Genomic DNA, 54832 nt, shown 5'->3' with positions numbered 1-54832 from the left:
GGTGCTCGTCGTCCTCGCCCTGGTCATCTTCGGCGACAAGCTGCCGCAGGTCGCCGGGCAGGCCGGCCGGATGCTGCGGCAGTTCCGCGAGATGGCCAACAGCGCCAAGGCCGACCTCCAGGAGGGGCTCGGGCCGGAGTTCAAGGACTTCGACATCAACGACCTCAACCCGAAGACGTTCGTCCGCAAGCACCTCTTCGAGGACGACGACGGCTACCTCACCAAGAACGGCGCGGGCCTCTTCGACGACGAGCCCTCCTACGCCACCACCCCCGGCGAGCTGGACGGCGAGAAGCCCCCGTTCGACAACGAGGCCACCTGATCTTGAAACGAGGAAACCCCGCCGGAGACCCGGCGGGGTTTCCTCGTCGCGCGCTCTACCTGCCCTTGGGGGCGATGCCGAGGGACATGCCGGCGAGGCCGCGGGAGCGGCCGGCGAGCTTGTCGGCGATGGTGCGGAGCTCCTTGGCGGCGCCGGCGTCCGGGTCGGAGAGCACCAGCGGGACGCCGCTGTCGCCGCCCTCGCGCAGGCGCGGGTCGATCTGCACCTGGCCGAGCATGGGGACGCGGGTGCCGAGCGTCTTCGTCAGCGCGTCCGCGACCGTCTGGCCGCCGCCCTCGCCGAAGATGTGCTGCTGCTCACCGCAGTGCGGGCAGGCGAGGTAGGACATGTTCTCGATCACACCGACGACCTGCTGGTGGGTCTGCGCGGCGATCGCGCCCGCCCGCTCGGCCACCTCGGCGGCGGCCTGCTGCGGGGTGGTGACGACGAGGATCTCCGCGGACGGCAGCAGCTGCGCGACGGAGATCGCGATGTCGCCGGTGCCGGGCGGCAGGTCCATCAGCAGGATGTCGAGGTCGCCCCAGTAGACGTCGGTGAGGAACTGCTGCAGCGCCCGGTGCAGCATCGGGCCGCGCCACACGACCGGCTGGTTCCCGGCGGTGAACATGCCGACCGAGATCACCTTCACGTCGTGCGCGGACGGCGGCATGATCATGTCTTCGACCTTGGTGGGCGAGGCGTCCACGCCCAGCATCCGCGGCACCGAGTGGCCGTAGATGTCGGCGTCCACGACCCCGACCTTGCGGCCCTGCGCGGCCAGCGCGGCGGCCAGGTTCACCGTCACCGACGACTTGCCGACGCCGCCCTTGCCGCTCGCCACCGCGTACACCTTGGTCAGCGAGTTCGGCTTGGCGAACGGGATCTCCTTGGCAGGCTCCCCGCCGCGCAGCTTGGTCTGCAGATCCTTGCGCTGCTCCTCGCTCATCACGTCGAGGTCGACGCGCACCGAGGACACCCCGTCGAGCTTGGATACGGCCTCCGTGACGTTCTTGGTGATGGTGTCCTTCATCGGACATCCGGCCACGGTCAGGTAGACGCCGACGCGGACGGTGCCGTCCGCCTCGATGTCGATGCTCTTGACCATGTCGAGCTCGGTGATGGGTTTGTGGATCTCAGGATCGTTCACCGTGGCAAGCGCCTCGGTCACCCGCTCGGTCGTCAACTGGGAGGCCATACGCCCATGGTATGAACCCGAGGCCGATACCTGCTAATCAGGGTGTCGGTCCTCACACCCGGGTGTGCGTCCCCGTCGCGCCGGGCGGCCGCCGGGCCTACGATCGGTCCCGTGACAGGCAGCACCCTCTCGGCGGGCGCCGAGCTGATCGTCTGGCGGACGCTGCTGCGCGCGGAAGCGCGGCTCTCCCGCCGGCTGCAGGCCGATCTGCTGGCCCGGCACGACCTCGCGCTCGGCTCCTACGAGGTGCTCATGCACCTCGGCGAGGCGCCGGGCGGGCGGCTGCGGATGAACGACCTCGCCGACCGCGTGCTGCTGTCGCGCAGCGGCCTGACGCGGCTCGTCGACCGGCTCCAGCGGGACGGCCTGGTCATCAGGCAGTCGTGCCCGAGCGACGCGCGCGGCCTGTTCGCCGTCCTCACCGCGGGCGGCCGCGACCGGCTGGCCGAGGCCACCCCCACCTACCGGGAGGGCGTCCGAGACCACGTGCTCAGCCGCCTGGACGAGCCGGACCTGCGCGCCCTCAGGCACCTCCTCGACAAGCTCGCCGACGAGGAGGTCCCCGCCTAGGAGACGTGCTCCTTGGCGTCCAGGTCCTTGAGGATCTGCTGGAGCTCCGAGCGCAGGAAGTCGCGGGTGACGACCTCGTTCAGCGCGACCCGCAGCCCGGCGATCTCCCTGGTCAGGTACTCGGTGTCGGCGATGCTGCGGTCGCCGCGCGCCCGGTCCTGCTCGTACTGGACGCGGTCCCGGTCGTCCTGCCGGTTCTGCGCCAGCAGGATCAGCGGAGCCGCGTAGGACGCCTGCAGCGACAGCATCAGCGTCAGGAAGATGAACGGGTACGGGTCGAACTTCAGCGCCTCCGGCGCGACCAGGTTCCACACGATCCACACGGTGACGAACACGGTCATGTACACGAGGAACCTGGCGGTGCCCAGGAACCGCGCGATCCGCTCCGACAGCCGCCCGAACGACTCGGGATCGTAGTGCGGGCGCGGCAGCAGCGTGCGGCGCAGCTCCCTCGGCTGGTCCAGGCGCGCGGTCATCTGGCGTGTCGGCATCATGTCGTCCCCCGGAGAGCCTCTTCCTCGGGATCGGCGGACCCCTCGGCGCTCGCTTCCATCGCGGTCTCCCGCCAGTCCTCGGGCAGCAGGTGGTCCAGGACGTCGTCGATCGTCACCGAGCCGAGCAGATGCCCGTTCTCGTCCACGACGGCGCCCGCGACCAGGTTGTAGGTGGCCAGGAACATCGCGACGGCCTCCAGCGACATGGTGGGGCGCAGCGGGTCCAGCTCGGTGTCCACGATCCCGCTGACCAGCGTCGGCGGCGGCTCCCGCAGCAGCTTCTGGAAGTGCACCGTGCCGAGGTAGCGGCCGGTGGGCGTCGCGGTCGGCGGCCGGCACACGTACACCTGCGCGGCCAGCGCCGGGTTCAGGTCGGGGCGGCGGATCAGCGCGAGCGCCTCGGCGACCGTCCCGTCCGGCGGGACGATCACCGGGTCGGTCGTCATCAGCCCGCCCGCCGACAGGTCCGGGTAGGTGAGCAGCCGCCGCACCGGCGCCGCCTCGTGCGGCTCCATCAGCGTCAGCAGCTGCTCGCGCTGCTCGGTCGGCAGCTCGCCGAGCAGGTCGGCGGCGTCGTCGGGGCCCATCGCCTCCAGGACGTCGGCGGCCCGGTCGACCTCCAGCTTGCCGAGGATCTCGATCTGGTCGTCCTCGGGCAGCTCCTCCAGGACGTCGGCGAGCCGCTCGTCGTCCAGCGCGACCGCCACCTCGGTGCGGCGCTTCTCCGGCAGCTCGTGGACGATGCCCGCGAGGTCGGCGGGCTTCATCCGCTCGAACGCGGCGATCAGCCCGGCCGCGCCCTGCCCGTGCTCGACGGCGGAGAAGCCCTCCACGGCGTCCCAGTTCACGACCAGGCTCTCTCCGCGTTTGCGCAGGCCGCGGCCCGTCCGGCGGCGGACGGCGACCTTGGTGACGTGCCAGTCGCGGGTGCGGGTCGGCTCCATCGCCACGTCCACCACGGAGACGGGCTCGCCGTCCTCGCGGAACCGGACCGTCCGGTCCAGCATCTCGGCGATCACCAGCGTCTCGGAGTCGCGCTTGCTGAACCTGCGCATGTTCAGCCGCCCGTCGAAGATGATCGCGTCCGCCTCGATCACCGTCACCCGGGTGATCGGCAGGAACACCGCCCGGCGGGAGGCGACCTCCACCACCAGCCCGAGCACCCGTGGCGGCCGCGGCGCCAGCCGCAGCGCGACCACGACATCGCGGACCCGGCCGACCTGGTCCCCGGCCGGGTCGAACACCGCGATGCCCGCGAGCCGGGCGATGAACACCCGTGTCGGAGCTCCGCTCATGGCGTGGACACTACCCATGATCTCCCGGCTGATCCGGACAGGCGTGTCACATCGCGGACGCCCCTCCCGTCCAAGGTGGCGGGGGGGATGAAATGGTGGGGATCGTGAGCGACGTGATTGCGGACCCTTTCGAGGAGCACCGGAACCTGCTCTTCGCGGTGGCCTACCGGATGCTGGGCACGGCCGCCGACGCCGAGGACGCCGTTCAGGACGCCTGGCTGCGCTGGTCCGCCGGCGACCGGTCCGGGGTCGCCGACCCGAAGGCGTACCTGGTCCGCATCACCACCAACGTGGCGCTCGACCGGCTGCGCTCGGCGCAGGCCCGCCGCGAGACCTACGTGGGGCCCTGGCTGCCCGAGCCGCTGCTGACCTCCCCGGACGTCGCCGAGGACGCCGAGCTGTCGGAGTCGGTGTCGATGGCGATGCTCGTCGTCCTGGAGACGCTGAGCCCGCTCGAACGCGCCGTGTTCGTCCTCAAGGAGGTCTTCGGCTTCCCCTACGCCGAGATCGGGGAGGCGCTGGACCGCTCCGAGGTGTCGGTGCGGCAGCTCGGCACCCGCGCCCGCAAGCACGTGGAGGCCCGCCGCCCCCGCTTCGAGGCGGGCGGCGCGGAGCGGCGCGAGGCCACCGACCGCTTCATGGACGCGGTCCTCGGCGGCGACATCAACCGGCTCATGGAGGTCCTCGCCCCCGACGTCGCGCTGTGGACCGACGGCGGCGGCAAGGTCCGGGCGGCCCTGCGCCCGATCCACGGCGCGGACAAGGTCGGCCGCTGGCTCACCGCGATCACCGGCCGCCCCTACGCGGGGGTGGAACCGGCCGACATGCGGATCCGGCGGGTGTACATCAACGGCGAGCCCGCCCTGGTCGTGGACGGCCCGGACGGCCCGCTCAGCACCGTCACCGTGGACGTCGACGCGGACGGCCGCGTCCACGGCATCCACCTGGTGGCCAACCCCGACAAGCTCCGGTCCGTCGCCGGGGGCCGCGAACTCCCCCTATGAGGGCTGGCAGGTGAGGGCTACCGGTCGGCGCGGCGGCGTTTGCCGCCGTACAGGCGCGGGGGCGCGCCGGCCGTCGTCGCCGGGGTCGGGACCGGCCGGACGGCGGCGTACTCGGCCGGCGCCTGGGCGGCCTCGTCGGCCGGGGTCAGCCGGATGATCCACGACTCGCCGGCCCAGGTCTCGACCTGGCCCTCGTGGGTGGCCGCGTTCAGGCGCTCCTTGGCGAGGATCGGCGTCACCTCGTCCCACAGCTCCGAGCCCGGCTCGACCTGCTCGGCGTCGGCGACGAACGAGACGAGGCGGCCGCCCTTGTCCTTGCTGCGCAGGATCACCGTCACGTGCGCGGCCTCCGGCAGGCCGGGGATCGGCTGCTCGCCCTCCCCGCCGGTCAGCACGTACGCCGCCCCGTCGTGCCACACGTGCCAGGCGGCGCGCGGCTGCGGCAGGCCGGGCACGTCCAGCCACAGCAGCCCCGACTTCTTGGCCGCCTCTTCGACCAGCGCCCTGTTCAGCCCCATGCCCGAAGGGTCTCACACCCCGCCGATAGCATCCGGGCCATGCGCTCTCGACGTACCACCCTCGCGGTTCCCGGCAGCAATCCCCGCTTCATCGAGAAGGCGCAGGGGCTGCCCGCCGACGAGGTCTTCCTCGACCTGGAGGACGCCGTCGCGCCGGCGGCGAAGGAGGACGCCCGCAGGACGGTCGCCGCCGCGCTCAACGACGGCGACTGGACGGGAAAGACCCGCGTGGTCCGCGTCAACGACCTGGACACCCACTGGGCCTACCGGGACGTCATCGAGGTCGTCGAGGGCGCCGGCGCGAACCTGGACGCGATCATGCTGCCCAAGGTCCCGGACGCCGCCCACGTCCAGTGGCTCGACCGCCTGCTCACCCAGATCGAGCGGGCGACGGGCCTGCCCGCGGGCCGGATCGGCATCGAGGCGCAGATCGAGGACGCCCGCGGCATGGTGAACATCGACGCGATCGCCGCGTCCTCGCCCCGGCTGGAGGCCCTCGTCCTCGGCCCCGGCGACCTGATGGCCTCGATCAACATGAAGACGCTCGTCGTCGGGGAGCAGCCGCCCGGCTACACCGAGGGCGATGCCTACCACTACATCCTGATGCGCATCCTGATGGCCGCCCGCGCCAACGACCTGCAGGCCATCGACGGGCCGTACTTCAACATCCGCGACGTGGACGCCTTCACGCGCGTCGCGGGGCGCTCCGCCGCCCTCGGCTTCGACGGGAAGTGGGTGCTGCACCCGTCCCAGATCGACGCGGGAAACGCCGTGTTCTCCCCGTCCCAGGACGACTACGACCACGCCGAGCTGATCCTGGACGCCTACGACCACTCGCTGGGGGAGGGCCGCGGCGCCGCCCGCCTCGGCGACGAGATGATCGACGAGGCGTCCCGCAAGATGGCGCTCGTCATCGCCGCCAAGGGCCGCGCCGCCGGGCTGGCGCGCACCCGGCGCTTCGAACCCCCGGGGAACTGAACGCCCCATACGATTCGTCCCACGTACGCGAAGGTTTTCAGGAAGGGCCACCCACGTGTCAGAACCAGGCGACAGCAACGGCTGGCACCCGATAGACCCCGACCTGGACCAGCGGCCACCGGAGGACCAGGAGGCCCAGCGGCCTTACCCGCACCCGCCTTACCCGCAGCCGCCGTCCTACTCGGACCAGCCGTACGGGCAATCGCCACCGCAGGGGTACACGGCCGGGGTGCCCTACTGGCCGGGTGCGCCGGCTGAGCCGCCGGGGCCGTACGGGGCACCCGGGCCCTACGGCGGCGGGTACGGGGTCCAGCCGGTCAAGCGGCCTTGGACGGTGCCGTCGCCGGAGGGCGTGCCGTTCCACCGGGTCGCGCGCAACGAGGCGCACCGGTGGTGGCGGCCGCTGGTGGGGAGCCTCGCCATCGCCGCGGCCGGGATGGTGCTGGCGATCGGGCTGATGCTCGTCGGGACGATCGTCCGCGTGCTGGCCACCGGCGAGGTGCCCGACCCGGCCGCGTCGGACACGGACTCGATCTTCGGCGACCAGACCGCCGACCTGGCGTTCAACCTCGGGGCGCTGGCGGTGTTCCTGCCGGTGGCGCTGCTCGGGGCGTGGCTCGTCCAGCGGCGGCGGCCGGGCACGCTGGCGTCGGTCGCGGGGCGGCTGCGCTGGCGCTGGATGCTCGTGTGCTGCGGCCTGGCGATCCTGTTCTGCATCATGTCCTACGCGACGTCGATCATCGCCTCCGCCGCGGTCGACGACCCGTCGGGCGGCGACGAGCACTGGGTCGGGTGGGGGCGGTTCCTCGCCCCGGCCATCGTCATCGTCCTGCTGGTGCCGTTCCAGTCGGCGGCGGAGGAGTTCCTGTTCCGCGGCTGGCTGCTCCAGGCCGTGGGCGCCTGCACGCTGGAGAACGCCAGGTCGCGCGTAGGACGGGCCTTCAGCGTCGTGTTCCGGACGCCGTGGCCCGGCATCGTCGTCGGCTCGGCCCTGTTCACGGCCGGCCACGGCTACACGGGCTGGGGCATCCTCGACATCTTCGCCTTCGGCGCGATCGCGGCGTGGCTCGCGGTGCGGACGGGCGGGCTGGAGTCGGGCATCGCCATGCACGTGTTCAACAACCTGATCGCGTTCCTCGGCCCGGCCGCCATCGGCGAGCTGGACATCGAGCAGGGCGGCGTCCCGTGGCAGATCGTCGCGGCGGACATCGTCCCGATGGTGCTGTACGCGGCGGCCGTCGTGTGGCTGGCGCGGCGGATGCGGATCCCGACCGTCACCGCTGGCCGGGGCGACGGCGACGTGCCGGTGGCGGCGGACACCGAACCGGTGCGCGCCTCATAGGACGCCCCACCGCGCGAGCGCGTCGAGCAATCCCGGCGTGATCGGAAGCTCGCGCAGGTCGTCCGCGGACGCCCAGCGCACGTCGGACGCGTCGTCCCCGGCGCGCAGCGTCCCGCCGGCCACGGTCGCCGCGTAGTCGTGGATCTCGTAGACGGCGTCGCCGGGCCCGGGGCGCTCCACCGTCCCGGCGAGGGCGCCGACGACCACGTCGAGGCCCGTCTCCTCCTTCAGCTCGCGGGCGACCGCCGCCGGGTCGTCCTCGCCGGGTTCGACCCGTCCGCCCGGAATGGACCACAGTCCCTCGCCCGGCGGGCGGCCCCGCCGCACCAGGAGCAGCCGCCCCTCGCCGTCCCGCACGATCCCGCCTACGCAACGCACTCGCATGACCCCATTTTGTCGCCACTTTCCCAGCCGGCGACCGGGTTGACCTTGACGAGCACGGACGTCGCCGCGCAGGGTGGGTAATCATGAGGGCGGAGCCCACATGCCCGCGCTGCGCGGGTCCTCTCAGCGCGCCGAGTCTCTGGTCCAGCGACTGGACCTGCGGTGTGCACGGCGCCGTACTGCCGAGGCAGCCGTCCAAGCGTCCCGGCCCGGACGGGCTGGCCGCCGTGCTGCGCGATGCGAAAGTCCCCGTCTGGACGCCCTGGCCTCTTCCGCCGGCCTGGCTCGTCACTGGGTTCACCACGGTCGGGGACGACCGCTCCGGCGCACGCGCGACGGCCGTCGCCGCGTCCGGGCCGGGATTACTGCGCGGCCCGGCCGACCTGGTGCTGATCGCCGAGGACCCCGGGATAGGGCTCGGCGTCCACTACGCGGGACTGGAGGGCGACCCCGGCGAGGCGTTCAACGGCGGCCCGCCGCACGTGAAGATCGACGTCAGCGGACCGGCCGCGACCTGCGGCCACTCGGTGCCGATGTGGGCGGTCGGCGACCGCCCCGACCGCGCCGTCTACGTGGGGGAGGCGATGGGCCACTGGCTGTGGGCGGTGCTGTGGCCCGCCGACGCCGGGGTCCTGATGCTGGACGGCCTGAACCTCCTCGACCTCCGCGAACCGGGCATGGAGCTCGACCTCCCCTACGGCGCCCACAGCCCCCGCCTGGAGGAGTGACCGCGGGCTTCCGGCCGTCTAGGGCAGGACACCGGCCAGGTACTCGCGGACGGTGACGCGCAGCTCGTCCATGTCCGGCGACGATGTGCGGAAGCTTGGTAGGAAAGGGGCATGCGGATCGATCTGCACTGCCACAGTGACGCGTCCGACGGGACGCGCCCGCCCGCCGAGGTCGTCAGGCGGGCGCGGGAGAACGGGGTGGACGTCGTCGCGCTCACCGACCACGACACCGTCGCCGGATGGGACGAGGCGGCCGCCGCGCTGCCGGACGGCCTGACGCTCGTCCCCGGGATCGAGTTGTCGTGCGCGTGGGACGGGCGCAGCCTGCACCTCCTCGGCTACCTGTTCGACCCCGGCGAGCCGGTGCTGGCCGCCGAGCTGGCCCGGATCCGCGACGACCGGGTGCTCCGGGCCCAGGGCATGGTGGAAAGGCTGCGAGAGCTGGGCGTGGACGTCACGTGGGGCATGGTCCGCGGCCTCGCGCGCGGCGAGGCGGTCGGACGCCCGCACATCGCGCGGGCCATGGTCGAGGCCGGCGCGATCGAGTCGGCGGAGCAGGCGTTCACGCCCCGGTGGATCGCGCAGGACGGCCGCGCCTACGTCGAGCGGTACGCGCTCGACCCGGAGCGGGCGATCGGGCTCGTCCGGGCGGCCGGGGGAGTGTGCGTCCTGGCGCATCCGCGGGCGCGGCGCCGCGGATACGTCTTCGCCGACGAGGTGATCGAGAAGCTCGCCGCCGCCGGGCTCGCCGGGGTCGAGGCCGACCACCCCGACCACGTTCCCGAGGACCGCGCCCGCCTGCGTGACCTGGCCGCCTCGCTCGGCCTCGCCGCGACCGGCTCCAGCGACGACCACGGCGCGTTGACCGGTGACCGGATCGGCGCCGAGACCACCGCGCCGGACGCCTTCCAGGCGCTCGCCGCGGCCGCCTCCGGCGGTGATCTCCGTCTGCCCGATGGGGGCCGCGAAGCACGGTAGGGTGCGAAGCGTGGACGCGCGCATCGAACAGGTGGTGACGTCGGGGACGCTGGCCCTGGACGACACCGAGTACGACGTCGAGAACAACACCTACCTCGTCGGCGACGATGACGAGGTCATCGTGATCGACCCGGCGCACGACGCCGAGGCCATCCTCAAGGAGGTCGGTGACCGGGAGGTCATGGCCGTCCTGCTGACCGACGGCAACGAGCACCGCCTCGGCGTGGTCCTCGAGGTCGCCGCCGCCGGCGAGGAGGACGAGGAGAACTGGGCCCCGATCGCGCTGCACCGCGCCGACCGGCTGCTGTGGCGCGACTACTTCGGCCGCCTCGCCAAGGAGGAGGACGACGAGGACGACGCCAAGGCGCTGCGGTCCCTCGAACCCGACATCTGGCTGGAGGACGGCGGCGTCTTCGAGATCGCCGACGCGCAGCTGGAGATCGTGCAGACCCCCGGCCACACGCCCGGCAGCGTCTGCGTGATCAGCGAGCAGCTCGGCCTGCTGTTCTCCGGCGACACCCTGCACCGCGGCCGGCCCGGCTCGATCGGCGGCGTCTACGAGGACCTGCGCAAGCAGCTCAACTCGATCGGCGCGCTGCTGACCCCGCTGCCGAAGGACCTGCGGGTCCTGCCCGCCCAGGGCGAGGAGACCACCGTCGGCGAAGAGGACGCCCGCTGGGAGACCTGGGGCTCGCTGGCGAACGAGTCGGACGACGACTGACCGGGCCGCTGCTCTCCGGACGACCGGCGCGAAGGGGCGTTGAGCGTGGGTGCTGAGCAGCTGGGCTTCGACGGGATGCCCCGGCGGCTGTACACGTGCACGCCGTCGCGGCTGAACTCGTGGCTGGACTGCCCGCGCCGCTACCGGATGACCTACCTGGACCGTCCGATGCCGCCGAAGGGCCCGCCGTGGGCGCACAACAGCGTCGGTGCGAGCGTGCACAACGCGCTGGCCGGCTGGTGGCGGCTGCCCGTCCGCGAACGCACCCCGGAGGCCGCCGGGACGCTGCTGGCCCGCGGCTGGCTGACGGACGGCTTCCGCGACGAGGCGCAGTCCGCGCAGTGGCGCGAGCGGGCCCGCGAGATGACCGAGCGGTACGCGGCCGGGCTCGACCCGTCCGACGAGCCGCTCGGCGTCGAGCGCACCGTCGCGACCCGCACCGACCGGATCGCGGTGTCCGGGCGCATCGACCGCCTCGACGGGCGCGGCGCCGAACTCGTCGTGGTCGACTACAAGACGGGGCGGCACATCCTCACCTCGGACGACGCGCGCGGCTCGCTCGCGCTGGCGATCTACGCGGTGGCGGCGGCCCGCGTCCTGCGCCGCCCGTGCCATCGCGTCGAGCTGCACCACCTGCCGTCGGGCGAGGTCGCGGTGTGGGAGCACACCGACGAGTCCCTGGCCCGGCACATGCGGCGGGCCGAGCAGATCGCCGCCGAGGCCGCCGCCGCCGACGAGGCGTACAAGGCTCTTCCGGGGGGCCGTCCCTCCACAGAGAATCGCACTCGGATTCCGAAGCCTCGCGCGGGCGAGGTCGAGCACGCCCCCTACGACGAGCTGTTCCCGCCGCGTCCGAGCAACCTGTGCTCGTGGTGCGACTTCGCCCGCCACTGCCCGGAGGGCCGGGAGGCCGCCCCGCGCAAGGAGCCGTGGGCGGCGCTTCCCGTCGACGCCGGCTAGGCGGGTGCGAGGGCCTGCTGGGCGGGCCACCGGCGCGGGTCGCGCAGCCCGTACAGGCCCTTGCCGAGGTCGTATCCCTCCGCCGCGAGCCGCTGCCTCGTCCGTTCGAGCATGTCGCGGGTGTCCTTGGCGAAGGCGTAGTCGTGCAGCCGCTCCGGGACCGAGTTCATCGCGAGCCGGAACGACCTGAGCGCCGCCGTCACAGCCGGCTGCGGCACCTCGGGGAGGGCCCCGTACATCCTGCGGGCCCAGTCCGGCAGCGAGTAGTAGCAGAGCGCGCCGAACGGGAAGTAGCCGGGCTTGCCGGGCGCGAGGAACTTCAGGTTCTCCGGCATCGTCGGCCACATCAGGAACCGGACGGTCTCCGCCGCCTCCTCGGTGACCCGCAGCCTGGGCCGCATCTCGGCGAAGAACGCCTCCATCTCCGCGACGCTGCCGGGGACGTCCTCGGCGTGCAGCCCGACGAGCGTCGCCGACTTGCGCTGCTCGTCCAGGTACCGGTCGGCCATGGCGCCGGTGAGCGGCTGCCCGGCCCTGCGCGCCACTTCCAGGTAGGAGTAGACCTCGGCGCAGTGCACCCACAGCAGCAGCTCGGGCTGGTCGAGCCGCTCCTTCTTCCCGGTGTCGTGGTTGAGGATGCGCAGGCTCCGGTGGATCTCCCGCACCCGGTAGGCGGCCTCCTCGACCTCCTCGGGGCTGCCGAACGTGCCGAGCCCGACGAAGTCGGACGTCCGCTGGAGCCGCCCGAAGGGGTCCTCGCGGAAGTTGGAGTTCTGCCAGACCCCCCACATCGCCATGGGGTGCAGCGCCTGCAGCATGAGGCTGCGCACCCCGCCGATCCACATGGACCGGTCAAGGTGCACGCGCCACGTGACGCTCTCGGGTGGCTGGACGGTCGCCGGCATTCGTACCTCCATGAGACAAACTAAAGTAAGTGTGTCATTACATGGAGGGGCCCGCGACACCGCCCCCGCGAATCAGGGCAGGAGACCGTGCAGCCGGCCGGCGAACGCGGCCGGGTCCTCGGCGAAGCCGGTATGGCCGCCAGGGAAGATCGTGGGTTCGATGCCGAGGGCGCCGGCCAGCGTTCGCGACGTCCGGTCGCAGAGCTGCCCCGGCGACGCGTCGCCGATGCCGACCACGATCCGGTCCTTGACGGCGCGCAGCGCCTCGACGCCGGGCTTCCAGCGAGTCGTCCCGCGCAGCTCGTGCTCGAACCACCAGCGCTCGTCCGCCACCTGCCGGGGGTCGCGGTCGCCGCCGAACACGTCCTCCAGCATCGCGTCCGGCATCATGAGCCCGGACGTCGCCATGAACTTCCGCCACGCGCCGAGGACGTCGCCGCCCAGGTAGATCTCGATCATCTCCTCGGTCGCCCGATGGAGCTCGTCGCGGTCGTCCAGCAGCTCGTTCAGCGGCGGCTCGTGGGCGATGACGGCGCTGACCTGCTCCGGATGCGCCTGCGCCAGCGCGAGGACGGTGCACGCCCCGCCACTGGACCCGAACACGGCCGCCGGCCCCGCGTCCACGTCGGCGATCAGCCGGGAGAGGTCGCCGGCGCGCAGCGGCGGCGTCGACTCCTGGTCGGGGTCGTCGAGGGGGCTGCGGTTGATCCCGCGCGGGTCGGTCGTGAGGACGGTGCGGCTCCCGGCGAGCAGGTCGGCGAGCGGCGCGAACGCGTCGGCGGTCATGGGCGAGCCGACGAGCACCACGAGCGGGCCCTGCCCGCGCAGCTCGTAGTGCAGGCGCCCGTCGGGCACCCGCAGGGTTCGGACGATGGGCTGGGACGAAACGGACGTCATGGATCCTCCTGGTCTGCCGGTTCGAGATGGAGACTCCCGAACCGGCAGGAACTCATCGTTGATCCTTGGCATCCGCCCTCGTACGGACTGTGCGGGTCAACCCCGGGCCATCGCCTGCTCGTTCTTGAGGTGAGTGCGGATCTCGTCCCGGAGCTCCGGGGTGTCGGTGTGCCCGTGCACCGAGGCCGCGTGCTCGGCGGCGGCGCGGACGACCTCGTCCTCCTCGCCGCTGATGGTGAGCGTGCAGCCCGACTCGCTCGGCATGTCCCTGCAGTCGGCTACCTTGCGCATGATTCCCCCTCGCAGGTCCGCCGCACCGCCACACCGTGCCAACTACCTCCAATCTGACATATCCCCACGTCAGAGGGAAGTTGTCCGACCCATGTTGTACGGTGACGCCTCCGCCGACGAGAGGCTGTGCCGATGGACTGGGTCGAGTCCGCAGGGGGCCCGCTGCTGGCCGCGCCCGCGTCGCAGCTCGTCCACTGGGAGGGCGTGACCGACGACGACGGTCCCGTCGAGAGCTGGGGCGACTACGGGCGCGCGTGCGCGGTCGAGGGCTACATCGGCCTGGTCGATATCGGGGCAGGCCAGGGCCTCGTCCTCGGTGACGAGCCCGCCCTGACGACCTACCTGCCCGACCAGCGCCTCTTCCTCCGCTGGGTGGCGGCGAACTCGGAGGAGGAACTGGTCCTCGCGGCCAAGGAGGCCGTCCGCGCCTTCACATGGGACGAGGAACTCGCCTGGGACGTGGACGGCCCGATCGTCCTCTTCGACTCGCCCTGGGCCGGTGCCACCCCCGAACCCGGCAACCACCTGATCATCGACCTGGCCCCCGGCCGCTATCGAGTACGCGCCGGCTACGAAGAGGCCGGCACCAACTGGATGATCCTCGTCGACCTCACCCCGGCGCCCTAGCCGCCGTTCAAGCCGACATGGCCGCCCACATCGTCACCCCGGGCCGCGCCGAGCACGGCGTCCAGCAGCCCGGGGAAGCGGGCGTCCAGATCGTCCCGCCGTAGCTCCACGAAGCACCGCGTCCCCTCCTGCCGGGTGCGCGTGACCCCGGCATCGCGCAGGACGCGCAGATGATGGCTGAGCGTCGACTTGGCCACGGGCGCCCGCAGCTCGCCCCATCCGCGCTCGCGCCCGTCGGCGAGCACACGCACCAGCCCCACCCGGATGGGGTCGTTGAGCGCCCCCAGCACGTCGATCAGGCCGATCTCGTCCGGCCTGGGATGGTGCGCCTGCCTCATGCCCCCGATGGTACTTTGTTCGATGTTCGCCGAACATCGAACAAAGGACTCCCGTGGACTTCACCGGCAAGACCGTCATCGTCACCGGCGCGGGCTCGGGCATCGGCCGCGCCGCCGCCCAGGGCTTCGCCGACGCCGGCGCCCAGGTCCTCGGCGTGGGACGACGCAAGAACGCGCTGGAGGAGACAGCCGCCGCCCACCCGTCGATCACCGTCCATCCCGCCGACCTCCGGGAAGCGACCGCGGCGGAGGCAGTGATCGACGCCGCGATCGGTCTCCGGGGTCGTCTGGACGTCCTGGTCAACAATGCGGGCGCGACCAAGGTCATGCCCCTGGCCGAGATCACCTCCGAAGGCATGGCCGCGCTCTTCGACCTCAATGTGACCGCGCCGAGCCTCCTCGCCCGGGCGGCGCTGCCCCACCTGCGGGCCACCAAGGGTTCGGTGGTCAATGTCTCCAGCACCTACGGTCACCGCCCCCTTCCCGGCGCCTCCCACTACGCCGCGTCCAAGGCGGCCCTGGAGCAACTGACCCGGACATGGGCGCTGGAGTTGGCATCCGAAGGCATCCGCGTGAACGCCTTGGCCCCCGGCCCGACGGAAAGCGAGGCCCTTGCGGCCGCCGGCCTGCCCTCGGCCGCCGTGGAGCAGATCAAGCGGGACGAGGCGTCCCGCATCCCGCTGGGCCGCCGAGGCACCCCCGTCGAGGTGGCCACCTGGATCCTCCGCCTTGCCGATCCGTCCACCACCTGGCTCACCGGCCAGGTCCTCACCCTCGACGGCGGCCTCGAACTGGCCTGAGCGATGCGGGATGCTGGGCCTCCGGGAATCCGGGTGGGGTCCCGCTAGTTGGAGGAGAAGCGAGAGGAGAGAACATGGCAACCGAGAGAGCGCTGCTCGCGGGCGGCTGTTTCTGGGGGATGGAGGACCTGTTCCGCAAGCAGCCCGGAGTGGTCTCCACACGGGTCGGCTACAGCGGCGGCGACGTCCCCAACGCCACCTACCGCAACCACGGGTCCCACGCCGAGAGCATCGAGGTCGTCTACGACCCCGGCCAGACCGACTTCCGGGCCCTGCTGGAGTTCTTCTTCCAGATCCACGACCCGACGACCGTGAACCGGCAGGGCAACGACATCGGCACGAGCTACCGCTCCGCGATCTTCTACACCTCGGACGATCAGCGGAAGACCGCCGAGGACACCATCGCGGACGTCGAAGCCTCCGGCCTGTGGCCGGGCAAGGTGGTCACCGAGGTGACCGCCGCGGGTGACTTCTGGGAGGCCGAGCCCGAGCACCAGGACTACCTGCAGAAGTACCCGAACGGCTACACGTGCCACTTCCCCCGCCCCGGCTGGAAGCTGCCCAGGCGAGCGGTCGCCGAGTAAGGCGGGCGGCCCCCAGAATGGTGGGATGCGGTCTTGGTGGGGTTGGGGCGACCTGGAGGACGCGGTCGCGGGTGCGGAGCGGGCGGCGCTGATCGGCCGGGTGGCCGAACTCCTGCCGGACGCCGAGCTGGCCGACCACGAGCCTCCGGCGATCGGTGACCTGAATGTCGGATCGCCGCGGATCGTCCCGCCCGCCGCCCTGGCCGCACTCTGCTCGGACGATGTGGCCGACCGGGTCGGGCACGCCCGCGGCAAGGCGTTCCGCGACGTGGTCCGCAACCTGCTGGGCGAGGTGGGGGAGGTCCCCGGCCTGGTGGTCCGGCCACGCAGCGAACGCGACGTGGTCGACGTCCTGGACTGGTGCGCCGATGCCCGGATCGCGGTCATCCCCTACGGTGGCGGCAGCTCCGTCGTAGGGGGCGTCGAGCCACGGCTGGACGGCGCGCACGTGATCAGCCTCGACCTGGGCCTGCTCGCCGGAGTGGTCGAGGTGGACGCCACCGCCAGGGCGGCCCGGATCCAAGCCGGCATCTACGGCCCGGCCCTGGAAGACCGCCTGCGGCCGAACGGGCTGACGCTGCGGCACTTCCCGCAGTCGTTCGAGTTCTCCACGCTCGGCGGATGGCTCGCCACCCGGGCGGGCGGCCACTACGCCACCGTGCTCACCCACATCGACGACCTCGTCGAGTCCATGCGGGTGGTGACTCCGGTGGGCGTCAGCGAGTCGCTGCGGCTGCCCGGCTCGGGCGCGGGGCCGTCCCCGGACCGGATGTTCCTGGGCTCGGAAGGCACCCTCGGCGTCATCACCGAAGCATGGATGCGCCTCCAGGAGCGGCCCCGGTGGCGGGCGGGGGCCTCGGTCCTGTTCGACCGCTACGACGACGCCGTCACGGCGACCCGGGGTGTGGCCCAGTCCGGGCTGAACCCGGCCAACTGCCGCCTGCTCGACCCGATGGAGGCGTTGCTGAACGCCGGTACCGACTCGCCGGGCGGGGTACTCGTCCTGGGCTTCGAGTCCGCCGACCACCCGGTCGAGGCGGCCCTGGACCGCGCGCTCGAACTCTGCCGCGACTACGGCGGACGCCCGCAGCCACGTTCGGCCCGCAACGCGTCCGACACCTGGCGCACCGCGTTCCTGCGCATGCCCTACCAGCGCGACGCCCTCGCCGCCCACGGCATGATCGTGGAAACCTTCGAAACCGCCTGCACCTGGGGAGCCTTCCCTGCCCTGCGCGAGGCCGTCCTGTCGACGGCACAAGGGACGATGCGCGCGCTCGGCACTCCGGGCGTGGTGACCTGCCGTTTCACCCACGTCTACCCGGACGGCCCCGCCCCCTACTTCGGTGTGTACGCCGCCGGCCGCTGGGGTTCGACCGTGGCGCAATGGGACGAGATCAAGACGGCGGTATCGCAAGTGCTGTCCGACCACGGCGCCACGATCACCCACCACCACGCCGTAGGCCGCGACCACCGCCCCTGGTACGACCTCCAACGCCCCGACCCTTTCGCCTCGGCCCTCCGCGCCGTCAAATCCACCTTGGACCCGTCGGCAATCCTGAACCCGGGCGTCCTCCTGGACCCTTCCCGGCAGTCACCGACCTGACGACTCACATCGAGCCGGCCGCCACTCGCTCATACCCACCTCGCACCTGGGCGCGCCACCAGCAAGATCATGACGAGGTCGGCTCGTTGATCACAGCACGATGCCGATGGGCCGGACGGCCGGACGGTCTGATGCGCGAGTTCGTCTCGGCGAGATGACCACCTCACAAGGAAGGGACTCCCATGTCCATGCGTTCTCAGAAAGCCGGTCGGCGGACGCGGATCGCCGTCGTCGCCGCCGCCATCGCGACCGCCGCCCTAGGGGCCGGCATCGGCGCCGCCCCGGCGCAGGCGTCCACCCACCGCGGGGTCAACGGCTGCTTCGCCTGGTCCTACGGAGACGGCAACACCTCTGTGACGACGTACTGGCACAACCGCTGTTCGACCAAGCACAAGCTGAAGATCAAGTACAGCCTGAGCTGGACCACCAGGACCTATACGGCGGTCGTCAAGGGCAATGCGAAGGGACACAAGAAGCTCCAGACCGCGACCATCGTCTCAATCTACGACGGGGGCCGCGCCTAACCGGTCGCGGCCGTTTCGGGGGACACGGCGCGCGGGCCGTACCCCCGAAACGGGGCGGCGGGTCGCTCCTCGCGCCGGACCTGCCAAGGCCGGGCCTTGGGCTGTCGAGGGCCTAGGCGGTCGCGCGCCGGACTCGGTAGTCCCAGCGCCTCAGTACTCGGACCACCGTTTCCGCGCCGCTGGGATTGGCGCTGTGGACGAAGATCATGCCGATCCTGAACGGGCGGCCGTCGAACGCCGTCTCTTCCAGCAGGGCCACGACCGGCATGATGCTGTCGTCGCCGCCCAGATCGTGGTCGAGCCAGAGTTCGTCGATCTCCTGGTCGCGATGCTCGTCAAGAAGCAGGACGCCCTCGTGGCTCGTGCGGGCGATCCGCGTGGCCCTCGGCAAGGGGCGCAGGTCGTCGATGCCGAGGATGATCGCCGACCGAGCCGCTGAGCTCTCGTCCACCCGGCCATCATGCCGGGTTCGACCATGCTTTGAGGGTTGTGCGCGGTGCGGCTCTGGTCGGCGGGGCGCTGACGGCCGAAAGTCTCCGGGGTCGCTTCAACGTAAGACTCGAATTCATGGATCTCGAAGACAACGGAAAACGACGCGGACGGACGTCCGGCGGGCGGTGGTGGACGCTGGCGGTGGTGAGCGCGGCGCAGTTGCTGGTCGTCTTGGACGGCACGATCGTGAACATCGCGCTGCCGTCCGCGCAGCGGGCGCTGGAGATGTCGGACGGGGACCGGCATTGGGCGATCACCGCCTACGCGCTCGCGTTCGGCGGCCTGCTGCTGATCGGCGGAAGGGTCAGCGGCGCGCTCGGACACCGGCGCGCGTTCCTGATCGGGCTGGTCGGCTTCGCCGCCTCGTCCGCGCTGGGCGGGGCGGCGGTGAACCCGGCGATGCTCTTCGGCGCGCGGGCGCTGCAAGGCGCGTTCGCCGCCGTGCTCGCGCCCGCCGGGCTGTCCCTGCTGGCCGGCACCTTCACCGAGGCCCGTGAGCGCGGCCGGGCGTTCGGAGTGTTCGCCGCGGTCGGTGCGGCGGGCTCGGCGGTCGGCCTGGTCACCGGCGGCCTGCTGACCGAGTACGCCAGCTGGCGCTGGTGCCTGTACATCAACGCCCCCATCGCGCTGCTGGCGGCGGTCGGCGTCACGCTGGTGCCCGCGGACCGTCCGATCGGGAGAGGACGGCTGGACGTCGCCGGGGCGCTGCTCAGCCTCGCCGGCTTCACCGCAGTGGTGTACGGCTTCGCCCGAGCAGAACCCCTCGGCTGGGACTCAACCGAAGTCATGACGTGGCTGGCCAGTGGACTGGTGCTGCTGGGCGCCTTCATCGTCGTGGAGATGCGAGCGGCCAACCCGCTGCTGCCGATGCGGGTCCTGGCAAACCGCGTTCGTGCCGGTGCCTTCCTGGCCATCACCCTGATGTTCGTGGCGATGTTCGGGTTCTACCTGTTCATGAGCTACTACACGCAGACGGTGCTCGGCTACTCGCCGGTCCAGGCGGGCCTGACGCTGATCGTCAACGCGCTGGCCGCGCTGGTGGGCTCCATGCTCATCGCCGGGAAGCTGCACGGCCGCGTCCCGGCCGCCGCGCTGCTGGTGCCGGGACTGCTGGCCGCGGCCGCCGGGATGCTGATCCTCACCCGCCTGTCGGCCGGTACCACCGACGTCCTCGCCCTCTACCTGCTGCCCGCCCTGGTCCTGACCGGCCTCGGCCTCGGCTGCGTCATGCCGCCGACCGCCAGCCTGGCCACCGAGGGCATGCAGGGACACGACATCGGCGCCGCCTCGGCCGCGTACAACGCCGCCCAGCAACTCGGGGCCGCGCTGGGCATCGCACTACTGAACACCCTGGCAGCCGGCGCCACCGCGACCTACCTGGCGTCCCATCGCACTGCCCCCGCCGATGCCGCCACCGTGCACGGCTACACCACCGCTCTGACAGTCGCGTTCGCAATCCTCCTGACCGCAGCACTCCTGACCGCAGCCCTGCTCATAACCCGCCGCACCCGTCCGCGACGGCGTACCAAGAGCCGAGCGCCCGGGTCGGCGACACACGGGAGGGCCGAGACGAAGAAGACCGTGTCATAACGGTCGGACGGACGTCAGGCGCTCAGTGCAGTGACCTTGACTCGCCATGTCGGATTGGTCCAACCTCTCGGAGGTAAGTCGGCGCCGGCACCCCGCAGGGCACTGGACACCGCCCTCGGCACCGGCGCCACACTTGTACGGCAGTCGAAAGGGCTGACCACGCGTGGGCGTCGACAAAACCGGCAGTGGCAACGACGGCAAGCCAGAGGACGTCGAGAAGCCGTCGGCCAAAGAGGGAACCTGGAAGCATCGGCGCGACCAGCCGGGCGAGCCGGGCCAGCCGTCCCGTGTCGCAAGCTGGGGCGGCGTCATGAGCTCCGTGGACACGGGCGAGAAACGTGACGAGCGCGACGACGAGCATGCCCCGCCGGAGGATGAGAAGCCCATTGCCACGCCTCTGGCGGATTCTGCCGAGTCGGAGAAGGAAGTCTTGGACCTCGATACCTCGAGCTCGGCAGCCGAGGCGGACGACAACCAAGACGACGACGGTCAGCCCCCCGAAGAAGCGCAGGGAGAGGGGGTAAAGCGACAGTTCGGGGAGGTCACGCAAGCCGACCCCGAGGGTGACTGCAGATCGTCGGGAGCGCCCGTGTCCGAATGGGATGAGCAGTCGGGGAACGTTGATCAGACCGGTGCCGACGAAACCGCTCCGGAAGGCTCGCGCCGTACCCCTGAGATACCTATTCAGATGGATGGTAATCAGATCCGCGGAGCCAAGATCCTGGGCGGGGTTAAAGAGCTCTTCGAGCCTTACCGTTCTACCATCGCCGGACTGGAACGCCAGGTTGCCGTCATCAGATTCGAGGCGTCCCCGGAGGCGTCTCCGGACTGGCAGAGCCGGATGGAGGCGTCTCGGGTCTCCGCAGAGCAGAAGGTTAAAAGCTTCAATTATCTTGGATACGAGCCTAATCACATCCTGTTGCCATCTGATGCCTCGGCCGAGCAGTTCGCCGATGTCCTTGCACAACTAGGTGAGGACCAGTCGACGAGCGGCATCATCGTCCAGTTTCCACCTCCACCAAGACTTCGAGAAGTAGTTCAAGATCTTGCGCCCGCCAAGGACGTCGATGCCCTTGTCAACACCTCCCCGCAGGAAGCATGCGCAACTGCCGAGGGCATATGGCGCGTAGTGGAGCCTTTTACTGACGAGACCCACAATGTTGCCGTCGTTGGGAGCAGGGGTTTCGTGGGGCGAGGAGTGGTTCATTTCCTTCAACAGAATGGCATTGACCCACTCGAACTCGAGGAGGGGGATGACCTTACCCGGGTGCGTGAGGCGGAGATCATCGTTTCGGCCACCGGCCGGCCGGGCATCCTGGGCTCTGATCACGTCCGCCCGCACCACCTGCTCGTCGTGGACTCCGGGTTTGTGCCCCGGCAGGGCGGTGTTTCCGGCGATGTACGATCGGAGGTCTATGGCGTACCCCAGCACATCACCCCGGTTCCCGGAGGGATAGGCCCGGTGGAGATGGCCGTTCTCATGGAACGCATGGCCAAAATCGACGTTGACCCGGAAAATCCTGGATGGCGACTCACAAGGAGGAGCGATGACCTCCGAAAGAACGGCTGACGTGAGACAGATTCTTCAGTGGGATCATTCTAGGGGTGGAGCGGCTCATTGCTTGGCCAGGGTGTTTCTGGGCACCCCGGCGGGTGTGCCGATCGTGGTGCTCAGTGAAATCCGCACCAATTTGGACGGGTGTGGAATCGTAGGCGATTTCGCTGGCGCCGCCGACGCCCTCGTCGGCTCCCTCCAAGAGCAGTCCCATCCTGCGCCCGCACAACTGGTCTGGCTGGCGCATCACGGACCTTTCTCGTATTATGAGAATGTCGGTGATGAGACATTCACGCGGGTTGACTTGAAATGGGACGGCGAGAGATTTCATGGCTCCTACGCAGAGCAGCATCTGCTCAGTGGAACCAATGTGAATCGATTGCTCAGTGGCGTTGAACTGGAACCGGTCCCCGCTGTGCTTGCTCAGCTCGGCTGGGAATTCTAGCGGTGCAGGCCTATTCGGAGTTGGATGCCGTCGCTATTGCTGCGCTGGTGGCGAGGCGGGACGTCTCGGCAGTCGAGGTTGCGCAAGCGGCGCTCATGCAGAAGCAGGCTGCCGAACCGAGGCTGCGCGCGTTCCGGAAAGACTTCACTGAGCAGGCGTTGGCGGATGCGAAAGAGATCGACCGTGTTGTGGCCCAAGGGGAGCGGTTACGGTTGGCCGGAGTGCCCATCGGGGTTAAGGCATGGGACGGGCTGGATGATTTCCAGACGGTGCGGCTGAGGCAGGAAGGCTGTGTCGTCATCGGTCTCACTTCCGTGCCGAGATCGATCACCGAGTGGCAGACATGGGGGTTTACAGAGCACGGCCCGACGGTCAACCCGTGGCGTTCAGACCGGACGCCGGGCGGCTCCTCGGCGGGTTCCGCAGCGGCGGTGATGGCGGGGGTCGTACCGCTGGCCACTGCGAGTGACGGTGCAGGATCCACCCGTATCCCGGCCGCTTGGTGCGGTGCCATCGGACTAAAACCCACCAATGGGCGGCTCCCGACCCGCGATTCTGCGGGACTCAACGTTCCCGGTGCGATTGTCCGTTCGGCCAGGGACGCCGCGCTGCACGTGTCCGTCCTCTTGGGGGAGGAAGCGATTGGAGTCGCCCATAGCAAGGTTCTCGCGGCCACCTGGTCCGCAAATCTGGGGTATGTCGATGTCGACTCAGAGCAGGCGGATATCGCTCGGGCGGCTGCTGGTCACCTGGCCGACGCGGGTCATGTGCGATTGCATCGGGCCAGAGCCGATCTACTCGACCCCGAACTTGCCTGGATTGCGATTCGTGGCGCCGGCGATGACCTTGCCGATGCCGAAACCGTCCGGCAAGTCAACAACGCGAGACTACGAGAGCTCTTCAACGATGTCGATGTGCTGTTCACGCCGACGACGCCGGGGCCTCCACATGGGCATCAGGGCCCTGGTAGCACAATGTCGGTCAGTCTGACCTGGGCCTTCAACATCAGTGGACACCCCGCCATCAGCATCCCTGCGGGCCACGCCGCCGACGGCACTCCGGTGGGGCTGCAGGCCGTGGCACGACACGGCGAGGAAGATGTCCTCCTGCGGTTGGCCGCCGACCTGGAACGCCTGAATCCCTGGCCGAAACGGGCACGGCCGACCAACCCGGAAAGTCAGCCCAGTTCGAGACCCCGCCCTTGACCCCTGGCTCGGGGAGGTCGAGGTGGCCGGTCTTGACGGTGGTGAGGAAGGCTGTCCAAGCCTCAGTGACCCACACGTAGTGACCTTCGTCTGCGCCGTGGCTAGCCTTGCCCCAAGCCCCGACCTCGACGCAGTTGCCTCCATTGCCGGTGCTGAAGCTGCTCTTGCGTCAGGTGACGTGAGACGTGTCCACCCGGCTCACCTGCTTTCTTTATCAAATGCCGTGTTTCAGTAAGAAGTCTCGGCCAGGATTCCGATTCCCTCGGGTGTTGACGAAATTGGCAATTATCGGAAAGAAGGGTACTAGGCGAGCATGCCCGAAGAGCGGGTCGTGTATTACGCGATTACCGGCGGAGGTAAGACCGTCGTACTGAACGGTGAGCGGTAACCGGCCAGGGCCCGGTCTTGGCTCGGGTCGGTCACGTGATCGACCCTACGGGGCCTGGTTCGTCGGGTTCTGACGTGTTCCTGCTGGTGGAATATTCGGATCGTCGCATGGCTTGCTGGTGATCGTGCGTGTCTTTCGTACCTACTCGCGGGTCTACGCCGCTGACCTGGAGGCTGTGCTGGCCTCGCTCACCGCGGTCTCCGGCGAGCCGGTCAGTACCCGTTTCAGGCTGTCGGACGGTCTGGAACTGGCCACCGTCGGCCGGGTGCTGGTAGTGGCAGGTGATGAGCGGGCCCTGGAGCCGTACAGGGCTACTGCGGCCACGCTGATCGTCGATGACCTCGACGAGTGCCTGGCGCTGCTCACCCGAACCGGAGCGCAGATCCTGCGCGGCCCGCAGGCCGTCCCCACCGGCAGGAACCTCACCGCCAAGCTGCCCGGTGGGGCCCAGATCGAGTACGTCGAATGGGACCGGCCCCAGTGGGACCGCGCTGGCGGGCAGCCGATCTAGCGCGGAGCCCACCGAGGCGGTGGTCGCGCTTCACGGTGGGAGGGGGCGGTCAGGGGAGGTCGAGGTGGCCGTTCTTCACGGTGGTGAGGAAGGTGGTCCAGGCGTTGGCGGTGAAGCCGAGCACCGGTCCGTCCGGGTCCTTGGAGTCCCGCGCCAGCACCACAGCCTCGTCCGCCGCGACCTCCACGCAATGACCGTTCTGGCCACTGTGGCTGCTCTTCCGCCATGCGCCAGCCTCTGCGCACTCTCCACGGTTGCCCATGTTGTGGCCGCTCTTGGGCCAGATGGCGACTTCAACACAGGAGCCGTTGTTGGCGCTACTGCGTGCCTTGCGCCATGTGAGCTGGGAGAGCTCCGTCATGGAGACCTCCATTCTTCTCGAGTCACGCCTTCTGATCGGCTAGCCGGGCAATCAAGGCACGGGTCTCGTCAGGGCCTAGGGCTCTTGCCCGTAGTTGGTCGAAGAGTTGGGCGTAGTCGTCGACCTCGCTCGACTCTTCAAGATAAATGCACCCCTTTCGGTAATCAACGTACACGACGTCCGGATCGCGTCGATCTGGGAAGCCCAGAATCTCGAAGGCGCCGTGCATGGAGGGGTGCGCGCCACTGGCCAGTGGAAGCACCTGGATGGTCACGCCAGGGATCTGGGAGAGTGCCGCGAGGTGGGTGAGCTGCTCACACATCACGCTATGGCCGCCGACCTCCCTGCGCAGAGCCGCCTCGTTCTGGATGATCCATAGCCTCGGACGATCGGAGCCTTCGAGTACCTTCTGACGCCGCATGCGGACTTCGAGCATGCGTTCGCCGTCGTCGGGCGAGACGTTGTCGTCCGCAAGCATCACGGCGCGGGCGTATGCCTCGGTCTGGAGAAGGCCGAAGATCACCTCGGCCTGGTAGGACCGGATCTCGGAGACCTCCTCTTCGAGGCCGACGTAGACCTCGAACCACGCGGGGATCGCGTCTCCGTACTTCTGCCACCAGCCGCGTTGGCGGCTTTGGCGGGCGAGGGTGACCAGGACGTCCGTGCGGTCGTCGTCCAGTCCGTAGAACTTGCAGAGGGCCATGATGTCGGCGACCTTCGGGGCGTGGACGGCGGCCTCGATGCGGCTGACCGTGGCCGGCGCGATGTCCGCGAACCTGGCCGCCTCTTCTCGGGTCCTTCCCGACTCCTTCCGCAGGCGCCGCATCTCGGATGCGAGGCGCCGCCTGCGGACCGTGGGGCTCGTCCGACTTGCCACGTTGGTACCTCCGTTTGTGGATATGCCTAGCGGGCGGACCATGATTTTTTGAGCGGGTTCACTCTTTCCGGTTTACAAATTCGGCGCGTCCACTCCATGCTCTGACCGTAGCGAGAAGTCACGCACGGTGTCTGGGTGATCACGGAAGAATGTTGGTGGATCGTGGTCGTTCGCGTGCCTGGAGAAGGGGCGTCCGACGATGTCAGCGGAGCAGGGACCGCGTCCGATGAAGCATCTGGGGACGTGTGTCGTCCCGGCGGCGCCGAAGAACGTGGTGAACGGGCGGCGGTGGCTGCTGGGACGGCTCGAACCGCTGCTCGGGGCGAAGCACAGCGCGTGTGAGGACAGCGTTCTGCTGCTGTCCGAGACGCTGACCAATGCGATCGTCCACGGCGGCGGCCACCTTGTGGAGGTGGACGCCTACGTGGACACGGCCAGCATCCGGGTCGAGGTCACGGACGAGGGCGGCGGCACCACCGTTCCCCATCACGTCGACGACCCGCACGGGGAGCACGGGCGCGGGCTGCCGATCCTTTCGATGCTCGCCAAGGCGTGGGGCTTCGAGCAGTTGGACGATGGGCGGCTGCGGGTGTGGTTCGAGGTGCCGCACACCGTTGTCCCGGGGACTCGGGGCCCGCAGGGCGCTCCGGCTCGTCCCCGGGCGGATGACGGGGTTCACGGGGTGTCCGCTTCGGCTAACCGCCATGCGGAGGGCGGCTGAGGGGGCGGTCAGGCGGCGGCGGTTACGGCCTTCAGTTCGTTGAGGGATTCCCGGATGAACTCCGGGAGTTCCTTTTCGCCGGGGGCGGCGATCCAGCGTTCGAAGGCGATCTTGAAGATGGCGATGCCGGCCTCGGCGGTGAGGGCGGCGGCCGGGTCCGGGACGCCGCGCTGCCGGAGGGTCTCGGCGAGGGCGGTGGCGAAGGCGGCCATCTTGATCACCTCGCGTTCGCGGAGCTCCGGGTTCGCGTTGATGATCGCCTGGCGGCGGCGGGTGCGGTCGAGGTTGCCCCGGAAGACGGCGCTGATGGTCTCCAGGGCGTCGGCGGTGGCTTCGAGCGGGGGCGTGGAGGCGGGGGCGTCGGCCACGGCGCCCGTGAGCATGTCCCGGAGTTCGCCCGAGCCTCCGAACAGGACCTCGCGCTTGTCGGCGAAGTGGCGGAAGTACGTCCGCTCGGTGACGCCCGCGCGGGCGGCGATCTCCGCCACGGTGGTCTTCTCGAATCCGCGTTCGCCGTAGAGGTCCAGCGCCGCCTGTTCGAGCCGGCCGCGTGCGTCCGGCTTCCATCGCCCCATGGCGGGAATACTAGTCGATGACAGTCACTGACATCGATGTGCTACTGTCGATGACAGTGACTGACATCGGTTGCGGTACTGGAGGTTTCTCATGCGCGTTTTCGTCACCGGGGCGTCCGGCTGGATCGGGTCCGCCGTCGTCCCCGAGCTCATCGGTGCGAACCACCAGGTCGTCGGGCTCGCGCGGTCGGACGCTTCGGCCGCCGCCCTTGAGGCGGCCGGTGCCGAGGTGCGGCGGGGCTCCCTCGACGACCTGGACGTCCTGCGCAGCGCCGCCGACGACTCCGACGGCGTGATCCACCTCGCGTTCAAGCACGACGTCGCCTTCGGGGAGGGCCGGTTCCAGGACGCCGCCGACGCGGACCGCCGCGCCGTCGAGGTGTTCGGCGACGCGCTCGCGGGCTCCGACCGGCCGTTCGTCCTCGCGTCCGGGCTGCTCGGACTGCCGCCGGGACGAGTGATCACCGAACGGGACGGGCTCGACGCCGGCTCGCTCACCGAAATGGGAGGAGGGCCGCGGGCCCGCCAGGAGACCGCGCTGCTGACCCTCTCGCTCGCCTCGCGGGGCGTCCGGGCGTCCGTCGTCCGGCTGCCCCCGACCGTCCACGGGGACGGCGACAAGGGCTTCATGGCGACCCTGGTCGGCATTGCGCGCGACAAGGGCGTTTCCGGCTATCTCGGGGACGGGGCCAACCGCTGGCCGGCCGGGCACGTGCTCGACGCCGCGAACCTGTTCCGCCTCGCGCTGGAGAAGGCTCCGGCCGGGACGGTGCTGCACGCGAGCGGCGACGAGGGGGTGCCGATCCGCGAGGTCGCGGAGGTGATCGGGCGCCAACTCGACGTCCCGGTCGCCTCGGTCGACGCCGCGGATGCCGCCGGGCACTTCACCTGGCTGGCTGGGCTCATCGGCCTCGACGCGCCGGCGTCGAGCGCGCTGACCCGCGAGCTGGTCGGATGGCGGCCCACCCAGCCCGGCCTCATCGACGACCTCGACAAGGGCCACTACTTCGCATGACATGCGGCACGGCCCGCCGGGATCGCCGGCGGGCCGTGCGGTGCGGACGTCAGCCGTCGGTCTCCGGCGACGGCAGGTAGCGTCCGGGGACCTCCTCCGGGGTGAGGATCTTCTTCTCACCCGGGTAGGGCGTGGTCCAGTCGTGCGCCTGGTACCAGGTGAAGTGGTCCATGAGCGCTGGGTTGGCGCGGTCGGGGGCCGCGGTCGACCCGGTCAGGTGCTGCTTCCGCTTCCAGGCGTTCCAGGCGTCGACGGTGGGCCGCATGCCGGCGGGCACCGCCGACGCCGTCCCGGACGGTTCGTCGTTGCCGCATTCCGGCGGGGTGGACAGGCCGCCGGTGAGCGGGACCTGGTTGGGCAGCGCGTTGAACGGCCGGTAGTCGGGCTTGCGGGTGAAGGCCCCGGCCATCGGGCTGGCGGCGCTGTCCTTCTGGTTCATCGGCTGGATCCCGAGGATCTGCTCGATGGTGCGGATCATGGTGATCTGCGTGTAGTAGGTGCTGTCCACGGTGCCGTGCCGGGCCCACGGGCTGATGATCTGCACGGGGCCGCGGGCGCCGTCGACGTGGTCGACGCCGTTCTGGGTGTCGTCCTCGATCACGAAGATCGCGGAGTCCTTCCAGTATTTGCTGTGCGAGATCGTGTCCACGATCTTGCCGACGGCCAGGTCGTTGTCGGCGACCTGGGCGACCGAGTTCGGCGCCCCGCCGGTGTGGTCGCTGGAAAGCCAGAACATGTTGAGGTTGGCCGGGCCGTTGGCCTCGAAGTCGCGCTTCCAGATCTGGTACCGGTAGATGTCGGGGATGTCGGTGTCGAACTTCGGATAGTCGTGCGCCGTGATCTTGTTGAGCGACGGGATCGGCGACTGGTTGTCGACCTTCAGCGCGGGCTTTTGACCGGTCGCCTCCATGTTCCGGGCGTCGCAGTAGAAGTTCTGCCACGTCGCGCCGGCGGGCTTGGTCAGGAACTGGGTGAACTCGCCGAAGTTGCGGGCCGTCCGGCCGGCGGCCGCGGCGCCCGTCCACAGGAAGCCGGTGCGCTGGTGGCCGAGCGCGTCGTCCTCGGTGTCGTAGCTGCGCTGGTACAGGCCGGCGCCGGACTCGGTGTACTCCGGGTTATCGGCCTGCATCAGCCAGTTGTGGCCCTCGGCGGAGTTGGTGCCGACCGAGTAGGTGTTGTCGTAGAGGCCGAACTGGCGGGCGAGGGAGTGCTGGTTCGGGGTGACCTTCTTGCCGAACTGCGCCAGCGACGGGTCGCCGTTGCCGCGCGGGTCGTCGCCGAAGAACTGGTCGTAGGTCCGGTTCTCCTTGACCAGCAGGAAGACGTGCTTGATGGTCGACGGGTCGCCGAGGCGCTTCGGGACGGGCACGGCGTGCTGGGACTTGCCCTGGGCCACCTTGACGTCGTGCTTGCCCCAGCCGTTCTGCTTGAAGACCGTGGCCGTCGACTTGGCGATCGCCTGGTCCGAAGGCAACCGGAAGCGGAGCAGCGTGCCGGTCGAGTCGTGGGTGTTGTGGCCCGTGGCCGGCTTGGTGCCGGTCCCCTTGTCAATCGTGCGCGTCGGGCCGCGCTCGCCGATGCCGCGGGTGTTGGTGACGACCACCTGGTCGCCGGCCGTCGTCACCTCTTCGGGGTAGTAGTCCGTCGGCAGCAGGCCGACATAGCTGACCGGCGCCTGCGCGGAGGTGAAGCGGTAGACGGCGACCGCGTTCGCCCGGCCGAGGGTGACCAGCAGGTGGCCGTCCTTGGTCAGCGTCACGCCGTTCGGGGCGTAGCCGACCTTGGACTGCGGCCAGGGTCGGGTGGCGATCGTCTGGACGACCTTGTCCTTGGACGTGTCGATGACCGAGACCTGGTCGTCGAACGTGTCGGTGACGAAGAGGGCGCCGCGAGCGGCGTGCATCGCGGTCGGGTGCAGGCCCACCTTGATGGACGTGACCGGGGCGTCCGGCTCGGCGACGTGGATCACGCTGACGCTGCCGGTCGTGGTCGCGCCCGTGTCCGGGTCGGCCGGCACCTCGGTGCCGTAGGAGTTCATCGTCGTCTCGCCGGGCTTGGCGGGACGCCCACCCTCGTTGCTGACGTAGAGCTTGCCCCCGGTCAGCGCCAGGCCGCGGGGCGCGGTGCCCACGGTCCAGCTCCGTTGGATCGCTCCAGTGGCGGCGTCCATGGCCACGACGCGGTTCTGGCCGTTGACGGCGGCGTACACGGTGCCGCCGTCCGGGGAGAAGACGGCCTGGGCCGGCAGCGCCTTCTTCGACCCCTGCGCGGCGATGGGGATGGACACCGGGGTACCGAGGGTGCCGTCGTCCTTCACCGGGAAGCGGGTGAAGCCGTCGATCTGCGGCAGCCACAGGGTCTTGCCGTCCGGAGAGTAGGCCGGTCCCTCCTGGCCGACGTTGTTGCTGGAGATGCGCACGTCGGCGGTCTTGGCCGTCCCGGCCTGCTGCAGCACCTTGTAGGTCTTGAGGTCGACGATGGTCAGGGCGATCGACCGGTCGTTGGTGAGCGCCGCCAGGTGGCGGCCGTCCGGGCTGACCGCCGAGGCGAGCAGCTTGCCGTTGTCGACGAGCAGCCGGTCGCCGATCGGCTTGATGATCTGGTCGCTGGCGAGCTGCAGGCCGTCCCTGGTGGTGGAGCCGACCCGGTTGTGGCCGAACCCGCCGGTGGACGCGTAGGAGACGCCTCCACTGGCGATGGCGAGAGCCGCGGTGCCGCCCGCCACGAGGCGGACACGGCGGCCGGTGAGCGGGCCGAAGAACCCGGCGCGGGCCTTCTCGACACGCTTGCGCGTGACGTGCATGACTATTCCTCCGGAGCACTTGCGAGCAGGTCGACATGGCCGTCGAACTGCCACAGGGGGTTGGGTGCGTCCCCGGTCGGGGTGCGTATCTGGAAGTAGCCGTTGACCTCCTTGGGGCCGTCCCCGTCCGCGACGAAGCGCCCGTTCGCGGTGACGTCGAGCTGGTAGACGGCGCTGCCCGCGGCGGTCGCGCCGGGCAGGTGCCAGGACACGACGCACCGCCAGTCGTTGCCCGGGCCCTCGTCGGCGACGCGGGAGCCGCCCTTGTCGCAGGACGCGGTGGCCCGCAGCTGCGCCTCGGTGACGTCCGGACGGTGAAGCTGCCGCGTCTGCAGCCGGTAGAGGTGGGCGAACGCCGTGGCGAGCGAGTCCTGCACCTTGGGCCGCTCGATCCCCGAGCCTTCGGCCGAGGTGGTGCCGGTGACCACCGCGAAGGTGAGGACGGTCAGGCCGGCCAGCGGCAGCGCCCCCGCAACGAGGACCCGCCGGCCCGAGCCGTCGTAGGCCAGGTCGGTGAAGTCGCGGCGCAGGAACAGGCGGTAGGCCAGCGCGGTGGCGGCCACCGCCCACGCCAGGCTCACCGCGAGGCCGATGACGATGGGGCCGTCCTGCACCGGGCTGGTGAAGAGCCCGCGCCAGGCGAGGAAGCCGTGGGACGGCAGGGCCAGCCGCACGGCCACCGGAAGCGGGAGCAGCTGCGCGAGCTGCAGCGCGAAGGCGAGGAGCGCGGGCGTCAGCAGCCCCATCGGGGAGCGGCCCAGCGCCACCGAGCCGAGGAGGCCGACCGCGGCGAACGCCAGCGTCGGCGCCAGCACGCAGGCCCACGCGAGCAGGACGGTTCCGGCCGCGTCACCGGGGGTGAGGAGGTGGCCGTCCAGGCCGGCGAGCTGGTGGTGGCCGACCGCGGCCAGGCCGCCCGCGATGCCCGACCCGGCCAGCCCGGCGACCAGCAGCAGCAGGACGGTGAGGCTGGCGAGGCCCTTCGCCACGAAGATCCGCCGCGGCGAGCGGACCGCCATGAGGAGGTGGCGCCAGGTGCCGAGCCGGTCCTCGGCCGCGAAGACGTCCCCGGCGACCAGCGCCGTCAGCAGCGGCAGCGCCCAGGTGCAGGAGAAGTCCAGGACGACCAGCGACCCCGCCCAGCCGGTCGCGTGCATCCAGCGGCCGAAGACCGTGTCGGTGGGCAGCATGCTCTGCATGCTCACCACCCCCACGTAGGCCGCGGGCGCGAGCCAGCAGACGAGCAGCAGCAACCGGATCCGCCACTGGGAGAGCAGCTTGACCAGCTCGAACCGGTAGCCGCGCAGCACCGGCGCGGGACGTGCCTCGGTCCGGGGCGGCGTGCCGGTCGCCGTCATGGGGTCCGTCCGTTCTCGGTCAGGGCGAGGAACGCGGCTTCGAGCGGCGCCACCACGGGCGCCAGTTCCCGCATCGCCACACCCGCCTGCACCAGCCGCACCACCAGGTCCTCGATCACGGGCACCGGGCCGCGGACCACCAGTACGCCGGGGTCGGGCCGCTCGTCGCCGCCGCGATCGAGCGGGACGTGGAGCCCCGGCGTGTCGAGCGCCACCTTGCGGGCGGCCGCCGCGTCCGAGGTGAGCAGCCGGTAGTCCAGTTCGCCGCTCTCCGCAGCGAGCTTGCCCACCGTCCCGGAGAAGACGACCCGGCCGGTGGCGAGGACGGTGACCTCGGAGCACAGGGCGGCGAGGTCGTCCATCCGGTGGCTGGACAGGACCACGGCGGTCCCTTCCGCGGCGAGCCGGGTGATGACGCGGTGCACGTGGCGCTTGCCGGCGGGGTCCAGGCCGTTGGCCGGCTCATCGAGGACGAGCAGCCGCGGCGCGGTGAGCAGCGCGGCGGCCAGCCCGAGCCGCTGGCGCATACCCAGCGAGAACCCGCGGACGCGGTCGTCGGCGACGTCGGTCAGCCCGACCTGCTCCAGCGCGTCGCCGACGCCGTCGGTGCTGCCGCCGGCCCCGTCGGCGTCGTGCCCGCGCAGCGCTTCCAGCGCCGCGAGGTTCTGCCGCGCCGTGAGGGACGGATAGAGGCCGGGGCCGTCCACGAAGCCCGCGACCCCGCCGGGGACGGCGAGCGTCCGGCCGACCGGCGTCCCCAGGATCTCCAGGCGGCCGCCGTCCGCGACCGCCAGGCCCAGCAGCAGCCCCAGCAACGTCGTCTTGCCCGCGCCGTTCGGGCCGACCAGGCCGTGGACCTCCCCTTCGGGCACCTCCAGGTCGACGCCGTCGAGCGCGACCACATCGCCGAAGGTCTTCCGGATCCCGCGACCCCGGACTGCGGGGCTCCTCTGCATGTCGCACTCCTTCGGCTCGCGCTCTGGCAAGAGGAAGCTAGAGATCGCGGTTTACCGTTGGAGATCGCGCAGGGGAACATTCGGCGAATGCCGTTGATCAGTCGGGACTTGGCCTGTAAGAGGGGGCGCCGCCGGACGCTATTTGAGGGTCCTTTCGGTGTCGGACCAGAGATCGCGGAGGGCGGCGGCGGTCGTCTCGGGGGCCTCCCAGGCGGGGGAGTGGGCGGCGCTCGGGATGACGACCCTGGAGGCGTCGAGCCCTTCGGCCATGGCGGCCTGGAGGCGGGGGTCCCAGACGTCGTCGTCCTCGCCGTAGAGGACGAGGGTGCGCAGGTCCGTGTCGGCGCAGTGCTTGGCCAGCTCGTCGACGCGGTCGGGCGCGGTGAGGAGCTCCTCCGACATGTGGACGAGGCCGTTCTCGGAGTTCCCCAGCGTGCGGGCCTTGAGGAAGGCGACGATCTCGCGCTGGATACCGCGTCCGAGGTAGCCGGGTTCGAGGGTGAGCGCCCAGATCTCCGCCATGCCGAGCTGGGGGATGGCGTCGCGGAGGGCACGGGCCTTGGCCGCGGCCTGGCCGCCGACGGCGGACGGGCCCGAGCTCATCAGCGTCAATGACGCGGGAGCGGCCCCGGCGAGGACGGCCTCCCGGCAGACCAGGCCGCCGAAGGAGTGGCCGACGAGGTGCACGGGATCGGGGCCGAGCGCGTCCATCACGGCGGCGATGTCGAAGCCCAGGGCCGCGCGGGTGTAGGCGGACGCGTCGTCCGGCCCCAGCGACTCGTACTGGCCGCGCATGTCGATCGCCACGACGCGGCGGCCGGACGCGGCGAGGGTGTGCAGGACGGCGAGGAAGTCCTCCTTGCTGCCGGTCAGGCCGGGCACGAGGAGGGCGGGGCAGCGTTCGGGCACGCCCGATCCGGGGAGGGCCTCCAGCGCGGCGAACGGGCCGCGGGGGGTCTCGACGGTCGTCCGGCGAACGCCGGGGGGCAAACTCACGAACCGGGGCGTACTCACAGGCAACCAGCCTAGTCAATGGGCGGCAACGGGCTCGGGTGAAAAAGTTTCGGTGGTAGCGTCGCCAGCGTGCTCTCGCCCGCGATTTCCGCGCACCGCCGTGACGAGGCGGGCGTGGCGGGTCTCGGGGAGGCCGCCGCGTCCGGCGCCGAGTACGTGGAGATCGACATCCGGCGGACGGGGGACGGGCGGCTCGTCGTCCACCACGACCCGGAGATCGGCGGGCTCCGGCTGAACCGGCTGACCTACGACCGGATCCAGGAGCTCGCGGACCGGCCCGTCCCGCTGGTCGGCGACGCCATGAAGATCATCGCGGGCCGGGCGATGGGGCATCTGGACCTCAAGGAGCGCGGCTGCGAGCACGAGACCGTGGCGCTCGCGGTCGAGGCGTTCGGGACGGGGAACTTCGTGGTGACGACCCGCGAGGTGACGTCCCTCATGGAGATCAAGAAGAGCTTCCCCGGGGTGCGGACGGCGCTGTCGGTCGGCCGCAACCTGTGGGAGCGCGGCGCCGCGCACGACTTCGCGCCGCTGCGGCTGGTCCGCCGGGCGGGCGCCGACATGGTCGCCCTCAACCACCGGCTCGCCCGCGTCGGCGTGCTGCGCCAGTGCGGGCGCGCCGGAGTCCCGGCCATGATCTGGACGGTCAACGCCGAGCCCGTGATGCGGCGGTTCCTGCGCGACCCGCGCGTCGCCGTCCTCATCACCGACCATCCGCGGGCCGCCCTCACGCTGCGGGCCCGCGGCGAAACGCAACCGCGAGACTGAACGGAAGTCTCGCGGCTGCTTCTCGTCTGCCGCGGTCAGGCGGTCTGCGACGCCTCGGCGGCCCCGGCGGCGGGTGCCGCCGGCTTGCCGGAGCGGGTGCGGCGGCGGGGCCGGCTGCGCTTGCGCTCGGTGGCGACCGCGTCGACGACGGTGTCGTCCGCGGCGGCTTCGCCCTCGGTCGCGGCGGCCTCCACGGGCTGCCCGGCGCGGGTGCGGGTCCGGCTGCGCTTGCGGCGGCGCGGCCGCGGGCGCTCCCGCTCACCGTCGCGGTCGCGGTCCCGGTCGCGCCCGTTGCTGCGGACCTTGCCGGTCTCGCCGATGTCCTCCAGCTCCTCGGCGTCCAGCCCGGCACGGCCGTTCCGCTGCTCCTTCGGCAGCTTCCCCTTCGTGCCCTCGGGGATGCCGAGCGCCGCGAAGAAGTGCGGGGACGTCGAGTAGGTCTCCTCCGGGTCGGCGAACGGCAGGCCGAGCGTGCCGTTGACCAGCTTCCACCGGGTGAGGTCCTTCCAGTCGACGAGGGTGACGGCGACGCCCTCCTTGCCCGCGCGGGCCGTCCGGCCGATGCGGTGCACGTAGGTGTCGGCGCTGTCCGGGCACTCGTAGTTGACGACGTGGGTCACGTCGTCGACGTCGAGGCCGCGGGCCGCCACGTCGGTGGCCACCAGCACGCCGATCTTGCCGTTGCGGAACGCGCGCAGCGCCCGCTCCCGCTGGCTCTGCCCGAGGTCGCCGTGCACGGCGGCGGCGTCGAAGCCGCGCTGCGCGAGGTCGGCGGCCACCCGGTCGCAGGCCCGCTTGGTCTGGCAGAAGATCATCGTCAGCCCGCGGCCCTCGGCCTGCAGGAGGCGCGCGAGCATCTCCGGCTTGTCCATCTGGTGGGCCTGGAAGACGTGCTGGACGACCTGCGGCGTCGCGTCCGACTCGGTGTGCGACTCGGCGCGGACGTTGGTCGGGCGGGTGAGGTACCGGCGCGACAGCGCGACGATCTCGCCCGGCATCGTCGCCGAGAACATCATCGTCTGGCGCTGCGCCGGGACGCGGTCGATGATCCGCTCGATGTCGGGCAGGAACCCGAGGTCGAGCATCCGGTCCGCCTCGTCGAGGACGAGGATCTCGACCTTGGACAGGTCGAGGTGCTTCTGCTTGACCAGGTCGAGCAGCCGGCCCGGGGTGCCGACGACGACGTCGACGCCGTCGCGCAGCGCGCTGATCTGCGGCTCGTACGCGCGCCCGCCGTAGACGGACAGGACGCGGCTGCCGAGCTTGCCGCCGGCGACCAGCAGGTCGTCGGTGACCTGGAGGGCCAGCTCGCGGGTCGGCGCGACGACGAGCGCGCGCGGCTCCTTGCCGCCGTGCTCGATGCGCTGCAGCAGCGCGGCGCCGAAGGCCAGGGTCTTGCCGGTGCCCGTGCGGGCCTGGCCGATGATGTCGTGGCCGCCCAGCGCGATCGGCAGGGCGAGCTCTTGGATGGGGAACGCCTCCACGATGCCTTCGGCTTCGAGGGCGTCTGCTATCTCGGGGACGACCCCGAGTTCACGAAAGGTAGTCAGGGCTTTCAGCCTCCAATATGCGGGGTCTCCGCTCCCGGGTGCGGCGCGGCTCGCCGGCGTGACGCCGCCTTCGCGGGCGTGTCCGCCGTTCCTGTGGCCGCGCGCTCGCGCGGGAGGGACCAGCCGTTGCTCAAAATCTGTCGGCGACCGCAGTCAGGGGTTGAAAGCAGTCACTCATGGTGCCTGCGTGCGGTCACACTCCGCGACGCAGTGTACCGACCGTCAGTTGCATACACCAATAGCCGATCACCAGGTCTAACGTTTCCATGCTTTCATCTATTCCGGACCATGCCCGCCAGGCGTTATGTGGCCGGGCGGTAAGGCGGTCCCGGCGGGTCGGAAGGTGCCGCTGGGGCGGCCACATCCGGACAGGCCCCGAACGGGGCAAGCCCCCGCCTGCAGGCGGCGGGGGCTTGCGTCCGGGGGTGCGCCCCGGGTCAGAAGGTGCGGCGGCGCGTCCGCCAGCCGCTTCGCCGGCCGCCGTGGCCGCGGGTGTTCATCGAGGTGAGCGCGGCCACGCCGAGCCCGGCGATCACCACCGCGAACACGAAGGCGATGAGGGTGCCGGCCCCGAGGGCGTCGGCGACGACGCCGCCGAGGATGGCGCCGGCGATCCCGATCAGAAGCGTCAGCAGTATGCCGATCGGGTTGCGGCCGGGCACCAGCAGCCGGGCCAGGGCTCCGATGACGGCACCGACGACGATGAACCAGAGGATCGTCGTGAGCATGTCGATCATCCATTCCTTTTCCGTGGGCCGGACCGGCCCGTGGTGGAGATCGATATGCCCCTTCTGCCGGAATGAAACAAAGCCCAGGTCAAGGCGGGTGGGAACGGGGGTAAAGTCCCCCGGGGCCGGGCGCGGCGGGCTCAGGCGTACTGGGTGCCGAAGCCGACGCTGCGCTGCTCGTCCTCGGCGATCTCCAGGTAGCCGACGCGGCGGGCCGGGACGACGATCCGCCCGGCGCGGCGGTCCTTCAGCACCAGCACGCCGTCCGGCTCGGCGAGCGCCTCGGCGAGGGCGTTCTGCACCTCGTCGGCCGACTGCCCCGTGTCGACCACGAGCTCCTTGGCCACGTTCTGGACCCCGATGCGAACCTGCACGCGCTGCTCCCGTCTTCGGGCGCGTCCCGCCGACCGCCGGCGGACCCGTCCCCCCGATGGTCGCACGGAGATCGCCGGACGTGCCGCCGGCCGGTTGTGCCGTGGGTGAACGCGGGCCGGCGGGCGAACGCCCCGGACGGGACGGCTCAGCCCTGGTCGGAGGTGCGCGGGAAGCCGGAGATGCCGCGCCAGGCGAGCCGGGCGATGATCTTCTCGGCGGTGTCCTTGGGGATCGAGCGGTGCTGGGACAGCCAGAACCGGGCGCTGACCTCGGCCATGCCGACCAGGCCCATGCCGAGCAGCTGCGCCTCCTCGGCGGGGGCGTTGGTGTCCTCGGCGATGACCTGGGCGATCATTTCGGCGCACTGCTGGTTGGCGCGGTCGACCCGGGCCCGGACGGGCGCCACGTTGCGCAGGTCGGACTCGAACACGAGCCGGTACGCCTCGCCGTCGCCGGCCACGAAGTCGTAGAAGGCCTGCATGCTCGCCTGCACGCGGAGCTTGTTGTCCGTGGTGGAGTCCAGCGCCTCGCGGACGATCTTCACCAGGGCCTCGGCGTGCTCGTCCAGCAGCGCCAGGTACAGCTCCAGCTTGCCCGGGAAGTGCTGGTAGAGCACGGGTTTGCTGACGCCGGCGCGCTCGGCGATCTCATCCATCGCCGCAGCGTGGTACCCCTGCGCGACGAACACCTCCTGGGCCGCGCCGAGGAGCTGCTTGCGACGCGCCAGTCGCGGCAGCCTCGTGCCACGGGGGCGGGCGTCCGGGGTCGCGGTCACCACACTCTCCGATCACCGATAGTGCGACGGATGGGGGGTCGTCCATCGCGTGGGAACAGTCTCATCATCCTACGCGCGAGTAACTCCGTTGGTCACGGGGCGAGGCCCGCCGGCGTTCCTTCGCGCAGGTCAGTGTATTCCTGCCGGGACCGGGCGCATCCCGGACCCGATCTTTCGGTAAACCTTCCTGCCTGTGGACCGGACCGGTGCGGCCGCGGCCGGCGGGTCAGCGGTAGTCGTCCTCGTCCAGCCGTACCTCGCGGCGCTGCTCGGCCGCGTCGGCCTCGTTGGCGTCGTCCGGCATCGGGGCCCGGTCGACGCGGTCGTCCGCCTCGTCGAGCCCGGCCCGCTGCTCGGCCGCGTCGGCCTCGTTCGCCTCGGTGGCCGCGCCGCCTCCGCCGACGTCGTCGGGCGGGGGCTGTTCCAGGTCGTCGGTCTCGCTCATCGCGTCCTCCTCCAGGCGTTCACAGCCTCTAGGCGTTCACAGCCGGCCGGCCAGTTCCCGGAGCGGCGCCTCGACGGACTCGCCGTAGGTCGGGAACGCGTGGACGACGTCGGCGAGCAGGCTCAGCGGCGTCTCCGCACGGATGGCCAGCGCGATCTCGCTCATCCACTCCTCGGCATAGAGTCCGGCCGCGGCGGCGCCGACCAGCAGCCCGCTGGAGCGGTCGGCGTACAGCTCCACCCGGCCGCGCTCGTCGGCCTCGACCGCCGCCCGGGCCGTCGAGGCGAGGTCGTACCCGGCGGTGAGGAGGTCTATGCCGAGTTCGCCCGCCCGGCTGGGCGAGATCCCCACCGAGTAGACGGTCGGGGTCGTGTAGACGACGCGGGGGATCGCGCGGTAGTCGGCCTCGCGCCGCTGCCCGAGCAGGTTCGACAGCACCACCCGCGCCTGGTAGCGGGCCGCGTGCGAGGTGCGGGCGATGCCGGTGACGTCGCCGGCCGCCCACACACCCCCCGCGCTGGACGTCACCCGGCACGTCTCGTCCACGGGGATCCCTTGGCCGGGCGCGATGCCGATGCCGAGGTTCTCCAGGCCGAGCCCGTCCACGCGCGGACGGCGCCCGGCGGCGACGAGGATGCGGTCGGCGTCGAGCGTCCCGCCGTCCGAGAGCCAGAGCCGGAGGCCGACGTCCTTGCGCTCCACGTTGCCGATGCCGGCGCCGAGCCGCAGGTCGACGCCCAGCCGGCGGAGCGCGTCGGCGAGGACCTCGCCGGCGAACGGCGCCTCGGCGGTCAGCAGCCGCCCGGACGCCTCGACGAGCGCGACCTGCGACCCGAACGCCGCGTACACCTGCGCCAGCTCGCAGCCGACCGGGCCGCCGCCGAGGATCACCAGCCGGCGCGGCAGGTCGGGGACCGACAGCGCCTCGCCGCTCGTCCACAGCGGGACGTCGGCGAGACCGTCGACGGGCGGGATCACCGGCTCGCTGCCGGTGCAGACGACCAGGTCGCCGAAGCCGTGCACGGCGCCGTCGACCTCGATCCGGCCGGGTTCGAGGATCTGGCCGCGGCCGCGCAGCACGGTCACGCCGTCCTCGGCCATCCGCGCGACGGCGGAGTCGTCGCCGCGCCGCCGGGCCAGCTCGTCGCGGCGGGCGACGGCCATCTCCCAGGTCTCGCCGCGCCGCGCCGACAGCAGCAGCGACTTGGACGGGACGCACGCGAAGTACGCCGACTCGCCTCCGACCAGGCGGTTCTCGACGAGCGCGACATCGCGCCCGGCGCGTGCGAGCCCGGTCGCGACCTGTTCCCCCGCGGTCCCCCCGCCCAGCACCACTGCGTCGTAGTGATGGTTCTGCCCCAACTGTTCATCCTTCCGCCACGGCGTCGTGTCCCCTATGACCATGGTGACGGAATCCGGTGCCGGAGCGTGCCGGTTCGAACACATAGGGCACGCGAAATGTCAGGGAAGCGGTTGCCGGTCCTTCAGGAGCGGGTTGAGAAGGTCGCCGTGCTTGTCCACGCGGGTGAGGACGTCGTCCGGGCCGAACACGAGGTCGGCGGCGTCCTCGCACGCCTCCAGCTCGTCCCAGGTGATGGGCGTCGACACCGACGGGCGGCCCGCCGCGCGCAGCGAGTAGGGCGCGACGGTCGTCTTCGCGGGGTTGTTCTGGCTCCAGTCGACGAAGATCTTGCCCTTGCGCAGCCGCTTCTCCATCTTCGCCACGACGAGCTCGGGGTGCTCCTCGGCGAGGCGCTGCGCGGCGGCCTTCGCGTACTCCGACGTCCGCTCGGGGTGCCTGGGCTCCTTGACCGGCACGTAGAGGTGCAGGCCCTTCTTGCCGCTCGTCTTCGGGTAGGAGTCCAGGCCGTCCTCGGCGAGTACGTCGCGGAGGAGGCGGGCCACCTCGCACGCCTCCACGATCGTGGCGGGCGGGCCCGGGTCCAGGTCGAAGACGACCAGGTCGGGGCTGTGCACCTTGTCGCGCGGCCCGACCTTCCACTGCGGGACGTGCAGTTCCAGCGCGGCGAGGTTCGCGCACCACACGAGCGTCGGCAGGTCGTCGACGACGACGAAGTCGAGCGTGTCGCGGCCCGTCGAACTGCCCGGCGTCGGGATCGTCGCCGTCCGCACCCAGTCCGGGGTGTGGGACGGCGCGTTCTTCTCGAAGAACTTGCCGCCGTCGACGCCGTCCGGCCAGCGGATCCGGGTCGCGGCGCGGTCCTTCAGGTGCGGCAGCAGCGCCGGGGCGATGCGGGCGTAGTAGTCGATGACCTCGCCCTTGGTGAACTCCGGGTAGAGGCTCTTGTCGAGGTTGGAGAGTGAGACCTGCCGCCCGCCGACCTCGACGGTCGTCCGCTTACTGCTCACTCGTGACCTCCAGGGGGTCCTTGTCGTCACGCAGGCCCCGCCAGGACGGGAAGCGCAGGCGGCCGTCCCTGGTGCGGGCGCTGTAGGCGACCTCCCCGACGAGCCGGGGCTCAACCCATTGGGCGTCCTTGGCGAACTCGCGCGGGACGGGCTCGTCGAAGGGGCTGGTCGGACGGCGCAGCGGCCACAGCGTCCCGTACAGCTCGTCCAGTGCGCGGTCGGTGAAGCCCGTGCCGACGTGGCCGACGAACCCCAGCAGGCCCTTCAGGTCGTACTCGCCGAGGAGCAGCGATCCCACTCCGCCTTCGCGCCGCCCCTTGCCGGGCTTCCAGCCGCAGACGACGACCTCGCGCGTCATGAAGTTCTTCACCTTGCGCCAGAAGTCGACGCGGCGGCCCGGACGGTAGGGGGAGTCGAGCCGCTTGGCGAGCAGGCCCTCCAGCTGCTGCTCGCGGGTGAAGGCGAGCAGCTCGTCCACCTGCGACTTGTCGCCGCCGTGCAGGTACGGGGGGACCTCCACGGGGCCGGTTCCGGCCAGGTCGAGGTCGTCGAGCAGCGAGCGGCGGTCGGCGTACGGCATGTCGAACAGGAGGTGCCCGTCCAGGAAGAGGATGTCGAAGACCACGTACCGGACGGGCACCTCGCGGGTCAGCCGGGGGTCGGGACGGCTCACGTGCATCCGGCGCTGGAGGCGCTCGAAGCTGGGCCGCCCCTCCTCGAAGGCGACGACCTCGCCGTCCAGCGCGACGTCGTGGTCGGGCAGCAGGTCGCTGAGGGCGGACAGCTCCGGATACCGGCTGGTCACCTCGCTCCCGCGCCGCCCGACGGCCCGCACCCCGTCGGCGGAGACGTGCGCCAGGACGCGGACCCCGTCCCATTTGAGCTCCAGGCCCCAGTCGCCGCCGTCGGAGGGGAGGTCCCCGGTGGCGGCCATCATCGGCTCAACGGGCCACGGCATGGTCATACCGGCGTCTTACCCGGTCCGGCCGCACGGCAAAGGATCAAGGGCCCGTTCTGGCGCAAATCGAACGAGGTTGCGACGCTAGGGGCAGGAACGTGCTGGGTAAGGACGGATCATGCGCAGTATCTGGAAGGGCGCGATCTCCTTCGGTCTGGTGACCATACCGGTGAAGCTCTATTCGGCGACCGAGCAGCGGGACGTCGCCTTCCACCAGGTGCACCGGGAGGACGGGGGGCGCATCAAGTACAAGCGGGTGTGCACGGTCGACGGGGAGGAGGTCCCCTACTCCGACATCGCCAAGGGCTACGAGCTGCCCAGCGGCGAGATGGTCATCCTCACCGACGAGGACTTCGCCGACCTGCCGCTGTCGTCCAGCCGGCGGATCGACGTCCTGCAGTTCGTGGAGAACGAGGAGGTCGACCCGATCTACTTCGCGAAGTCCTACTACCTGGAGCCGGACCAGCAGGGCGCCAAGCCGTACGTGCTGCTGCGCGACGCGCTGGAGAGCTCCGGCCAGGTCGCGATCGTCAAGGTCGCGCTGCGGCAGCGGGAGTCGCTCGCCACGCTGCGGGTCCGCGAGGGCGTGTTCGTCCTGGAGACCATGCTGTGGCCGGACGAGGTCCGCGCCCCCGACTTCGCGTTCCTCGACGAGGACATCGAGATCCGCAAGCAGGAGCTGTCGATGGCGACGTCGCTGATCGAGTCGATGGAGGGGGAGTTCGACCCGTCGGAGTACAAGGACGCCTACCGGGAGGCCCTCAAGCAGGTGATCGACGCGAAGATCGAGGGCAAGGAGGTCGCCCGGCCCGCCGAGGAGGCCGACGAGGAGCCCGCCGCGGACCTGCTCAGCGCGCTGCGCGCCAGCGTCGAGGCGGCCAAGAAGAGCCGCGGCGAGAAGGACGGCAAGGCGGCCGCGGGCAAGGGCACCGCTCAGAAGAAGCCCGCCGCGCGCAAGCCGTCCTCGAAGTCCGGCACGAAGAAGGAGCCCGCGAAGAGCCGCAGCCGCAAGTCGGCCTGAGGTTTCGGCGGGTTCAGTTGTCGCGGTGGGCGGCGAGGACGCGGCCGAGCGTGCTGGCCGCGCCGGACGGGTCGGTGCACGGTGCGATCCGCTCGCCCCAGCCGTAGCAGTACGACCAGTCGCTTCCGGACGTCTCCCGCACCGCGATGACGTTCTCCTGAAGCGCCCGCATGCTCGGGTTGACGACGAGGGCGGTGGGACGGCGGTCGGCGGGTGCGGCGACCTCGACGCTCCAGCCGCCGGCGCGCAGAACGTCGGTCAGGCGTTCCAGGTGCCCGAGTGCCGTCTCGGCTTCGGTGATCACCTGCGCGGACATGGTGCCTCCAAAAGGGAACAGCCCCTGACGGGGTGGTTTCTTGGGATCCGCCGGGTGCGGTGCCGTCGCGGTGGGCGTCACGCGGGGGCGCGGCCGGTGGAATGAGGTTCAGTCTCGCGCCGGGTGAGTCAGATCACAAGCGGTTTGCACGCATTGGTGGCCGGCACTTCGCCGTGCCGGCCACCGGGCATGCTCAGCCCACGGGTTCCAGGGTCCGGGGCGGGGCGGCGGAGTCGCCCTCCTTGATGCCGAACCGGCCGTAGAGGCGGGCGAGGGGGCCGGGCGCCCACCAGTTCGCGCGGCCGAGCAGCCGCATCGTCGCGGGCACGAGCAGCGCCCGGACGATCGTCGCGTCCAGCAGGATGGCGATGGCCATCCCGACCCCGGTCATCTTGATGAACGTGATGCCGGAGGTGGCGAACGCCCCGATCACGACGATGAACAGCAGCGCCGCACTGGTGATGATGGCGCCGGTGCGCTGCACGCCGGACGCGACGGCCGCGGTGTTGGAGCCGGTCAGGTCGTACTGCTCGCGGACCCGCGACAGCAGGAACACCTCGTAGTCCATCGAGATCCCGAACAGCATGGCCAGCATCAGGATCGGCATGGCCGGGGAGATCGAGCCGGTCGCGGTGAAGCCCAGCGGGCCGGACAGGTGGCCGTCCTGGAAGATCAGCACGACCGCGCCGAAGGTGGCCGACAGCGACAGCATGTTCATCACGATCGCCTTCAGCGGCAGCAGCACCGACCCGAAGGCCAGGAACAGCAGGACGAACGTAACGCCGCCGACGAGCAGCGCCAGCCACGGCAGGGTGGCGCCGATGCTGCCGAGCTGGTCGACGACGTCGGCCGTGACGCCGCCGACGTGCGACTGCGCTCCGGCGGGCGGCGGGACGTCCCGGACCCGCTGGACGAGATCGCGGGCGGCGCCCGAGTTCGGGTCGGCGTCGTAGGTCAGCGCCAGCCGCGTCGTCGTCCCCTCGGAGCCGGTCACCGCCGCGCCCGTGATCCCGGGCACCGCGTCCAGGCGGGCCCCGTACGCCTGGACCGCGGCCCGGTCGGACGTCCCGGTCACCACGGCCTCGATCGGGCTGGTGGCGTTGCGGGCGAACCGCGTCTCCAGCGACTCGCTGACGACCCGCGCGTCGGCGCCGCCCGGCAGCACCTGGGCGTCCACGCCGCCCCAGTTGATGCGCAGCAACGGCGCGCCGAGGGCGAGCAGCAGCGCCACGGTCGCGACCACGTAGATCACCGGGCGGCGCATCACGCTGTGCGCGATGCGTCCCCACCAGCCATCGGACCGGGCGGCCCCGCCGCGCCGCCGGACCGACAGCGCGTTCACCTTCGGCCCGAGGACGGCCAGCAGCGCGGGCAGGACGGTCAGCGCCGCGGCCATGCAGACGAAGACGGTCGCGATGCCGCCGTACCCCATCGAGACCAGGAAGGTCTGGTCGAACAGCAGCAGGCCGGACAGCGACACCGCGACCGTGATGCCGGAGACCGCGACGGTGCGCCCCGCCGTGGCCATGGTGGCGGCCAGCGCGTCCTCGACGGAGTCGCCGTCCGTTCCTCCCGAGGGGGGGCGACCCCCCACACCCCCCGGGACGCCTCCGGCGCCGTGCCGGGCGATCTCCTCGCGGAACCTGCTCACCACGAACAGCCCGTAGTCGATCGCGAGGCCGAGCCCGAGGAACGTCGTGATGTTCACCGCGAAGATCGACACGTCCGTCACGTAGCTGAGCGCGTGCAGCGCGGTGAACGAGCCGAGGATCGCCAGCCCGCCGATCAGCAGCGGCAGGCTCGCCGACACCAGCCCGCCGAAGATCAGCACGAGCAGCACCAGCAGGATCGGCATCGCCATGCCCTCGGCCCGCCCGATGTCGGACGAGACGCGCTCGTTGATCGCCGTCTCGACGCCGACGGACCCGCCGACCTTGGCGGTGAGGCCCCCGCCCACCTTGGTCAGGTCGTCCTGGATCGCCTTGTAGCCGTCGCTCCGCGCGCCGTCGTCGGCGCCGGCGAGCTGCAGGACGGCGTAGGTCGCCGTGCGGTCCTTGCTGACGAACTGCGGCGACTTGGTCGTCCAGTACGTGCTGGTCTTGGAGACCTTGTCCGACGGCAGTGCGGCCAGCGCCTTCTCGACCGACGCCCGGTAGGACGGGTCGTCGACGGTGGCCTTCCCCTGGTAGAGGACCACGACGTCCGCCTCGTCGCGGCCGAGGTCGTGCTCGGCGGTCTGCGCGGCCTTGGCGCTCTCGCTGCCCGGCGTCTCGAAGCCGCCGGACGAGGTCAGCGCGCCGAAGACGCCCGTCCCCCACACCGCGGCGAACACGAGCACCGCGCCCGCGACCGCGAGGACCCACCGCCGCCGCCGGTGGACCCACCTTCCCCATCGATCGAACATGACGCGTACTCCCCGCTCGGTGACATTGAGTAACTAGCGTGAACACTGTAAACTGCGAATGCCGTTAACTTCGCATACGGCGTTAGCTTTAGTCAAGGGCGTTTTTGGGGAATCATGCGAGGGGCGGCCCGGCGACGCGGGCGGCGCACCCCCGGGAAAGAGGGCGGCGGAGTGGAATCGCGACGTGATCGGCTGCGCGCGGCGACGGTCAAGGAGATCTCCGAGACCGCCCGGCGGATCCTCGTCAAGGAGGGACCCGAGGCGGTGACGCTGCGGGCCATCGCCCGCGAGATGGGCATGACGGCCCCGGCGCTCTACCGCTACTTCGGCAGCCACGGCGAGCTGCTCCGGCACCTGGTCGGCGAGCTGTTCAACGACGTGACCGGCGACCTGCACGCGGCCATGAAGGACGTACCGCCGGGCGACATGAGCGGCAAGTTCATGACGGCGGCCCGGCAGTTCCGCAGCTGGGCGCTGGCGCACCCCCGCGAGTACGCGCTGCTGTTCGGCGCCCCCGTGCGCGGCGCCGGGCACCAGGAGGACGTCGACTTCGCCGAGGAGTGCGCCCGGCAGTTCGGCTGGACGTTCATGGCCCTGTTCCTGGAGCTGTGGAAGAAGAGCCCATTCCCGGTGCCGGCCGACGACGAGATCGACCCCGGCCTGCGCGAGCAGCTCCGCCGCTACCGCGACGGCGTCCTCGGCGTCGACCTCCCGCTCGGCGTGATCCAGCAGTTCCTCAAGTGCTGGACCAGGCTCCAGGGCAACGTCAGCCTGGAGGTCTTCGGGCACCTGGAGTTCGCCCTGGACGACGCCGCCCCCATGTTCGAGCTGATGCTCACCGAGGTGTCGGCCGACCTCGGCCTGACCTACGTCCCCCCGAAGAGCTGAGCGCCGCTACCGCGAGGCGGCGGGCAGCCGGACGGTGAACGCCGCCCCGGCGCCCGGACGCCCGGCCGCGGTGATCGTGCCGCCGTGGCCGTCCACCACCTCGCGGGCGAGCGCGAGGCCCAGCCCGTCGCGCGAGTGCCCGGCGAACAGCCGTCCGGCGTCCTCCGGATCGAGGCCGTCGCCGTCGTCGCGGACGGTGACCTCGACTTTCGCGGGCGTCCCGGAGAGCGTCACCCAGATGTGACCGCCTCGGCCGGTGTGCGCCAGCGCGTTGTCGACCAGGGCGGACAGCAGCCGCCGCAGCGCGGGCTCCGCGCCGTGCACGACATGCCGGGGCCCCTGCCGCGACACCGCGATCGTCACGCCGCGTTCCCCGGCCCGGACCAGCTCGGACGCCGCGAGCTCCGACGCCAGCGCGGCGAGATCGACCGGACCGGCCCCGGACCGCGGCCGGTCGAGCCGGGCGGACCGCAGCACGTCGTCCACCACCTCGCCGAGCCGTGCGGTGTCGGCGACGAGCAGGTCCATCTCCCCGGCGACGTCCGCTCCCGCGCGCAGCCCGCGGGCGGCGAGCTGGGCCCGGGTGTGCAGCCGGGCGATCGGGGCGCGCAGCTCGTGGGTCACCTCGGCCGCGAACCGCCGCCGCCGGTCGAGCGCCTCGTCCAGCGGCGCGAGCCTCCGGCGGGCGATGAGGTGCCCGCTCAGCAGCGCGGCCGGCAGGTGGGCGGCCCCCGCGGCGGCGAGCGCCCACCGGAGCCTGCGCCGGGCGGTGGCGTCCATGCCGGACGCGGCGGCACGGTAGGCGATCGCGCCGAGTGCGGCGGGCAGCACGATGGCGGCACCCGCGGCCTGGACGGCGGCGCGCCCGCGGGCCCGGCTCACAGTTCGCCGACTCGGTAGCCGACGCCCCGCACGGTTCGGACGATGTCCGCCCCCAGCTTGCCGCGCAGGTAGTAGACGTAGGTGTCCACGATCGACTCCGTCCGGGCCTCGTCGAACACGCGCCGCAGGAGCGAGGCGCGCGTGTGCACCTGGCGGGGCCGGGTGGCGAGGGCCATCAGCAGCCGCGACTCCCGGCCGGACAGCTCCACGTGCTCCCCGGTCGGCAACCGGACGAGCCGGGACTGCGGTTCGAGCCGTCCCGCGCCGAGCGGCAGTACCAAGGCCAGGTCGAGGTGCCGGCGGTGCAGCGCCCGCACGCGGGCCAGCAGCTCCGCCACGTCGAACGGCTTGACCAGGTAGTCGTCGGCGCCCGCGTCGAGACCGGCGACCCGGTCGGCGACGGTGCCGGCGGCGGTCAGCAGCAGCGCCGGCACCGTGACGCCCTGCCGGCGCAGCCGGCGCAGCAGCTCGACGCCGTCCAGCGCCGGCAGCCCGCGGTCGATGATCAGCACGTCGTAGTGGTGGCTCAGCCCGAGGTGCAGCCCGCGCTGGCCCTCCGCCGCCTGTTCGACCGCGTAGCCCTCATCGCCGAACAGCGCGGCGAGCATCCGGGCGAGCTCGCGGTCGTCCTCGACGAGCAGCAGCCGGCGTGGCGGGGCGCCGGGACTCGTGGAATCGGCCACGCGACAACGCTCCCACCGCCGCCGGACGGCGGCCAGAGGTCCGGTCAGTAGTGGACAATCTCCTTTAAATTTGAACCGAAATCGTCGCAGACCCGTCTTGAGTTTGCGGTGAGGTGGGCTTCTGACATGATCATGCTGTATCGTGTTAGTCATGAGCCGGATGGTGAAGCGGGCGTACAAGTACCGCTTCTATCCCACCCCCGAGCAGGCGGATCTGCTGAACCGCACGTTCGGGTGCGTGCGCCTGGTGTGGAACAAGGCGTTGGCCGAACGCACCCGCCGGTACGCCGAGGAAGGCATGGCCACCTCGTACGTGGACACGGCGAAGTGGCTCACCGCTTGGAAGCAGGACGACGAACTGTCGTTCCTGCGCGAGGTGTCGAATGTGCCGCTCCAGCAGGTGCTGCGGGCTCAGCAGGTCGCGTTCAACAACTTCTTCGCCAAGCGGGCGCGGTACCCGCGGTTCAAGAACCGGAAGAAGTCTCGCAGGTCGGCGGCGTTCGCCGGCAACGCCTTCACCTTCCGCGATGAGCGGCTGACGCTGGCGAAGATGTCCGAGCCGCTGGCGATCCGCTGGCACCGCCCGCTCCCCGAGGGCGCCCGGCCGTCCACGGTCACGGTTTCCTGTGATCCGGTCGGACGCTGGTTCGTGTCCATCCTTGTGGAGGAGGTCATCGCCGCTCTGCCGACGACCAGGGCGAGCGTGGGGCTCGATGCCGGTTTGGAGTACCTGGTGACCCTGTCCACCGGGGAGAAGGTGTCCAACCCGCGTTACGAGCGTGCCGACCGCCGCAAGCTGGCCAAGGCTTGCAAGCACATGTCCCGCAAGGCGAAGGGGTCAGCGAACCGGAACAGGGCCCGGCAGCGGGTCGCCAAGATCCATGCGCGGATCGCCGACCGGCGCCGGGATCACCTGCACAAGCTGTCCACGAGGCTGGTACGCGAAAACCAAGCACTGGCCATCGATGACCTGACGGTTCGGAACATGCTCGCCAACCGCTCGCTGGCCCGCGCGATCTCCGACGCTGCCTGGAGCGAGTTGCGGAGCATGCTGGAGTACAAGACCGGCTGGTACGGCCGCGAGTTGCTGCTGGTGGACCGCTGGTTTCCGTCCTCGAAGCTGTGCTCCACGCGCGGCTGCGGGCACGTGAACGGCAAGATGCCGCTGAACGTGCGGTCCTGGATGTGCCCGCAGTGCGGCATGAGCCACGACCGTGACGTCAACGCGGCGAAGAACATCCTCGCGGCGGGGCTCGCCGAGAGGTAAAACGCCTGTGGAGGGCCGGTAAGTCCAGCCCCGGAATCTTCTGGGGAGGCACGGCCCGTTGAACCAGGAACACCGACCCGCGAGGGAAGGACCCGCCTCCGGGCGGGAAGCGAAGGCCACGAAGATCAGGATCATCACGGGCCGCGAGATGGAGCATGGGTCTCCTCCGCTCGGGCGAAATGACGTTCGCAGAGCCGCTGCCTGCGGGCGTCCCAGACCATGTAGGTGCCGAGGACGAGCTGGACGAGGCCGCGCGACACGTCCTCGACCCGGTCGCGCGTCCAGATGAACAGCAGCGCCGCGCGCCGTGACCGGGCCGGGGCTCCGCGCGGGACGAGCAGGCAGGGCCCTCGGCTGGGCAGTGACCGGGTGTGCTCGGCGGACGTCGCGAGCGCGCAGCGGTGCAGCACTTCGCGGGCCGCGACGCGCATCGTGATGGGCGCCAGCCGCCACGCCGGGCAGGGCCGGTTGGCGGCGACGCCGAACGGGATGTGGTTCATGTCCTTGGCCGCCGCGCCGTCCCCGAAGCGGCCGGGGTCGAAGCGGCCGGGGTCGTCGTGGCCGGCGCGATGGAAGTCGGGATAGGAGAAGCACAGCACCGAGCCCTCGGGGATCGTCGCGGCACCGCCGGCGTCGATGTCGCCGGTGGTGATGCGGTGCGCGATACCGAACAGCGGGTAGAGCCGCAGCGTCTCCTGGATCACCTGGTCGAGGTCGCGGTCGTCGTCGGCCAGCGCCGCCGCGGCGGCGCCGGGGTGGCGTGCCATGACCATGAGCAGGTGCGCCGTGGCCTCCGACATCTGGACGACCGCCGTGTTGAAGAACGTGCCCTGCAGGTAGAAGGCCTGCTCCTCGGGGGAGAGGCCGTTCGGGAGCGGGTGCCGGACGTCGGCCAGCCGCCCGGCGAGGTAGCGGGTCAGGCGGCGGCGCCGGTCCATATGCCGTAGCCCGCAGCACTTCAGCGCGGTGACGACGTCGTCCGCGTTGCCGACGATCAGATCGCGGGCCGCCGGCGGGCACGGCTCCCCGAAGACCAGCTCGTAGTAGAACGCGGCCCAGACCGGCATCATCAGGTCGCGCAGCCGCACGAGCCTTACTCCGGTCGCTTCCTCGCGCATGACCTGGGCGACGCAGCGGCGCGTCAGCTCCTCGACATCCGATCTTGGAACGGCGAGGAACCGGCGGGTGGTGCGGGCGACCTCGTCGTACCGCTCGCCCGCCTCCAGATGCTCCTGGTGGACGTGCGCGCCGGGCGAGAGCCAGTACCAGAACAGGTCCGACAGGGCGGCGCCCCTGCTCCGGCCCCCGGCGGCCGGGTGGGAGTACACGTCCCTGAAGTGCTCGACGCCGACCAGGTCACCGGGGACGGCGATGCCCTCGTCCCCGTTGATCCGGGCGAACAGCCATCCGCGCAACGCCACGACGCGGCCGGGGAGCCACCACGGCAGGCTCACCAGCACGGCGGCGAGGGCCGCGATCACCACGGGCGCGATCACCATGGCCGCCGCACCATGCCCGGTTCCAGGTCGCGGACGGAGGCCAGGCCGCACAGGGTCAGCGCCTCCTCGACCTCCGCGCGCAGCAGGCCGAGCACGCGGCGGGCGCCCCGCTCGCCGTCCGCCGCCAGGCCCCAGACGACGGGACGGCCGACCGCGACCGCGTCCGCGCCGAGCGCGAGCGCCTTCAGCACGTCGGTGCCGCGCCGGACCCCGCCGTCCAGCAGGACGGGGACCGCTCCGCCGACCGCGTCCACGATCTCCGGCAGGGCGTCGACGGCGGCCGGGGCCGTGTCGAGCTGGCGTCCGCCGTGGTTGGAGACGAACAGGGCGGAGACACCGTGGTCGAGCGCCGCCCGCGCGTCCGCCGGATGCAGGACGCCCTTCAGCACGACCGGCAGCGACGTGATCTCCCGCAGCCGGTCGAGGTGCTCCCACGAGACCGCCGGGGAGAAGGCGATCTCACGCACCCGGTCGCCGTCCCGCATGTTCTCGCAGCACAGGCCATCGGGCAGGTCGCGGAAGCCGTTGCGCTCGTCCCGCCCACGCGTGCCGAAGACCGGCGAGTCGGCGGTGACGACGAGCGCGCCGCACCCGGCCGCCTCCGCGCGTCTGACGAGCGCCTCGGTGAACGCCATGTCGGGCTGGATGAAGAGCTGGAACCACAGCCGCGCCCCGGGCGCCGCCGCCGCGACGTCCCCGACGGCGACGGTCGACGCCATGCTCACCATCATGATCGTCTCCGCCGCGGCCGCGGCCCGCGCCGTGGCCCGCTCGCCCTCGGGGTCGGCGAGCCGGTGGAACGCGGTCGGCGCGATGAGGACGGGCATCGACGCGCGGCCGCCGAGCAGCGTGACGCCCAGCTCGGGCTTCGCGGTGCCGCGCAGGACGTGGGGGAGCAGCGCGAGCCGTTCGAACGCGGCCTCGTTGGCGCGCAGCGTGACCTCGTCGCCGGCCCCGCCCGCGAAGTAGTCGTAGTGCACCGGGTCGAGGCGCTCCCGGGCGGCGGCCTCGACCTCCCGCAGGGTGAACCGCATGGTCACACCGTGGAGGCGGCGGTCTGCCGGGCGAAGAACGCCCGCAGCGGCTCGACGTGGACCTCCTGCGAGGTCCACTCGTTCTCCAGGTTCTCGGTGACGTGGTGGACGGCCACGACCGAGCCGTCCCGGTGGTGCCGGACGATCGGATGCAGGTAGTGGCCCTCGTGCGCACGCCCGGAGTCGCTCTGCCTGATCCGCGCGACCGAGATGTCGAACGGGTCGGTCTTGTCGTGGTCGGGCCCGTAGTCCAGCGTGATGGTGAAGTGGCCGCCGGGCGCGGCCTCGGGCGGCTCGCCGGCGTCGGCCGGCACCTCTTCGAGGTAGCGGCCCCCGCCCCGCCCGTCCAGGACGATCATGTCGGCGAGCGTGCCGAACTGCTGCCACAGCCCGGAGCTGCGGTTGACCCGGGCCAGCACCGCCGCCGCCAGCTCCGCGGGATCGGCGGTCAGCGCCCGGCCGGGCCACTGCACGCCGTGGTACCGCCGCTCAAGGAAGCGGTGCAGCGCCCGCACCCCGTACCGGTAGCCGTGGATGAAGCCGCTGGTGCCGCGCTTGAAGTCGCGCGACTGCGTCAGCGTCCCGGCGAAGTACAGGCCGGGGACGTTGACGGACTCGTAGGCGGGGGTGAGCGCGGGGAACCGGTCGGAGATCGTCAGCTCCGGCCGGCAGCCGTCGCCGAAGACGGACGCGTCGATCCGGAACCCGGTGCAGACGATCACGTGGTCGTAGGGGATGTCCTTGGTGACCTCGTCGGCGCGGGTGAACGCCACCGTCGCCAGGTAGCGGCCGTCGGCCTGCCGCTCGATGTGCCTGACCTCGCCGTCCAGGATCGCGTTCTGCGACTTCAGCTGGTAGGTGTCGAGGAAGTTGTTGTTGACGGCGCGCAGGTGCCCGACGAAGTGCGTCCGCCACGCGAGCTTCACCGAGTGCGGCCCGGCGACGTGGATCACCGCGGCCGTCTCGATCAGGTTCTCCGCCGTCTCGAACGCCGAGTTCCCCTTGCCGAGGACCAGAACGCGCTTGTTCACGTACGCGCGGGGGTCGGTGGAGTGCTCGCCGTACAGCTCGGCCGTCTCGATTCCCGGCACGGGCGGGACGTTCGGCTTCGAGAAGCCGCTCGCGACGATCACCCGCTCGGCCGCGTGCGTGCCGCCCTGGTCGTCGGTGACATGGAACCCGTCCCCGTCCCGCGTGATGTGCGCGGCCCGGGTTCCGTAGGCGACGTTCAGGCGGTGGCGTTCGGTGAAGTCGGCCAGGTAGCGGACGAAGTCGTCGGCGGCGGGGAAGTACCGGTCGCTGTAGCGGGTGAACACGAGCTCAGGGTCGTCGGACAGCAGCGAGTTCCAGTCCATGCGCAGGTTGAGCTCCGGGTCGTCGGTCCCGGTGTGCTTCTTGTTGTTGGAGATGAGCGTGCGGTGCCGGGGGTAGGTTTTGAAGAACGTGCCGGGCCCCTCGCCCGCCTCCAGGATCAGATACCGCCGGCCCGCCTTCGCCAGGAAGCAGCCCAGTTGCAGGCCCGCCGGGCCGGCGCCGATGACCAGGTACTCCAGGGGTTGAGTTCGCACGACACCCTCCAGGTGGTTGAACGCTCAACCCCCAGTCAAGGCGCGGAATCTCAGAAGTCGATCAGAGCCGGGGCGGGTACGCCGCGAGCAGCGCCCGCTTGTCCGGCTTGCCGCTCGCGGCGGCGGGCACCCCCGGCACCACCGTGATCGTCCGGGGCACGCCGTCGGCTCCCAATTCGCCTTGGACGAGCGCCCTCAGCGCCGCGTGGTCGGGGGAGCGGCCATCGGCCGGGACGACGAACGCGTGCACGGCCTCACCGGTCTCCTCGTCGGGGGCCCCGGCCACGTACGCCTCGGCGACGTCCGGATGCGCGGCCAGCACCCGCTCGATCGGACCCGCATACACGACCATCGCGTTGACCATGACCACGTCGCGAGCGCGGCCGTCCAGGTGGAGATGGCCATCGTTGTCGAGACGGCCCAGGTCGCGGGTGCGCAGCCAGCCGTCCCGCAGGACGTCCCGCGTCTCCCCGGGGTCGTCCCAGTAGCCCGCCATCATGTACGGGCTGCGCAGCTGGATCTCGCCCGCCCGGACGCTGATCTCGACACCCGGGTGGGGACGCCCGACCGAGGGCGACATCCCGTCGGCGGGCGTGAGCATCGACACCGAACCGGCCTCCGTCTGCCCGTACCCGTTGTAGACGACCGGGCCGAGCCGCTCGACCGCCTCCGCCAGCCGGTGCGGGCCGAGCGGCGACCCGGACACCATCAGCGCACGCAGGCTCCCCACGTTGGCCGGCTCGTCCCGCAGCAGGCCGAGCATCTGCCCGAGCCTCGGCACCGTCACGATCGACCCGGTGATCCCGTAGCGCTCGATCGCGTACGGGAACAGGGGGCGGCCGTCGTCCTCGGGGATCACCGCGGTTCCGCCGCCCAGCAGGCACGGCGCGAGGAACTCCAGGACGACCATGCTCGCCAGCGTCCCGAACAGCATGTACCGCTCGAACGCCGCGGCGAACTCCATCGCGACCCGGCCCCAGGCGTCCGGCTGCCAGGCCCAGTGCCCGCTGAGGGCCCGGTAGGTGAACGCGCAGCCCTTCGGCCGCCCGGTGCTGCCGCTGGTGAAGGCCAGCAGCGCCACGTCGTCCGGGCGTCCCAGGACGTCGAAGGACGGACGCCCGTTCATCAGCTTCCCGATCGGCACGACCGGGATCGGCCCCGCCGCCGCGGTCAGGTCCGGCGTCGCAGCATCGGCGATCACGGCATCGACGCCCGTCCCCAGCACCTGCGCGAGCTGCCCGGCGGCATATCCGGGCCGGACGCCCACGACCCGGCACCCTGCCACATGCGCGGCGATGTGCAGGGCGAACGCCTCCGGCGAGACCCCGGTGCGGATGGCGACGCCCCGGCCCGGCCCCAGCCCGGCCTCCCGCAACC

The 54832-nt window shown here is 71.2% G+C and carries 58 protein-coding genes and 1 pseudogene (1 of these 59 cut by a window edge); 25 read left to right on the top strand and 34 right to left on the bottom strand.

All coding sequences use genetic code 11. The features are described from left to right. Positions 1–322: the 3' portion of a sec-independent translocase gene (locus E1293_RS08780; RefSeq protein ID WP_132195721.1), read on the top strand. It extends 29 nt beyond the left edge of the window; only the last 322 of its 351 coding nucleotides appear in the window; its start codon lies beyond the left edge, outside the window; its stop codon occupies positions 320–322. Between the two features lie 55 nt (positions 323–377). On the opposite strand, the gene E1293_RS08775 is transcribed toward E1293_RS08780, so the two are convergent. Then, the gene (locus E1293_RS08775) at positions 378–1517 is read right to left on the bottom strand and encodes an Mrp/NBP35 family ATP-binding protein (protein ID WP_132195719.1); all 1140 of its coding nucleotides are present in this window, start codon (positions 1515–1517) and stop codon (positions 378–380) included. Positions 1518–1628: 111 nt separating this feature from the next. On the opposite strand from E1293_RS08775, the gene E1293_RS08770 reads away from it, so the two are divergent. After that, positions 1629–2087 carry a MarR family winged helix-turn-helix transcriptional regulator gene (locus E1293_RS08770; protein WP_207938741.1) on the top strand — a complete coding sequence of 153 codons (459 nt, stop codon included), beginning with the start codon at positions 1629–1631 and terminating at the stop codon, positions 2085–2087. Here the strand turns inward: E1293_RS08770 and E1293_RS08765 are convergent. Continuing rightward, on the bottom strand, positions 2084–2563 hold the full coding sequence (locus tag E1293_RS08765; protein ID WP_207938740.1) for a DUF1003 domain-containing protein: 480 nt from the start codon (positions 2561–2563) through the stop codon (positions 2084–2086). The genes E1293_RS08770 and E1293_RS08765 overlap by 4 nt on opposite strands. 14 nt (positions 2564–2577) lie before the next feature. Then, a complete protein-coding gene (locus tag E1293_RS08760) occupies positions 2578–3876 on the bottom strand; it encodes a magnesium transporter MgtE N-terminal domain-containing protein (RefSeq protein ID WP_132195715.1) in 1299 nt (432 codons plus the stop codon). A 104-nt stretch (positions 3877–3980) separates the two neighbouring features. Here E1293_RS08760 and E1293_RS08755 point away from each other — a divergent pair, with 104 nt between their 5' ends. Then, entirely contained in the window at positions 3981–4880 is a 900-nt protein-coding gene (locus E1293_RS08755; RefSeq protein ID WP_341770178.1) for an RNA polymerase sigma-70 factor, read from the top strand. Between the two features lie 17 nt (positions 4881–4897). Here E1293_RS08755 and E1293_RS08750 read toward each other — a convergent pair whose 3' ends face one another. Next, positions 4898–5398, bottom strand: a complete 501-nt coding sequence (locus tag E1293_RS08750; RefSeq protein WP_132195711.1) for a hypothetical protein — start codon at positions 5396–5398, stop codon at positions 4898–4900. Between the two features lie 39 nt (positions 5399–5437). On the opposite strand from E1293_RS08750, the gene E1293_RS08745 reads away from it, so the two are divergent. Together E1293_RS08745 and E1293_RS08740 are read left to right on the top strand one after the other, a co-directional pair. Next, positions 5438–6376: an HpcH/HpaI aldolase/citrate lyase family protein gene (locus E1293_RS08745; RefSeq protein WP_132195709.1), complete on the top strand. Its 939-nt coding sequence runs from the start codon at positions 5438–5440 to the stop codon at positions 6374–6376. A 55-nt stretch (positions 6377–6431) separates the two neighbouring features. Beyond that, positions 6432–7718, top strand: coding sequence for a CPBP family intramembrane glutamic endopeptidase (locus E1293_RS08740; RefSeq protein WP_132195707.1), 1287 nt, complete (start codon positions 6432–6434; stop codon positions 7716–7718). On the opposite strand, the gene E1293_RS08735 is transcribed toward E1293_RS08740, so the two are convergent. Further along, positions 7713–8102, bottom strand: a complete 390-nt coding sequence (locus tag E1293_RS08735; RefSeq protein WP_132195705.1) for an NUDIX hydrolase — start codon at positions 8100–8102, stop codon at positions 7713–7715. The two genes, E1293_RS08740 and E1293_RS08735, sit on opposite strands and share 6 nt — an antisense overlap. Positions 8103–8185: 83 nt before the next feature. On the opposite strand from E1293_RS08735, the gene E1293_RS08730 reads away from it, so the two are divergent. From E1293_RS08730 to E1293_RS08715, 4 genes are all read left to right on the top strand, one after another. Further along, complete coding sequence (locus E1293_RS08730; protein WP_132195703.1) at positions 8186–8830, top strand: DUF6758 family protein; 645 nt, start codon at positions 8186–8188, stop codon at positions 8828–8830. A 111-nt stretch (positions 8831–8941) separates the two neighbouring features. Beyond that, entirely contained in the window at positions 8942–9808 is an 867-nt protein-coding gene (locus tag E1293_RS08725; RefSeq protein WP_132195701.1) for a PHP domain-containing protein, read from the top strand. Between the two features lie 10 nt (positions 9809–9818). Then, complete coding sequence (locus E1293_RS08720) at positions 9819–10529, top strand: MBL fold metallo-hydrolase (RefSeq protein WP_132195699.1); 711 nt, start codon at positions 9819–9821, stop codon at positions 10527–10529. 45 nt (positions 10530–10574) lie between these two features. Next, positions 10575–11489: a RecB family exonuclease gene (locus E1293_RS08715; RefSeq protein WP_243716108.1), complete on the top strand. Its 915-nt coding sequence runs from the start codon at positions 10575–10577 to the stop codon at positions 11487–11489. On the opposite strand, the gene E1293_RS08710 is transcribed toward E1293_RS08715, so the two are convergent. The 3 genes from E1293_RS08710 to E1293_RS08700 form a co-directional block, all read right to left on the bottom strand. After that, a complete protein-coding gene (locus E1293_RS08710) occupies positions 11486–12406 on the bottom strand; it encodes an oxygenase MpaB family protein (RefSeq protein ID WP_243716107.1) in 921 nt (306 codons plus the stop codon). The two genes, E1293_RS08715 and E1293_RS08710, sit on opposite strands and share 4 nt — an antisense overlap. Before the next feature lie 60 nt (positions 12407–12466). Next, a complete protein-coding gene (locus tag E1293_RS08705; protein WP_132195697.1) occupies positions 12467–13291 on the bottom strand; it encodes an alpha/beta fold hydrolase in 825 nt (274 codons plus the stop codon). A 96-nt stretch (positions 13292–13387) separates the two neighbouring features. Next, positions 13388–13582 (bottom strand): DUF1059 domain-containing protein, encoded by a 195-nt coding sequence (locus E1293_RS08700; protein WP_243716106.1) that lies wholly within the window; start codon positions 13580–13582, stop codon positions 13388–13390. Positions 13583–13714: 132 nt separating this feature from the next. Between E1293_RS08700 and E1293_RS08695 the strand changes: the two genes are divergently transcribed. After that, on the top strand, positions 13715–14209 hold the full coding sequence (locus E1293_RS08695; protein WP_132195695.1) for an Imm21 family immunity protein: 495 nt from the start codon (positions 13715–13717) through the stop codon (positions 14207–14209). On the opposite strand, the gene E1293_RS08690 is transcribed toward E1293_RS08695, so the two are convergent. Continuing rightward, complete coding sequence (locus E1293_RS08690) at positions 14206–14547, bottom strand: ArsR/SmtB family transcription factor (RefSeq protein ID WP_207938739.1); 342 nt, start codon at positions 14545–14547, stop codon at positions 14206–14208. The two genes, E1293_RS08695 and E1293_RS08690, sit on opposite strands and share 4 nt — an antisense overlap. Positions 14548–14600: 53 nt before the next feature. On the opposite strand from E1293_RS08690, the gene E1293_RS08685 reads away from it, so the two are divergent. The 4 genes from E1293_RS08685 (at position 14601) to E1293_RS08670 (ending at position 18058) form a co-directional block, all read left to right on the top strand. Then, positions 14601–15347 (top strand): SDR family NAD(P)-dependent oxidoreductase, encoded by a 747-nt coding sequence (locus E1293_RS08685; RefSeq protein ID WP_243716105.1) that lies wholly within the window; start codon positions 14601–14603, stop codon positions 15345–15347. 74 nt (positions 15348–15421) lie between these two features. Continuing rightward, positions 15422–15931 (top strand): peptide-methionine (S)-S-oxide reductase MsrA, encoded by a 510-nt coding sequence (gene msrA, locus E1293_RS08680; protein WP_132195689.1) that lies wholly within the window; start codon positions 15422–15424, stop codon positions 15929–15931. A gap of 25 nt (positions 15932–15956) precedes the next feature. Continuing rightward, positions 15957–17534: an FAD-binding oxidoreductase gene (locus E1293_RS08675; protein WP_132195687.1), complete on the top strand. Its 1578-nt coding sequence runs from the start codon at positions 15957–15959 to the stop codon at positions 17532–17534. A 188-nt stretch (positions 17535–17722) separates the two neighbouring features. Beyond that, positions 17723–18058: a hypothetical protein gene (locus E1293_RS08670; RefSeq protein WP_132195685.1), complete on the top strand. Its 336-nt coding sequence runs from the start codon at positions 17723–17725 to the stop codon at positions 18056–18058. Between the two features lie 112 nt (positions 18059–18170). Here E1293_RS08670 and E1293_RS08665 read toward each other — a convergent pair whose 3' ends face one another. After that, positions 18171–18509 (bottom strand): cyclic-phosphate processing receiver domain-containing protein, encoded by a 339-nt coding sequence (locus tag E1293_RS08665; protein ID WP_132195683.1) that lies wholly within the window; start codon positions 18507–18509, stop codon positions 18171–18173. A 116-nt stretch (positions 18510–18625) separates the two neighbouring features. Here E1293_RS08665 and E1293_RS08660 point away from each other — a divergent pair, with 116 nt between their 5' ends. The 4 genes from E1293_RS08660 (at position 18626) to E1293_RS08645 (ending at position 23345) form a co-directional block, all read left to right on the top strand. After that, complete coding sequence (locus E1293_RS08660; RefSeq protein WP_132195681.1) at positions 18626–20140, top strand: MFS transporter; 1515 nt, start codon at positions 18626–18628, stop codon at positions 20138–20140. A gap of 163 nt (positions 20141–20303) precedes the next feature. After that, positions 20304–21710: a tetrahydrofolate dehydrogenase/cyclohydrolase catalytic domain-containing protein gene (locus E1293_RS08655; protein WP_132195679.1), complete on the top strand. Its 1407-nt coding sequence runs from the start codon at positions 20304–20306 to the stop codon at positions 21708–21710. A gap of 85 nt (positions 21711–21795) precedes the next feature. Continuing rightward, a complete protein-coding gene (locus E1293_RS08650) occupies positions 21796–22140 on the top strand; it encodes a hypothetical protein (protein WP_132195677.1) in 345 nt (114 codons plus the stop codon). A 2-nt stretch (positions 22141–22142) separates the two neighbouring features. Further along, the gene (locus E1293_RS08645; protein ID WP_132195675.1) at positions 22143–23345 is read left to right on the top strand and encodes an amidase; all 1203 of its coding nucleotides are present in this window, start codon (positions 22143–22145) and stop codon (positions 23343–23345) included. 43 nt (positions 23346–23388) lie between these two features. On the opposite strand, the pseudogene E1293_RS50140 reads toward E1293_RS08645, so the two are convergent. Beyond that, positions 23389–23502 (bottom strand): annotated as a pseudogene (locus E1293_RS50140) (hypothetical protein); the annotation flags it as partial. A gap of 343 nt (positions 23503–23845) precedes the next feature. Here E1293_RS50140 and E1293_RS08635 point away from each other — a divergent pair. After that, positions 23846–24244, top strand: a complete 399-nt coding sequence (locus E1293_RS08635) for a VOC family protein (protein ID WP_207938738.1) — start codon at positions 23846–23848, stop codon at positions 24242–24244. A gap of 49 nt (positions 24245–24293) precedes the next feature. Here E1293_RS08635 and E1293_RS08630 read toward each other — a convergent pair whose 3' ends face one another. Both E1293_RS08630 and E1293_RS08625 read right to left on the bottom strand, forming a co-directional pair. Further along, positions 24294–24605: a DUF397 domain-containing protein gene (locus tag E1293_RS08630; RefSeq protein ID WP_207938737.1), complete on the bottom strand. Its 312-nt coding sequence runs from the start codon at positions 24603–24605 to the stop codon at positions 24294–24296. A 22-nt stretch (positions 24606–24627) separates the two neighbouring features. Continuing rightward, positions 24628–25524 carry a helix-turn-helix domain-containing protein gene (locus tag E1293_RS08625; protein ID WP_279473041.1) on the bottom strand — a complete coding sequence of 299 codons (897 nt, stop codon included), beginning with the start codon at positions 25522–25524 and terminating at the stop codon, positions 24628–24630. A 184-nt stretch (positions 25525–25708) separates the two neighbouring features. Between E1293_RS08625 and E1293_RS08620 the strand changes: the two genes are divergently transcribed. Then, a complete protein-coding gene (locus tag E1293_RS08620; protein ID WP_165978144.1) occupies positions 25709–26203 on the top strand; it encodes an ATP-binding protein in 495 nt (164 codons plus the stop codon). Positions 26204–26211: 8 nt separating this feature from the next. Here the strand turns inward: E1293_RS08620 and E1293_RS50135 are convergent, their stop codons facing one another. Beyond that, complete coding sequence (locus E1293_RS50135; RefSeq protein WP_132195667.1) at positions 26212–26778, bottom strand: TetR/AcrR family transcriptional regulator; 567 nt, start codon at positions 26776–26778, stop codon at positions 26212–26214. Between the two features lie 91 nt (positions 26779–26869). Here E1293_RS50135 and E1293_RS08610 point away from each other — a divergent pair, with 91 nt between their 5' ends. Next, the gene (locus E1293_RS08610; RefSeq protein WP_132195665.1) at positions 26870–27793 is read left to right on the top strand and encodes an SDR family oxidoreductase; all 924 of its coding nucleotides are present in this window, start codon (positions 26870–26872) and stop codon (positions 27791–27793) included. A gap of 49 nt (positions 27794–27842) precedes the next feature. Here E1293_RS08610 and E1293_RS08605 read toward each other — a convergent pair whose 3' ends face one another. From E1293_RS08605 to E1293_RS08590, 4 genes are all read right to left on the bottom strand, one after another. Further along, the gene (locus E1293_RS08605; protein ID WP_132195663.1) at positions 27843–30596 is read right to left on the bottom strand and encodes a bifunctional YncE family protein/alkaline phosphatase family protein; all 2754 of its coding nucleotides are present in this window, start codon (positions 30594–30596) and stop codon (positions 27843–27845) included. A gap of 2 nt (positions 30597–30598) precedes the next feature. After that, entirely contained in the window at positions 30599–31954 is a 1356-nt protein-coding gene (locus tag E1293_RS08600) for an ABC transporter permease (RefSeq protein ID WP_132195661.1), read from the bottom strand. Continuing rightward, positions 31951–32910, bottom strand: a complete 960-nt coding sequence (locus tag E1293_RS08595; protein WP_132195659.1) for an ABC transporter ATP-binding protein — start codon at positions 32908–32910, stop codon at positions 31951–31953. Before E1293_RS08595 ends, E1293_RS08600 begins: the two co-directional genes overlap by 4 nt. 138 nt (positions 32911–33048) lie before the next feature. Further along, on the bottom strand, positions 33049–33924 hold the full coding sequence (locus E1293_RS08590) for an alpha/beta fold hydrolase (RefSeq protein ID WP_132195657.1): 876 nt from the start codon (positions 33922–33924) through the stop codon (positions 33049–33051). A 69-nt stretch (positions 33925–33993) separates the two neighbouring features. On the opposite strand from E1293_RS08590, the gene E1293_RS08585 reads away from it, so the two are divergent. Further along, entirely contained in the window at positions 33994–34692 is a 699-nt protein-coding gene (locus E1293_RS08585; protein WP_132195655.1) for a glycerophosphodiester phosphodiesterase, read from the top strand. A 35-nt stretch (positions 34693–34727) separates the two neighbouring features. Here E1293_RS08585 and E1293_RS08580 read toward each other — a convergent pair whose 3' ends face one another. From E1293_RS08580 to ligD (E1293_RS08545), 8 genes are all read right to left on the bottom strand, one after another. Then, positions 34728–36176: a DEAD/DEAH box helicase gene (locus tag E1293_RS08580; RefSeq protein WP_243716103.1), complete on the bottom strand. Its 1449-nt coding sequence runs from the start codon at positions 36174–36176 to the stop codon at positions 34728–34730. Positions 36177–36679: 503 nt separating this feature from the next. Next, the gene (locus E1293_RS08575) at positions 36680–36979 is read right to left on the bottom strand and encodes a GlsB/YeaQ/YmgE family stress response membrane protein (protein WP_243716102.1); all 300 of its coding nucleotides are present in this window, start codon (positions 36977–36979) and stop codon (positions 36680–36682) included. Between the two features lie 131 nt (positions 36980–37110). Next, a complete protein-coding gene (locus tag E1293_RS08570; protein ID WP_132195651.1) occupies positions 37111–37344 on the bottom strand; it encodes a DUF3107 domain-containing protein in 234 nt (77 codons plus the stop codon). Between the two features lie 146 nt (positions 37345–37490). Continuing rightward, positions 37491–38120 carry a TetR/AcrR family transcriptional regulator gene (locus E1293_RS08565; protein ID WP_132195649.1) on the bottom strand — a complete coding sequence of 210 codons (630 nt, stop codon included), beginning with the start codon at positions 38118–38120 and terminating at the stop codon, positions 37491–37493. A 226-nt stretch (positions 38121–38346) separates the two neighbouring features. Beyond that, on the bottom strand, positions 38347–38565 hold the full coding sequence (locus tag E1293_RS08560) for a hypothetical protein (RefSeq protein WP_132195647.1): 219 nt from the start codon (positions 38563–38565) through the stop codon (positions 38347–38349). A 36-nt stretch (positions 38566–38601) separates the two neighbouring features. Further along, a complete protein-coding gene (locus tag E1293_RS08555; RefSeq protein ID WP_243716101.1) occupies positions 38602–39927 on the bottom strand; it encodes a dihydrolipoyl dehydrogenase family protein in 1326 nt (441 codons plus the stop codon). Between the two features lie 99 nt (positions 39928–40026). Next, positions 40027–40935, bottom strand: coding sequence for a non-homologous end-joining DNA ligase (gene ligD / locus E1293_RS08550; protein WP_132195645.1), 909 nt, complete (start codon positions 40933–40935; stop codon positions 40027–40029). Further along, positions 40925–41899: a non-homologous end-joining DNA ligase gene (gene ligD / locus E1293_RS08545; protein ID WP_132195643.1), complete on the bottom strand. Its 975-nt coding sequence runs from the start codon at positions 41897–41899 to the stop codon at positions 40925–40927. Before ligD (E1293_RS08545) ends, ligD (E1293_RS08550) begins: the two co-directional genes overlap by 11 nt. Positions 41900–42011: 112 nt before the next feature. Here ligD (E1293_RS08545) and ku point away from each other — a divergent pair, with 112 nt between their 5' ends. Further along, the gene (ku, locus tag E1293_RS08540; RefSeq protein WP_132195641.1) at positions 42012–42914 is read left to right on the top strand and encodes a non-homologous end joining protein Ku; all 903 of its coding nucleotides are present in this window, start codon (positions 42012–42014) and stop codon (positions 42912–42914) included. 13 nt (positions 42915–42927) lie between these two features. On the opposite strand, the gene E1293_RS08535 is transcribed toward ku, so the two are convergent. Together E1293_RS08535 and E1293_RS08530 are read right to left on the bottom strand one after the other, a co-directional pair. Beyond that, a complete protein-coding gene (locus E1293_RS08535) occupies positions 42928–43230 on the bottom strand; it encodes a hypothetical protein (protein ID WP_132195639.1) in 303 nt (100 codons plus the stop codon). Positions 43231–43423: 193 nt separating this feature from the next. Continuing rightward, positions 43424–45634, bottom strand: a complete 2211-nt coding sequence (locus E1293_RS08530; RefSeq protein WP_132195637.1) for an MMPL family transporter — start codon at positions 45632–45634, stop codon at positions 43424–43426. Positions 45635–45805: 171 nt separating this feature from the next. Between E1293_RS08530 and E1293_RS08525 the strand changes: the two genes are divergently transcribed. Next, entirely contained in the window at positions 45806–46522 is a 717-nt protein-coding gene (locus E1293_RS08525; protein WP_132195635.1) for a TetR/AcrR family transcriptional regulator, read from the top strand. Positions 46523–46528: 6 nt separating this feature from the next. Here E1293_RS08525 and E1293_RS08520 read toward each other — a convergent pair whose 3' ends face one another. Together E1293_RS08520 and E1293_RS08515 are read right to left on the bottom strand one after the other, a co-directional pair. Further along, positions 46529–47404 carry a sensor histidine kinase gene (locus E1293_RS08520; protein WP_132195633.1) on the bottom strand — a complete coding sequence of 292 codons (876 nt, stop codon included), beginning with the start codon at positions 47402–47404 and terminating at the stop codon, positions 46529–46531. Then, positions 47401–48087, bottom strand: coding sequence for a response regulator transcription factor (locus E1293_RS08515; protein ID WP_243716100.1), 687 nt, complete (start codon positions 48085–48087; stop codon positions 47401–47403). The genes E1293_RS08520 and E1293_RS08515 overlap by 4 nt, the downstream gene beginning before the upstream one ends. Positions 48088–48238: 151 nt before the next feature. Between E1293_RS08515 and E1293_RS08510 the strand changes: the two genes are divergently transcribed. Beyond that, positions 48239–49354, top strand: a complete 1116-nt coding sequence (locus E1293_RS08510) for an RNA-guided endonuclease InsQ/TnpB family protein (RefSeq protein WP_132195631.1) — start codon at positions 48239–48241, stop codon at positions 49352–49354. Positions 49355–49488: 134 nt separating this feature from the next. Here the strand turns inward: E1293_RS08510 and E1293_RS08505 are convergent, their stop codons facing one another. The 4 genes from E1293_RS08505 to E1293_RS08490 all read right to left on the bottom strand — a co-directional run. Beyond that, positions 49489–50853: a cytochrome P450 gene (locus tag E1293_RS08505; protein ID WP_132195629.1), complete on the bottom strand. Its 1365-nt coding sequence runs from the start codon at positions 50851–50853 to the stop codon at positions 49489–49491. Continuing rightward, positions 50847–51887 carry an alpha-hydroxy acid oxidase gene (locus E1293_RS08500; protein WP_132195627.1) on the bottom strand — a complete coding sequence of 347 codons (1041 nt, stop codon included), beginning with the start codon at positions 51885–51887 and terminating at the stop codon, positions 50847–50849. The genes E1293_RS08505 and E1293_RS08500 overlap by 7 nt, the downstream gene beginning before the upstream one ends. A gap of 2 nt (positions 51888–51889) precedes the next feature. After that, a complete protein-coding gene (locus tag E1293_RS08495; RefSeq protein ID WP_243716099.1) occupies positions 51890–53455 on the bottom strand; it encodes an NAD(P)-binding domain-containing protein in 1566 nt (521 codons plus the stop codon). Positions 53456–53516: 61 nt separating this feature from the next. Continuing rightward, positions 53517–54832 (bottom strand): class I adenylate-forming enzyme family protein (locus E1293_RS08490; RefSeq protein ID WP_132195625.1); only part of this gene is annotated, 1316 nt, incomplete at its 5' end.

Origin of the sequence: Actinomadura darangshiensis (assembly GCF_004349235.1) — a bacterium.
GTDB classification, from domain to species: domain Bacteria; phylum Actinomycetota; class Actinomycetes; order Streptosporangiales; family Streptosporangiaceae; genus Spirillospora; species Spirillospora darangshiensis.
This window is presented reverse-complemented; position numbering and strand designations above follow the sequence as displayed.

Coding starts and splice junctions, on each gene's coding strand:
- E1293_RS08775 (WP_132195719.1), bottom strand. CDS start 1,517: ATGGCCTCCCAGTTGACGACCGAGCGGGTGACCGAGGCGCTTGCCACG.
- E1293_RS08765 (WP_207938740.1), bottom strand. CDS start 2,563: ATGACCGCGCGCCTGGACCAGCCGAGGGAGCTGCGCCGCACGCTGCTG.
- E1293_RS08760 (WP_132195715.1), bottom strand. CDS start 3,876: ATGAGCGGAGCTCCGACACGGGTGTTCATCGCCCGGCTCGCGGGCATC.
- E1293_RS08750 (WP_132195711.1), bottom strand. CDS start 5,398: ATGGGGCTGAACAGGGCGCTGGTCGAAGAGGCGGCCAAGAAGTCGGGG.
- E1293_RS08745 (WP_132195709.1), top strand. CDS start 5,438: ATGCGCTCTCGACGTACCACCCTCGCGGTTCCCGGCAGCAATCCCCGC.
- E1293_RS08735 (WP_132195705.1), bottom strand. CDS start 8,102: ATGCGAGTGCGTTGCGTAGGCGGGATCGTGCGGGACGGCGAGGGGCGG.
- E1293_RS08730 (WP_132195703.1), top strand. CDS start 8,186: ATGAGGGCGGAGCCCACATGCCCGCGCTGCGCGGGTCCTCTCAGCGCG.
- E1293_RS08725 (WP_132195701.1), top strand. CDS start 8,942: ATGCGGATCGATCTGCACTGCCACAGTGACGCGTCCGACGGGACGCGC.
- E1293_RS08710 (WP_243716107.1), bottom strand. CDS start 12,406: ATGGAGGTACGAATGCCGGCGACCGTCCAGCCACCCGAGAGCGTCACG.
- E1293_RS08705 (WP_132195697.1), bottom strand. CDS start 13,291: ATGACGTCCGTTTCGTCCCAGCCCATCGTCCGAACCCTGCGGGTGCCC.
- E1293_RS08700 (WP_243716106.1), bottom strand. CDS start 13,582: ATGCGCAAGGTAGCCGACTGCAGGGACATGCCGAGCGAGTCGGGCTGC.
- E1293_RS08695 (WP_132195695.1), top strand. CDS start 13,715: ATGGACTGGGTCGAGTCCGCAGGGGGCCCGCTGCTGGCCGCGCCCGCG.
- E1293_RS08690 (WP_207938739.1), bottom strand. CDS start 14,547: ATGAGGCAGGCGCACCATCCCAGGCCGGACGAGATCGGCCTGATCGAC.
- msrA (WP_132195689.1), top strand. CDS start 15,422: ATGGCAACCGAGAGAGCGCTGCTCGCGGGCGGCTGTTTCTGGGGGATG.
- E1293_RS08675 (WP_132195687.1), top strand. CDS start 15,957: ATGCGGTCTTGGTGGGGTTGGGGCGACCTGGAGGACGCGGTCGCGGGT.
- E1293_RS08670 (WP_132195685.1), top strand. CDS start 17,723: ATGCGTTCTCAGAAAGCCGGTCGGCGGACGCGGATCGCCGTCGTCGCC.
- E1293_RS08660 (WP_132195681.1), top strand. CDS start 18,626: ATGGATCTCGAAGACAACGGAAAACGACGCGGACGGACGTCCGGCGGG.
- E1293_RS08630 (WP_207938737.1), bottom strand. CDS start 24,605: ATGACGGAGCTCTCCCAGCTCACATGGCGCAAGGCACGCAGTAGCGCC.
- E1293_RS08625 (WP_279473041.1), bottom strand. CDS start 25,524: ATGGTCCGCCCGCTAGGCATATCCACAAACGGAGGTACCAACGTGGCA.
- E1293_RS08620 (WP_165978144.1), top strand. CDS start 25,709: ATGAAGCATCTGGGGACGTGTGTCGTCCCGGCGGCGCCGAAGAACGTG.
- E1293_RS50135 (WP_132195667.1), bottom strand. CDS start 26,778: ATGGGGCGATGGAAGCCGGACGCACGCGGCCGGCTCGAACAGGCGGCG.
- E1293_RS08610 (WP_132195665.1), top strand. CDS start 26,870: ATGCGCGTTTTCGTCACCGGGGCGTCCGGCTGGATCGGGTCCGCCGTC.
- E1293_RS08605 (WP_132195663.1), bottom strand. CDS start 30,596: ATGCACGTCACGCGCAAGCGTGTCGAGAAGGCCCGCGCCGGGTTCTTC.
- E1293_RS08600 (WP_132195661.1), bottom strand. CDS start 31,954: ATGACGGCGACCGGCACGCCGCCCCGGACCGAGGCACGTCCCGCGCCG.
- E1293_RS08595 (WP_132195659.1), bottom strand. CDS start 32,910: ATGCAGAGGAGCCCCGCAGTCCGGGGTCGCGGGATCCGGAAGACCTTC.
- E1293_RS08575 (WP_243716102.1), bottom strand. CDS start 36,979: ATGATCGACATGCTCACGACGATCCTCTGGTTCATCGTCGTCGGTGCC.
- E1293_RS08560 (WP_132195647.1), bottom strand. CDS start 38,565: ATGAGCGAGACCGACGACCTGGAACAGCCCCCGCCCGACGACGTCGGC.
- ligD (WP_132195643.1), bottom strand. CDS start 41,899: ATGACCATGCCGTGGCCCGTTGAGCCGATGATGGCCGCCACCGGGGAC.
- ku (WP_132195641.1), top strand. CDS start 42,012: ATGCGCAGTATCTGGAAGGGCGCGATCTCCTTCGGTCTGGTGACCATA.
- E1293_RS08535 (WP_132195639.1), bottom strand. CDS start 43,230: ATGTCCGCGCAGGTGATCACCGAAGCCGAGACGGCACTCGGGCACCTG.
- E1293_RS08530 (WP_132195637.1), bottom strand. CDS start 45,634: ATGTTCGATCGATGGGGAAGGTGGGTCCACCGGCGGCGGCGGTGGGTC.
- E1293_RS08510 (WP_132195631.1), top strand. CDS start 48,239: ATGAGCCGGATGGTGAAGCGGGCGTACAAGTACCGCTTCTATCCCACC.
- E1293_RS08505 (WP_132195629.1), bottom strand. CDS start 50,853: ATGGTGATCGCGCCCGTGGTGATCGCGGCCCTCGCCGCCGTGCTGGTG.
- E1293_RS08500 (WP_132195627.1), bottom strand. CDS start 51,887: ATGCGGTTCACCCTGCGGGAGGTCGAGGCCGCCGCCCGGGAGCGCCTC.